Genomic DNA, 54,777 nt, shown 5'->3' with positions numbered 1-54,777 from the left:
GCGGGTGATGCCCATGGCCTTGGTCAGGTCGGTGAGGCTGGCGCCTTCGTAGCCCTGCTCCCAGAAGACCCGCATGGCGCGCTCAAGGGCCTCGTCGGCGTCGAATCCCCGTGGGCGGCCGATCGGCGCCTTCTGCCGCGTCTCCATGCCGCCCATTCTAGCCTTCCGTATCGGTCAGTACAGATGTGCTACGGTCCACTTCAGTATCGATCGGTACCGAAAACTTCGGAGGTCATTCACATGGGGCAGTTCGAGGGCAAGACCGCCGTCGTCACCGGCGGCAGCACCGGGATCGGCCTGGCAACCGCCATCCGGCTGGCCGCCGACGGCGCGCACGTGTTCATCACCGGCCGGCGCAAGGCCGCGCTGGACGCGGCCGTGGAGACCATCGGCCCGGCGAGGGCCACGGGGGTGGTGGGTGACATCTCCGACCTGACCGACCTGGATCGCCTCTACGACGCGGTCCGCGCCCGGGGGCGGGGACTGGACGTGGTCTTCGCGAACGCGGCGAGCGCGTCGTTCGCGACACTGGAGCAGATCACCGAGCAGCACTTCGACCAGACCTTCGGTGTCAACGTGCGCGGCACAGTGTTCACCGTGCAGAAGGCCCTGCCCCTGCTCAACGACGGCGCATCGGTGATCCTGAACTCCTCCGTCCGCGCCGGTGACGGTGTCGCGGCGTTCGGCACCTACGCGGCCTCCAAGGCGGCGATCCGGTCCTACGCCCGGACCTGGGCCAACGAGCTCAAGGACCGGAACATCCGGGTCAACGCGATTTCCCCCGGCACCATCGACACCCCCGGACTCGACGCTGTCGTGGGCACGGGGGACGCGCCCGTCACCAAGTCACAGTTCGCCGCAGGCGTTCCCCTCGGCCGGATCGGGCACCCGGACGAGGTCGCCAACGTGGTGGCCTTCCTCGCCTCCGAGCAGAGCAGCTTCATCCTCGGGGCCAATCTGTACATCGACGGCGGCGAGACCCAGTTCTGAGCACCGCGGTCCGCGCAGGCCCGCATCACCCCTACTTCCGGGAATGACATCGGACCATGCCCGACCTGGCAGCTGAATCCCCGGCCGGTGCCGCGACGGGCCGCCCCTCAGCGGCCCGGTGTGACCAGTCCCGTCTCGTAGGCGATCACCACGGCCTGGGCCCGGCTGTCCAGGCGCAGCTTGCTCATGGTGCGGTTGAAGTGCGTCGTGACGGTCGCCTCGCTGATGAAGAGGTGATCGGCGATCTCCAGGTTGGTGAGCCCCCGTCCGATCAGCTCCAGCACCTCCACCTCACGCGAGGCCAACGCGGCGAGGTCGGGCGGGCGTTCGCCACCGCCACCGAAACCGGCGCCGCCGGTGCGCCGTGCGAAGGCCTCCACCAGCCTGCGTGTGACGCTCGGCGCGAACAGCGCGTCGCCGCCGCTGACCGCCGCCACCGCGGCGAGCAGCCGCTGGCCGGGAAGCGGGTACAAGTACACCACCGGCAACTGCGCCGACATCAACGTCAAGGTCAACTACTCCCGCAAGGTCCGGGTCTGCTGGAAGTACATCGCGTGCGACTCCTGGGTGCGGGGTCACAAGGGCCAGTGGGTGGTGGCCAACGACGAGCACCAGTCCGTCCCGGATGGGTGGGGCTTCTACCTGGAGTTCCACGGAGGCAACAACGGGACTGGACAGGTCGCCTACTGACCCCGGCCGACCGTAGGACCGGATGACCGCAGGGGGCGCTGAGCGCCGTACGGGCCGAAGGCTTCGGCCCGTACGGCGCTCGTGCGTCGACGCGCATGTCACGGTCATCCGGCCCCCACCAGCGGCGGGGGCACCTCGCCGTGGGCTACGCCTCGCAGGTCAGGTCGTGCGCGGGGAGCCGCCCCGTACGCAGGTAGGCGTTGACGCGCTCGTCGACGCAGGTGTTGCCGTACTCGCCGTACAGGCCGTGCTGCCGGGCGCCGTCCACGGTGAGCAGCCGGGAGCTGGGCCACTGCTCGCGCATGGCCTGGGCGCCGGCGTAGAGGGTGCGGGGGTCGCCGGTGGCGGCGACGAGCAGGGCCGGGGCGTCGTTGTCGAGCACGGTCGGCGCCTCGGCGGGTCGGTCCCAGAACTCACACGGGGTGATGTTGTTGGCCAGCGGCCCGGCGAGAGGGAACCGCTCGCGGGAGGCCTGGACCGCGCGCCAGTAGCTGCCGACGCCGCGCCGCTCGGCCACGTCGCCGCAGACGATCGCGGTCATCTGGCCGGCGGAGGCCGAGCCCACCGAGGTCAGCAGGAACTCCAGCTGCCCGGCAAGGGTTTCGGACGGCTCGACCGGCTCCCGGTCCGCTGCGCGCGCCAGCAGCCGTACGGTCGCCGCCAGGCTGGCGCGCCGCTCGTCGAGGTCACTGCCGAGGCCACCGATGAGAACGGCGGGCAGCACGTGCTCGTCCAGCAGGTAGTCCTCCCCGATCCGCAGCGGCTTCCGCGCGGCGGCGTCGAGGATGTGCCGCACGGTCGCCAGGACCTGGCCGCGCGTTGCGCCCAGCCCGTAGGTGGCGTGCCGTGCGGCGGCCCAGGACGCCCACGCGCGCAGGGCTCCCTCGTTGGCCGCCTCGGCGCCGCGCAGCAGGGTGGGGCTGTAGCGCTCAGGGGACATGACCCCGTCGAGGACCATGCGACCGGTGCGGCCGGGGAAGAGCTGGGTGTAGACCTCGCCGAGGTAGGTGCCGTAGGAGTAGCCGAGGTAGGAGAGGGTGTCCGCGCCGAGGGTGGCGCGGATGACGTCCATGTCGCGGGCGGTGTTGCGGGTGGTGACGTACGGCAGCACGTCGCCGTGGGCGCGCTCGCACCGCCCGGCCAAGTCGCGTGCGACGGCGACCTCCTGGCGGTACGCCGCCCGGTTCGCGCCCGCGGAGCGCAGGGGGGCCGAGCCGAGGTCCCAGCCGCAGTCCAGCGGGGTGCTCCGGCCGACGAAGCGCGGGTCCATTCCGATCAGGTCGTAGCGGTCGGCGACCTCGCCCATCGCCTTCGACTTGGTCAGCGGCATGTGGAGGCTGGGGCCGGCCGGTCCGCCGTCGTTGAGCAGCAGCGGGCCGACCCGGTGGGCGGTGTCGGTGGCCTTCAGGCGGGACAGGGCGACGGTGAGGGTGCGACCGCCGGGGTCGGCGTAGTCGAGCGGCACGGTGATGTCGGCGCAGTCGGCGCCGGCGGCGTCCAGCTTCCGGCCGAGCTGGTCACCGGGGCCGAGGGCGCAGGCGTGCCAGTCGACGTGCTGGCCGTGGAAGCGGGCTAACGGGTCCGGGGTGGCGGTGGCGGTGGTCGTCGCGGTGGCGGCGAGCACCGCCACGCACGCCACGAAGGCTTTGATGTGTCGGGACGTTGCCATGCCCGCACGCTAGGAGCGTGGACACTCCAGCACACTCCGGGAAAACCCCGAAACCGGGTGGGGCCGGCCCCGGAAAACTCGGCCCACGCGGACATCGAGTCGCGTACGAGCACCGGGAAACTGCTGCTGTTCCCGTGACCGGTCACCGTCCGGCCGCGACCGGCGCCCCGGGTCGAAAGTCATCAGGCGTCCGGCAGTAGCCGGAAGTCGTCGAAATCAAATCCGGGCGAGACCACGCAACTCACCAGCACCTCTTCATCACCGGCCGGGACGGCGGCCTGCCAGTGCCCAGCCGGCACGAGAGCCTGCGGCCGCTGGCCGTTCGCGAGGTCGGGGCCCAGCATGACTTTCTCAGGGTCCTTCTCCGGCCTCTCCCCGGAACCGCCCAGGAGGAGCAGCAAGGGACCGCCACGGTGCCACAGCCATAGTTCCGGCGAGCGAACGGTGTGCCAGCGGGACTCCTCATCGGGAGGCAAGAGAAAATAGATGGCCGAGCAGAGGGACCTCCGCCCCGGGTAGCCCTCCGGCCGCGTCTCGGTGGCACTGCGCCACGTTTCCTTGTACCAGCCTCCTTCGGGGTGGGCACTCATCTGGAGCAGGCGAGCCGTCTCGGGCGTTTTCTCGATCACGTGAGCTTCCCTTCCTCTCAGCGGGCCACAGCCGCTGAGAGGCAGCATGCGGGTGGTGGTGACATAGTGATCTACCCGCTCGCCGGCCAAACCTTTCGTCGGCCGACCCCATTCGCTCGTTGCGACGGTGATGCATTCACGGAACGAGTGGTACGACGACGCACGCTACGAGGTCGACGGTCCGGTCCAGTCGGCTGCCACATGGCCGATGCGCACCCGCTGCGGGTGGTCGCCGACCGCCACGGACGCGGTCTTCTCGCCCGTCGCGAAGTCGATCGCGGTGACCCGGTCGGCACCGCTCTCGGAGACGATGCAGGAGGTGCCGTCGCCGCTCACCGTCGCCCAGTACGGCTTCGAGGCCGGCACCAGGGGCCCTTCCTGAAGCGATTCCCGGTCGACGACGGTCGCGTAGTCGTCCATCGTCCCGGCCACGCACAGCTTCTTGCCGTCGGGGCTCATCGACAGCCCGTGGTGGCGGGAGTCGTTGACCCAGGTGGTGCGGTCCTCGCTGGTCGCCGGATTCTTCGGGAGGGTTTTCGCGCGGGTGATCTTGTCCTTGGCCACGTCGTACTCCAGGAACCCGTTGAAGAAGGAGACCTGGAAGTAGAGCTTGGACTCGTCGGGGGTGAAGGCGACGGGCCGGACCGCGTCGGACAGGTCCTTGCGGCCGAAGGCGTCGAGCCGTTCGCGCATGTCGATGACCTTGACCTGCCGATACGTGTTCGCGTCGACCACGGTGATGCGCCGGTCACCCTTCGTCCAGTCCATCGACGGATCGTCCAGGGCGGTGTTGACCTCGCCGATCGACATGTTCCAGAGGTACTTCCCGCCATCGGTGAAGACGTTCTCATGGGGCTTGTCACCGGTGGCGAACGAACCGAGTTGCTTACCCGTCTCGATGTCGAGGACGTGCACCGTATTCGACGTCGAAGCCGACACCGCCACGCGTTTGCCGTCGGGCGACACGGCCATGTGGTCCGCGCGGAATCCCGACACGGGGAAGCGCCAGTTGATTTTGCCCGTCGCGACGTCGATCGAGACCACGTCGGCGAAGCTGGGCCGGGAGACGACGATGGCCGAACCGTCCGGGGTCGAGTACATGTCGTCCACGAACTGGTCGTGCCCCTCCCCCGGCCCCAGCCGGATCCCCAGGAAGAAGGCGAGCTTGATGGGGTTGAGGTAGATCTCGGCGAGCCGCTGGTCCTTGTCCGGTATGACGTTGATGCGGCCGATCCTCGCCAGGTCGCCACTGGACTTGATGACGTCGGCGGTGCCGTCCCAGTTGTTGCCCACGAACATCACCTCCCGCAGGCCGGTCGCCTTGGCCTGTGCGGAGGCACTCGCCGCCGTGGAACCGGTCACGGCCAGTGCCAGGGCAGCGGCGAGGGAGAGAACGATCCGGGTGGAGCCACGGTGCTCGGAAGGCATGGCCACTCCATTCGAAGCGGGGGGTCTGTCATCGTCGGGGCGCCACCTACTGGAAAGTAATGAAGGCGGATGCCTCTCACAAGAGTTCTGACGACAAAAAATGACAGCCACTCAACTTCGCTGGGCGCGTTCGGTGCGCACGACCCGGGGCGTCACCAGTTGGCGGGTTCCGCCAGGCTGTACGAGTTCGCGATGCGTGCCTGGTCGTGGAAGACGGAGAGCTCCCGGGGCCCGGCGGGGAGATTCTCGCGCCAGCCGGTGCAGTAGATGCCGGAGGACCAGCGGATCGTGTGGGACGTCTTGGGCAGCACAGGGACTCCGGTCTTGCTGTACGCCTTGACGCCGTTGACCCAGATCTCGATGGCGCCGTTGGCCGCGTCGAACTTCAGGCGCGTGACGATCCGGATCCAGGTGCCGCGCAGGTTCGTGACCTTGGCGACGTGCGCGCTGAAGCCGCCGGAGCCGCCGATGCGCAGGTCGTCGTTCTGGATGAACATCAGTTCCCAGGGGCCCTCCGGATCCTCGGGCGACCATTGCTGGAACGTCACGTTCTGGTTGTGGAACTGCCAGGTGGGGGCGAGGTAGACGGCCTGGCCGTAATAGCGGTCCTGACCGACGGCCTGGGTGGAGCCCTGAATGGTCTCGGAGTGGTAGCCACCGCCCTCATCGATGTAGGTCTGCTTGGCCTCGATGGCGTTGCCGCCCTTGTAGGCGGGGGTGGAGACGTTGCGTATGACGCCTTGCTTCTGCGGCTTCTGCGGGTAGTTGGACCAACCCTCCACCGTGCCCTCGTTCTGGAAGTAGACCCCTGCGGGCAACGCCTGGTCGCTCACCTCGACGCGAGTGCCCGCTTCGGCGGACCCCCCGGTCAGGGCAAGGCCGGCCACCAAGGCCGCAGCGCACACCACTTGGAGCCACTTCTGGCTCGACTTCCTTAACATCCGATCAATCCTTTCAGGATCTCGACACGCCCTAAATTTCCTCCGCGAAAGTAGGGCACCTTGCGCAAGCTGTCCAGAGCATCACCACAGAGAGATCCGATGTCTAGCGGTGCCGAGGCCGACACCGGCCGTCAAGTCCGAACGGGCCACCGCACACCTCCCCGCACACCCCGCCGTGATCTACGCCACAAGCGCGCTACAAGCGCCTTGTCGCCGCGACAGCTGAAGTGTCCGGGTGACGCAGGTTGTGACCACGGAACTCGCCAGTAGGGCAGCCCGAAGTGACCACGCCGGCCGGCACGGTCGAGGCACACACCCACCTGTGAAGCTTGTGTGAAGAAGCGGAATGCTAGCGTCCACGGCGCCTTGACGTTGCAAAGAAGAGGGGGAGCTTTGGCACACCTTGATCACTTCAGTGCCGGATGGCTTTCACCGGTCATCGCGTACGTGATGGCCTGCGTCGGCGCCGCGCTCGGACTGCACTGCACCATGAAGGCGCTGGCGTCGGACGGCCGCTCCCGGCGCAACTGGCTGGTGACGGCCTCGGTCGCGATCGGATCGGGCATCTGGACGATGCACTTCATCGCCATGCTCGGCTTCGGAGTCGAGGGGACCCCGGTTCGCTACGACGTCCCGCTCACGCTGCTCAGCCTGCTGGTGGCCATGGCGATCGTCGGGGCAGGTGTTTTCACCGTCGGCTACGGGCGGTCACGGTGGCGCTCGCTGCTGGTGGGTGGTCTGGGCACCGGCCTCGGCGTCGGTGCCATGCACTACCTCGGGATGGCGGCACTCCGGTTGCACGGAAGCGTCGGCTACAAGCCGCCGATCGTCGTCCTCTCGCTGGTCATCGCGGTGGTCGCGGCGACCGCCGCGCTGTGGGCCGCCGTCGTGGTGCGCGGCCCCGCGGGAGCGACGCTCGCCTCCCTCGTCATGGGGCTCGCCGTGTCCAGCATGCACTACACCGGAATGGCCGCCGTGCACATCGAACTCGCCCCGCAGGGGGCGCACTGGACGGCGCCACGGCCACCCAGTTCATCTTCCCCCTCGCAGTGCTCCTCGGGTCGTTCCTCTTCCTCGCGTCGGCCTTCGTGGCCCTGTCGCCCACGAAGACCGAGCCGGCCGAGAGCACCGACGCCACCACGACCGCACCGGCCGGCTGAGTCCGGCTGCCACCTGCCCCACCGCACTCCCGTCCCCCCGCCTCCCTCACCGCACGCCCTCCCCCTGACGGGCTGCGGAACTCCGCGCTCACGCTGGCCGGTCGTGAACTGCCTCGTGCCATCGCGAGGCTGCACGCCGGGAAGCCCGTCGACCTCGACGCCGTGGCACCCGTGCGTCCCCAGCGTGACGACGAGGTGGGACAGGTCGGCGCCTCACTGGTCGCCGTCCACCGGGCCGCGGTCAAGGCAGCCGCCGATCCGGGCCGAGGTCCTGCACGGCATCTCCGGCGTCTATGTGAACCTCGCGCGCCGCAGCCAGGTGCTGGTGCACCGGCAGCTCGCGCTGCTCGACACGATGGAACGCCGCAGTGAGGACCCGGTCGAACTGGAGGACCTGTTCCGGCTCGACCATCTCACCACCCGGATGCGCCGCCACTCGGAGAGTCTCATCATCCTCTCCGGTGCCGTGCCGGGGCGTGGCTGGCGGCGCCCCGTCGCGCTCATGGACATCGTCCGGGCGGCCGTGGCCGAGGTCGAGGACTACGGCCGGGTGCTGATCACGGACATCCCCGCGGTCCGGCTGCCCGGTGCGGCGGTGGCGGACCTCACGCACCTGGTCGCCGAACTCGTCGAGAACGCCACGGCGTTCTCGCCCCCGCACACCAGGGTGCGCGTGTCCGCCGAGCGCGTCGGCGCGGGCATCGCCCTGGAGATCGAGGACCGTGGCCTCGGCATGGACCAGTCCGCGCTCGCCGAGGCCAACCGGCGCATCACCGACACCGAACGGATCGACCTGCTCGACAGTGGCCGGCTCGGCCTGTTCGTGGTGAACCGGATCGCGCACCGCTTGGACGTGCGGGTGGCCCTGCGGTCGTCGGTGTACGGAGGCGTCGTCGCCGTTGTCCTGCTGCCCGGCCACGTGGCGGGCGAACCGATCGAGGAGACCGGCGAGGGTGCGGCGGCCGGGGAGACGAGCGTGGACGGCACGGCCGCCGGACTGCCCCGCCGCGTCCCGGTCGGGCCGGGTGCCGCCGCCCCGGACCCGACGCGGCCGCCGGAGGAGCCGTCAGGCCCCGCAGCCGCCCCGGTTTCGGAGCCCGTGCGCCCTACGCCGCCTTCTGCTCCCGACCGGGAGCCACCGTCTCCCGCGGGCCGTCCCGAGCTGCCCCGCCGTGTACGCCAGGCCGGTCGGGCACCCGGACCGCCCGACGAGCCCGAACCGTATGAGCGCGCGCGGAAACCGTCCGAGCGCACACCGGAGGAGGCCCGCGCCGTCATGGCGTCCTTCCGGACGGGCTGGACCCGCGGCCAGGCCGTCAGGACGGCGCCGCGCGACCACGACACAGCAGGCGAAGGAGAACACCGATGACCGGCACCGACCAACGCTTTAGTGAACTCGACTGGCTTCTGGAGGAACTCATCACCCGGGTACCGGAGATCAGACACGCGATCGTGCTCTCCGGCGACGGACTGCCGGTCGGCACGTCGAAGACACTGTCCCGGGACGACGGAGAACGGTTCGCCGCGATCGCCTCCGGCTTCCACAGCCTCGCCAAAGGCACCGGACGCCACTTCAGGGCGGGCCGGGTCGTCCAGACGCTGGTCGAGCTGGAGGACGGATTCCTGTTCGTCGTCACCGCGGGCGAGGGCTCCTGCCTGGCGGTGTTCAGTGATGCCGGCGGCGATGTCGGCCTGGTCGCCTACGAGATGGCCCGGCTCGTCAAGCGGGTCGGTGCGCACCTCGGCACTCCGGCACGCGGCGAGGCCGGTGAGACCTCACGCCTCGATGACTGACTTTGAGCAGCGCTGGTACGACGACGAGGCGGGGCCCTTGGTGCGTCTCTACGCCGTGACGACCGGCCGGGCACGTGCCGGCACCGAGCAGCGACTCGACCTGATGACCGTCATCCACGCGGTGCCGCCGGACCCCGATCGCGACCTGGTGCTCTCGCCCGAGCAGGCGGCGATCCTGCGCCTGTGCGGCACACGACCGCATCCGGTGGCCGACATCGCGTCCGACTCCGGACTGCCGCTGACGGTCGTACGCGTGCTCCTCGGCGATCTGCTGGCAGCGGGCCTGATCCGGGCCACGCCGCCCGTCCCCCCGGCCCGGCTCCCCGACGCACATATCCTCAGGAGAGTGATCGATGGACTCCGAGCGCTCTGACGCGCCAGCGCCCTTTCTCGCCCTCAAGATCCTGGTGGCCGGGGGCTTCGGGGTCGGCAAGACCACGTTCGTCGGCGCGGTCAGCGAAATCCGGCCGTTGAACACGGAGGAGCTTCTGACGGAGGCGGGCCGGATGGACGACAACCTGGACGAGGTCGCCGACAAGCGCACCACCACCGTGGCACTGGACTTCGGCCGGATCACCTTCGGCGACGACCTCGCGCTGTACCTTTTCGGCACTCCGGGCCAGGACCGGTTCCGGTTTCTGTGGGACGAGCTGGCCACCGGCGCCCTGGGGGCGGTGGTGCTCGCGGACACCCCGGAGGCTGCGGGACTCCTTCCCGGCCGTCGACTACTTCGAGCGGCGCCGGCTGCCGTTCGTCGTGGCCGTCAACTGCTTCAACGGCCTTCGGGACTACAGCGCGTGCGAAGTGGCGACGGCGCTCGACCTGGACGAGAACACTCCGGTGGTGCTGTGCGACGCGCGGGACCGGGAATCCGGGAAGGAGGTCCTGATCACGCTGGTCGAGCTGGCGGGCGCATCCGCCACCACGTCCACCGCGTAGCGCACCGGTCCGCTACGATAGGTAGACCGACCTACCTACTTTGGGACATGCCATGAGTGACACCGGCCAGGGAGCGACCGGCCCCGTGAGGCGCAGGCCCGCGCGGGAACGCCTGCTGAGCGCGGCGGCACACCGCTTCTACGCCGATGGCGTGGCGGCCACCGGGATCGACACGATCACGACCGAAGCGGGCGTGGCGAAGAAGAGCCTCTACAACAACTTCTCGTCCAAAGCCGACCTGGTGAGGGCCTATCTCGAGGCGCGGCACGAGGAGTGGCGGGGGCTGTACCGGGCGCGGCTGGAGCAGGCCGAGGGCCCGCGCGGTGGCGTCCTCGCGGTCTTCGACGCCTACGCCGATCACGCGGCGTTCGCCTATGAGCGCGGGTTTCGCGGGTGCGGGCTGCTGAACGCGGCCGCCGAGCTGCCCGCCGGGGATGAGGGACGGGCCGTGGTGCGCCGTTCCAAGGAGGAGGTCGAGGCCCTGCTCGCCGGCCACCTCGCGGACCTGCTGCCCGAGCGTCCCGAACAGGCCCGTGTCATGGCGGAGCATCTGGCGTTCCTGCTGGAAGGCGCGGTGGCCCGGGCCGGTCTGGAGGGCGATGACCGTCGTCTGCGGCGCGCCCGCGCGCTGGCGGCGGACCTGCTGGAGCAGATGTGAGGCGGTCCGGCGGACACGAGGTTCGTTCGGTGGGCGCGGGATCGTTGTGTGTGCTCGCGGCGTCGGTGCTGTGGGGCACCACGGGGACCGCGGCGGCCTTCGCCCCGGACGTGGGGCCGATGGCCATAGGAGCCGTCGCGATGGGGCTGGGCGGACTGCTCCAGGCCCTGGTGGCGGCGCCCCGGATGGTCCGGCAGGCCCAGGCGCTGCGGGCGCGGCGCGGCACCGTGCTGCTGGGCGCGGTGGCGGTGGCGGTCTACCCGCTGGCGTTCTACAGCTCGATGCGTCTGGCCGGAGTCGCCGTGGGGACCGTGATATCGATCGGTACGGCCCCACTGGCCTCGGCCGTGATCGAGCGCGTCGTGGACGGGCGTCGGCTCACGCCTCGCTGGATGTTCGGTGCGGCCCTGGGCCTGCTCGGCACCGTGCTGCTGTGCGTGGCGGAGGCCCGTGGGGCGCACGACGCCCCGGGGGCGGCCTCCGTGGGCACCACCGTGCTCGGCGTGGGGCTGGGCCTGGTCGCCGGGGTGACGTACGCCCTGTACTCATGGGCGGCCCACCGGCTGATCAGCCGCGGGATCGGCTCCCGCGCGGCGATGGGCGCGATCTTCGGGCTGGGCGGGCTGCTGCTCGTCCCCGTCCTGCTGGCCACCGGCGCACCGCTGGTCAGCTCCTGGCCGAACGCGGCCGTCGGCACGTACATGGCGCTGGTGCCCATGTTCGCGGGCTACCTCCTGTTCGGCTGGGGGCTGGCACACGTCCCCGCCAGCACGGCGACCACGCTCTCCCTGCTCGAACCGGCCGTCGCGGCCGTGCTCGCCGTGCTGGTCGTCGGCGAACGCCTGCCCGCCCTCGGGTGGCTCGGTATCGCGCTCCTCGTCGGCTGCCTGGCCGTCCTCACCACACCGACGGCGCCTGCCCGGCCGCGACGGCAGCGGGAAGAGGGGGCAGGCGCGGCGCACGAGGCCGCGACGCGGGTTTCCGAGCACGAGCGCTGATCGCATACCCTCTCTCAGAGCTCCAGCGTGATGCCGTACCGGCGCAGCCATCCGTCGAGGCCGAGGACCAGTTCGGTGCTCGGCCGGAGGTCCTCCCGCCCGCCGGCGGCGGTTGCCTGCTTCAGCATCTCGGTGTCCAGCAGCGGACGTACGGGCGCGTCCCGGTCTGCCGCCAGGCGTGCCAACTCCGTCCGCAGGGCCTCGGCATAGCGGGGATCCTGGGTGCTGGGGTACGGGCTCTTGACCCGGTCGGCGATGATGTCCGGCAGGATGTCGCGCGTCGCGGCGCGCAGCAGGGATTTCTCGCGCCCGTCGAACGTCTTCATCGCCCAGGGGACGTTGAAGACGTATTCGACCAGCCGGTGGTCGCAGAACGGCACCCGCACCTCCAGGCCGACGGCCATGCTGGCCCGGTCCTTGCGGTCGAGGAGGACCTGCATGAAGCGGGTCAGGTGCAGGTAGCCGACCTCGCGCATCCGGCGCTCCAGTCCCCTGTCACCGTCCAGACGCGGCACTTCGGCCAGTGCCTCGCGATAGCGCTGGTGCTCGTATCCGGGCAGGTCCAGTGTGGACAGCAGCCCGGCATCCAGCAGCGTGGTCTCGTGGCCGCCGTTGCCACCGGAGAACGTCGCGGTCACGTGGGCCGCGATCCACGGGAAGGTGTCGGCGTGCACGGCCTCGGGGAGGTGGAACCATCGATAGCCGCCGAAGATCTCGTCCGCCGCCTCCCCGGAGAGGGCAACCGTCGAATGTTCGCGGATGCCCTTGAACAGGAGGTAGAGGGAGGTGTCGCCGTCGCCGAAGGTGTTGGGCAGGTCACGAGCGCGCCGGATGGCGGCCCGGTGGTCGGGGTCCATGAGTTCGGCGGTGTCCAGGACGATGTCGTTGTGGTCGGAGCGCACATGGGCGGCGAGGGCTCGCGCGTACGGGCCGTCAGGGGTACCGCGCAGGTCGTCGGCTTGGAAGTTCTCGGTGTATTCGGTGAAGTCGACCGCGAAGGAGCGCACCGGGCCGCTGCCGGCGGTGGACAGCGCGCGGGCGGCCAGTGCCGTGATGGCCGAGGAGTCCAGGCCGCCGGAGAGGAGCACGCACAGCGGAACGTCGGCGATGAGCTGACGGGCCACGATGTCCTCGAGGAGTTCGCGGATACGCGCCACGGTCGTGTCGAGGTCGTCGGTGTGCTCACGGGCCTCGAGGGCCCAGTAGGTGCGGGCGGTCAGGCCGCGTCGGTCGACGCGGACGGTGGTGCCGGGCAGTACCTCGCGCATCCCCTTGTACACGGCGTGGCCAGGGGTCTTGGTGAAGGTGATCAGCTCGGCCAGACCCTCGGCGTCCACCGCGGGGCGCACGGCGGGGTGGGCGAGGACGGCCCTCGGCTCGGAGCCGAAGATGACGCCGTCAGGGGTGGGGTAGTAGTAGAGCGGTTTGATGCCCAGCCGGTCACGCACCAGAAGGAGCCGTTCTTCGCGCGGGTCCCACAGCGCGAAGGCGTACATGCCGTTGAGACGCCGGGTGAAGCCCTCACCCCACCGGAGATAGGCGTGCAGCACCACCTCGGTGTCACTGCTGGTACGGAAGGAGTGGCCCAGGGACTCCAACTCCTCCCGTAATTCGCGGTAGTTGTACACCTCACCGCTGTAGGTGGTGACGAGCAGGGTCCGGCCGTCGCGCTCGACGGACATGGGTTGCCTGCCGCCCTCGATGTCGATGACGGCGAGGCGCCGGTGTCCCAACGCGGCGTGGGTGTCCAGCCAGACACCGCCGGCGTCCGGGCCCCGGCAGGCCACTGTCTCCGTCATCGCCGTGAGCGTCTCGCGCATGGTGGTGAGGTCGTGCTCGTAGGAGATCCATCCGGTGATTCCGCACATGACGGCGGCTCCTCCATCGTCGAAGCGGCGCCCCCTAGGGGGTGAGCGTCACATCCATGCGGGCGAAGCCGCGTGTCACCAGCTGGTCCCGGTAGGTGGGCAGGCCCGCCAGGGCCATGCGCGGAAAGCGTCGCAGGAGGACGGGCACGGCGGTTTCGGCCTGCATCCTGGCGAAGGCGGCGCCCAGGCAGTAGTGCGGGCCCAGCCCGAAGGAGAGCGGCCGGTTGTCCCTCCGGGTGATGTCGAACGTCGCCGGGTCGGTGAACCGGCGGGGGTCGCGGTTGGCGGCGGCCAGGACCAGCAGCGCCCTGCTGCCCGCGGCGACGCGGTGACCGTAGAAGTCGACGTCCGTCCCGGCGGCCCGCGTCAGCACGTGATTCGGCGGGTCGTACCGCAGGGTCTCGGTGACGAAGGCGGAGACGAGGTCGTCATCGGTGGTCATCCCCCGGCCCTCGGCGGGGTGCCGCAGGGCGAGGCGCACCATGGTGCCGATCAGGTCGCTGGGGCTCTGCACGCCGGCGATCAGGAACATCACCAGGCCGGCGACGAGTTCCTCTTCGCTCAGCGCTCCGGTGGCATCCCGATCGCGCACCATCACGCTGACCACGTCATCGCCCGGTTGGCGGCGCCGTTCCCGCACGAGGTCGTCGAGGTAGTCGACGAGCAGGTCCATCCCCGCGTCGGCGGGCAACAGTTCGTCGCGGTCGAAGATGGGCTCGAACGCCGTCGTGGCCGCGGTGATGGCGGTGCGCAGCGCCATCCGGTCCGCCTCGGGAATGCCGAGCATCTCTCCGGTCACGGATATCGGCACGCGGGTGGCGAACGCCTCGACCAGGTCGAGTGGGCCGCCGTCTTCGAGGTCGGCGAGTCGGGCCGTCCACCGCTCGGCCGCCTTGACCGCCAGGTGCCGCCGCTCGGCGACCTGGCCCGGGGAGTAGGCCCAGCGGGAGAAGCGCCGCATGCGCTCGTGGTCGGGCGAGTTGCTGAACATCATGATCTTTGTGAAGCACTGCCACGACGAGTGGTCGATCATGCCGGTCGCCGTGTGCACCTCGGCGTCGGTGACCAGGAAACGGGGGTCGCGCAGGGCGGTGCAGATCTCGTCGTAGCCGAGTACGAGGGTTCCGGAGGGGCCCAGCGGGATCACGGGTCCCAGTTCCCACAACGCGTCGTACAGGGGGTGGGGGTTGTGCTTCCCGGCCGGGGTGAACAGCTCGGAGAGGGCCTCGGCGGGCCCCATGAGCGGCTCGGTCAGCTGCTGTTCGGTCGCTGTCACGACGTTGCCTCCGTCTGCTTCTTCGCTGCCTGGAAGCCGGTGTAGAACCCCGCCTCGGTGTCGTACAGGTGAAGGCCGCGCAGGATCCGCCACAGGTGGCCGAGGCTCAGCCGCTCCTCCCGGACCATTCCCGGATGGGCTCTCTTCAGGGCGCGCTGCGCCTTGGGGAGGTTGTAGAACGGGATCGCCGGGGCCACGTGGTGTGCCGTGTGGACGGAGATGTTGTGGGTCAGGAACAACAGCGCCTTCGGATACGCGTAGTCCGTGGTCAGCAGCAGCCTGCCGGCGTTGCGTGTCCAGTACCGCGAGGTCAGAAAGGGGACGTCGCCCGCGCTGTGGTGCATGAGCGTCGTGGCGCTGAACCACAGGTGGGTCATCAGCCAGGGCAGGACGAAGTAGCACAACAGGCCCCGTACACCGGTGAACACCACCAGCGACGACAGGCCGACGACGGCGACCGGCCCGGTGAAGGCGATGGACCGCCACACGTCGCGGCGCATCGACCGCTTGGGGAAGTAGCCCGGCCTGAACCCCGACACGAACCAGTACCGGACGGTGCCTCCCCAGAAGGCCCAGGTGCGGGTGGACGCGTAGACGGCTTTGGCCAGGGGGGACAGGCGCTGGTAGGCGGCCGGGGGAAGGGGCCGCCAGTCGGTGTCGAGTTCGAGGTTGTTGGTATGCGAATGATGCAGATTGTGCACATGCCGCCAGGAGTGGTACGGGTACAGCAGCGGGAGCAGCGCGAAGCTCCCGGCGGCGGTGTTCAGCCGTCGGGACCGGGAGAACGATCCGTGCCCGCAGTCGTGAGCGATGCAGTGCATGCCCCAGCCGCCGAGGCCCGCCACGAACCACAGCGGGATGTCGAGCAGCCAGGAGGGGGAGAACACGACTCCGGCGATCGCCCCGGTGTAGAGGGCGAGGCTGACGGCGAGCCCGAGCACCCCGCGAGCCGGGCGCGGGGTGAAGTACTCGCGCGGGATCGACCGCGTCAGGTGCCGCCCCTCCAGCGCGCGCGATTTGTCCAGGAACTCCTCGAACCGCCGGTCCGGGCTGGTCGGCATGGTGCTCATGGCCATGGTGTCCTCGCTCTCGGTGGCTGATCAGTGGCGGCTCTCCTCGGCGAGCCGCCGGCCGAGATGGGCGGCCACGGCGTCGATGGACGAGTGCTCGTACAACAAGGCGGGCGAGAGGCGGAGTTCGACGTACTTCTCCAGCTTTCCGCACATCTGGATTCCGGTGCGGGAGTCGAGTCCGTAGTCCTCGAAGGACCGGGTCGTGTCGACCGTGGAGGGGTCGACGGACAGCTTGGTCACCATGTAGTCGACCATCCACGCACGGATGGCCTCCTCGGTGACCTGGTCGTCGGACGTGCGCTCGTTCTTGTTACGCCGAAACACGGTGGGCTCCCCTTCGTTTCCGAGCGATGCGTGCGGCCGGGGGCTCGCGCAGGCTCCACACGATGTGCAGTCTGCCGAGGACGGTCAGAGCCCAGCCGCTGAGGTCGGGCTCCCACCACCGGGTGGCGTGGCGGTAGGACCCGGGAAAGGCGTGGTGGTTGTTCTGGAGGCCCTCACCGAAGGTCAGGACGGCGATCCACCAGTTGTTGGTGCTCTGGTCCCCGTTGTCGAACGGCCTGCTGCCGAAGGCGTGGCAGACGGACCCGACGCACCAGGCGGCCTGATTGGCGACGAAGATCCGGGCGAGGCCTCCGAAGACGAGGCCGGAGAGGGCGGACATGGCGGTGTGCCCGACAGCGAAGCCGATCGCCGCCGGGAGGACGAGGCCGGTCAGCACCCACGCCGGGTAGAGACGGTGATGCACAATCAGGCGCCGCTCACGCAGGATGTCCGGCGCGTAGACGGACCACTTCGACGACTCCTCGCTGAGCATCCACGGCATGTGCGCGTACCACAGGCCGCGCATGCGGGCCTTGCAGCCCGTGCCGTGCAAGTTCGGCGAGTGCGGGTCGCCCTCGCGATCGGCGAACTTGTGATGCCGGCGGTGGGTCGCCACCCAGAACAGCAGCGGGCCCTGCGCGGCCATGGAACCGGTGGCCATCAGGATGTCCTGGAACCACGGTGAGGTCTTGAACGCCTTGTGGGCGAGGTACCGGTGCAGCCCGATGGTGACCCCGCCCAGGTGCACGCAGTAGAACAAGCCGAACAGGACCACATCGGTCACCGTGAACTTCCCCGTCACCAGCAGGTACGCGGCCGCGACGGTACCGATGAGCGGAAGGACCATGGTGGTCAGCGCGGAGAACCTCTTGATCCGCAGGCTTCTCGGGTCGAGCCGGACGATGCCCGCCGGGGCGCTGGGAGCCGACATGGGTGCGGTCTTCCCCTCTCTCAGGTTTCCCGGGCCGCGGTCGTACGCGCCGGATAGCGGACGTCGGACACCAGTCCCGCACGGTCCAGGAGGCCGATGACCCCGCCGGTGATGTCGATCTGCCAGAAGCGGTGCCGGTTGTGCGCCAGCGACGGCTGGGAGTGGTGGTTGTTGTGCCATGACCCGCCCACGGAGACCGGCGCGAGCACGGCGAGGTTCTGGCTGGAATCCCGGGTCTCGTACGGGCGGCGGCCCAGGGTGTGCCCCAGCGAGTTGACCGCCCACGTCACATGGTCGAGGACGAACATGCGGGCGAACCCGCCCCACAGCAGTCCGCCGAGCGCGTCCACCGGCCGGCCGGTCACCGCCCAGCCCACCGCTGCCGGCAGGGCCAGTCCCAGAGCGATCCACCAGGTGTAATAGCGATCAACCGTGCAGACATGGCGATCGCGCAGCAGGTCGGGGACGAACCTGACCCAGCCCTCCCGCCGGACGGTGAACAGCCAGCCGACATGGCCGTGCCACAGACCGCGCAGGGCCGCCAGCCGCCCCTCGCCCCGCGGGCGCGGCGAGTGCGGATCGCCGTCCCGGTCGGCGAGAGCGTGGTGCTTACGGTGCACCGACACCCAGAACAGGATCGGCCCCTGTGCCGCCATGCTGCCCGCGACGCCCCACAGGAAGGTCAGCCCCGGGCCGGCGGAGAACGACCGGTGGGAGAAGAACCTGTGCAGCCCGCCCTCGACGCCCAGGGACGTGACGAGGTACATGCCGGCGAACAGCGCGAAGTGCAGCCACGACCAGCCTTGGTGGACCGTGAAGACGATGGCGGCCGCGAAACCGGCCGTGGATCCGCCGACCGTGGCGCAGGCGAGCACGAGCGCGGAGCGGTCCCTCGGTGGCGCGGTACCGGCCTCAGCGTTCATGGCCCGGCTCCCCGGCGAGATCGCAGGGCGCGAGGTCGCAGGGCACGAGGTCGCCGCCCAGGGTGCCTTCCCGGTACGCCTCCCGCGCGGCCGCCCGGCGGATCTTCCCGCTGGTGGTCAAGGGGATGGTACCGACCCGTACGAGGTGCGCGCCGGCCGGCCGGACGCCGTGTTCGGCGGCGACCGCCGCCAGCAGACTGCCGCGTAAGGCGTCCAGCTCGACCCGGGTCCGACGGCTGTCGCGCACCTCGGCGACCACGACGATCTGTTCCTCGGACGCGCCCCGGTACCCGAAGGCGACGGACCGGTGTACGGACCGGTGGGCACGGTCGACCGTGCGCTCGATGTCCTGCGGGTAGAGGTTCCGGCCGGCCACGACGAGCAGACCGCTCATCCGGCCGGTGACGAACAGCTCGCCGTCGCGCAGATAGCCGAGGTCACCGGTGCGCAGATACCGTCGCTGACCGGCTCGGCCGGCGGGCGTCGCCGCGAACGTCGAGCGGGTCGGATCGGGTTTGCGGTGGTAGCCGGCGGCGACGCCCGGCCCGTGCACCCAGACCTCCCCGATCTCGCCATCGGCCAGCACCCGGCCGGAGTCCGGATCGACGACGAGCAGTTCGTGGCCCTCCGGCGCGCGCCCGCAGCCGACCAGGGGCACGCTGTCGCCCTCGGCACCCACCACCCGGCCGCGCGACAGCTCCTCCCGGTCAACCCACTCGACGCTCAGGGGCGTCCCGGGCGCTTTGGCCGTCACCAGCAGCGTGGCCTCGGCGAGCCCGTAACACGGGATCAAGGTCTCCTCCCGGTAGCCCCGGGCCGCGAACCGCTCCCGGAAGGCGTTCAGGGTGTCGAGCACGATCGGCTCTGAGCCGCAGAAGACGTGCCGGAGCGACGACAGGTCCACACCGGCCAGATCCTCCTCGTCCACCGTGTCCGCACACAGCTGGAAGGCGAAGTTCGGCGCGACGGTGATGGTCACGCGGTGTTCGGTGATCGCCTGGAGCCAGCGGGCCGGCTGCTGGACGAAGTGCTCCGGCGTCATCATCAGCAACGGCCAGCCGCCGTGCAGCGCCAGCATGATGGTCCCGATGAGTCCCATGTCGTGATAGGGCGGTAACCAGGTCAGCCCGACGCGATCGTCCTCCGCACCGATGTGCCGACCGATGGCGTGGCAGTTGCTCATCAGATTGGCGTGCGTCAGCTCCACGCCCTTCGGATCGCCCGTCGAGCCGGACGAATACTGGATCAGCGCTGTGTCCGTCGGCCGCACCGGACCGTCCGGCGCCGCCGGGACATGGCTGCCGGCCGCCTTCGAGAGAGGTTCGTCGTCCAGCGGAATCAGCCGCGGCGCCCTCTCCCCACCGGCCGCCATCCCGGCGAATCGCCGCTCATGGCGGGAATCGGCCAGGATCGCACCGGGCACACAGTCCGCCAGGATCGAACGCAGCCGGGCCACGGCCCGCCGGTTGGTCGGAGGAAAGGCCGGGACGGCCGTCGCACCGGCCTGGAGTATCCCCATCAGCCCCGCCACGAACCGCAACCCGGGCTGACCGGCCAACACCACCCGGTCGCCGCTGTGTCCCTGGGACCTCAGCCGCGCCGCCACGGCGTCGGAATACCGCTTCAGGTCGCGATAGGTCCACGAGGCGACGCGGTGACTCGTCCCGTCAGCCAGAAGGCGGAACGCCGGGTGGTGGGGGGTGAAGCGTGCCCGGGCACCGAGGATGCCGGTGAGCGTCGCATCCGGCCGGGACATGTACAGCGCGATCTGTGAGCATGCTCCATCCTGCTGACGTGTCGCGACCTCCTGCTCCACCAAACCCCTTCCCAGAGCCGACCCGTCGAGCGCTCCCCGCACTCAAGATGAAACTCCTGGAGTCCAATGGCCTGGTCGCGTCGCGATCCCTCACCGGGGCGGTGGACAGCGGACAACAGCCGATCAGGCGCGGGCGGTAGCGTAACCCTTCACCTTCCGCTTGACCACAGGGCAGATGGCCCACGTCCGCGCGGCGCCGGATGCCGGAAGGAGGAGACGGCGGGTTCTCAGACGTGGGACAGCGCGAAGGAGACCAGGAAGCCGCCGACCGTGACCAGCCCGATCGCCAGGTGAGCCTCCTGGAACGCCTCCGGGATCATCCTGTGCTGCGCGCTGCCTTCCTCATCCCGGCAGAACTGGACAGGCCCTCGGGGACGTTGCCCCCCACCACCTGCCTGTATGACCTCTGGCATGCCGCCCCGTGTACCCGCGCGAGCGGCGCCGGCCGGCGCCTCAGTCGCCAGGGGCGACCGGCTCGGGATCGGCGCCGAGCGCGTCGAGCACCGCGTCGCCGTTCGCCCTCGCCCACTCGGTCAGCATGTGAATCGGATCGATCAGCGTCGCCCCGAGCGGGGTGAGTTCGTACTCGACGCGGGGCGGCACCTCGGCGTAGGCGTGGCGGCGGATGAGCCCGTGCGCCTGGAGCCGCCGGAGCGTCTGGGTGAGCATCTTGCGGGAGATGCCGCCGATCAGCTCGATCAGCTCGCCATGGCGCACCGGGCCCTCGCTGAGTCCGTAGAGCACGACCACCGTCCACTTGTCGGCGATCAGCTCGACCGCCAGACGCGCCGGACAGTCGGCGAGGAAGAAAGCACCGCGACCGAAACCGCTCATGGCGCCCAAGGTACCCGCGCCACAGGTACCTGCCGGTTCCTGTCGGAAACCTAGCCTGGGTCTCTCCCCCTCCCAAGCCAGGAGAGTCATGCGCGTCATCACCCAGCAGACGCTCGGCGGTCCCGATGTGCTCACCATCGTGGACGCGCCCGAGCCCCGGCCCCTCCCCACCGAGGTACTCGTCCGCGTCAAGGCGATCGGGCTGAACCCACTGGAGGCGCGCCTGCGCGCCGGCGAGTTCCCGCTGATCGGCCGGCCGCCGTTCGTCCTCGGCTGGGACATCAGCGGCGTGGTCGAGGAGGCGCCGCAGACGTGGCGGTTCAGGCCCGGCGACGAGGTGTTCGGGATGCCGCTGTTCCCGCGGGCGGCGAGCGCGTACGCCGAGGTCGTGGCGGCGCCCGCGTTGCACCTGGCGCGCAAGCCGGCGTCGCTCTCGCACATCGAGGCGTCGGCGCTGCCGGTCGTCGGGCTGACGGCGTGGCAGGGCCTCGTCGACCTCGGCGGCGTGACCGAGGGCGACCGCGTCCTGATCCACGGCGGTGGTGGCGGGGTCGGCCACGTCGCGATCCAGATCGCGAAAGCGCTCGGCGCGCACGTGATCGCGACCGCCGGCGGGAGCAAGCGGACGTTCGTCGAGGGGGTCGGCGCCGACGAGGTGATCGACTACACGGCGGTCGACTTCACCGAGGCGGTCCGCGACATCGACGTCGTGCTCGACACGATCGGCGGCGACACCGCCGAGCGGTCGCTCGACGTGCTCCGCCCGGGCGGTCACCTGGTGACGGCGGTGGCCGAGGACGATCCGGAGCTGACCGCCATGTACGAGGCGGCCGGCATGCGCTTCAGCGGCATCGCGGTCGACCCCGATCCGGTCGCCCTGCGAGGTCTGGTCGAACTCGTCGAACGGGGCAGGCTCCGGGTCCATGTGCGGGAGACGTTTCCGTTCGAGCGCGTCGCCGACGCCCACCGGCTGCTCGACGGCGGTCACCTCCAGGGCAAGCTCGTCCTCACCGTCTGACATCAGCTGCCCGGCGGGACAGAGTCTCGTACAGGCCTCGTATGCGGAGTCAGCCGCGGCTGGGTGGTACCGGCCGGCCGGTGAGACGGGCGTGGAGGCCGTTGCGGGAGCGGATCGGCCGGGTCGGGCCCGTGCCCCCGCGAGGGGATCGTCTCCGTCGGGAAGCCCGTCACGGCGCAGTTCCTCGAGCGCCGCGTGGACCGACTGCGCCCATAGGGGAGACGGGCACATCTCCGACACCAGCGCGGGCTGGCTGTCGTCAGTGGTGATCGGTGCCCGTGGGGCGGAGCCGTCGGAGCGTGAGGAACCCGGCGAGGGCGGCGGCGCCCACGATGAGCGCGGCGATGGTGAAGGTCTGGGTCATGGCGTCGACGAACGCGCCGTTCACCAGGGCGCGGAAGGGCTCGGCCTGCTCGGGCGGCAGGTGCCCGGCGGCCTGACTGGCCGAGCCCAGGGTCTGTGTGGCGGCGTCGGTGACCGCGCTCGGAGTGTGTGGCGGCAGGCCTTCGAGGACCTGGTCGCGGTACAGACTGGTGCCGATGCTGCCCAGGACGGCGGTGCCCAGCGCGCCGCCGAGTTCGTACGCCGTCTCGCTGATCCCCGCGGCCGCACCGGCTTTCTCGGCAGGGGCGGTACCGATGATGACGTCGTTGGTGAGCGTTTCGGCCATCCCGACCCCGGCGCCGATGAGCGCTCCGCCGGCGAAGGTGAGTGACATGGCCTCGTCGACGCCCAGCATGCTCAGCGTCAGGTAGCCGACGGCCGCCGTGCCGAGCCCCAGGCCGATCACCCGGCCCACCGGCAGGCGGCGGGCAACGGCCGGAACCGTGAGCGCGCCGAGGACGGCTCCCACGGCCAGGGGCAGCGACCACAGCCCCGCCTCCAGCGGCGAGAGCCCCAGGACGATCTGGAGGTACTGCGGGGAGAAGTACACGACGCCGGTCATGGCGAACACTCCGGCGATGTTCGCGAACACCGCGACGGTGAACGGGAGCGACCGGAAGAGCCCTGTGTCGATCATGGGGTGGGTCAGGCGCCGCTGGCGGACCGCGAAGAGCGTGGTCAGGAGCGCGCCCCCGCACAGCAAGGTGAGCGAGGCGAGACCCCAGCCGTGCTTGCCGACTTCCTTGATCCCGAAGATCAGGGTGAGAACGGCGGCGGTGAGCACGAGCGCCGAGAGAAGGTCGAACGGACCGGGACTGGGGTCCTTCGACTCAGGCAGCAACCGCGGCCCCATGACGAGCAGGAGCAGCATCACGGGCAGGTTGATCAGGAAGACCGACCCCCACCAGAAGTGCTCCAGCAGCAGTCCGCCGGCGACCGGCCCGAGGCCGGCGCCGCCCGCGAAGGTGGCGGCCCACACCGCGATGGCACGGCGGCGCTCGGCGGGGTCCGTGAAGATGTTGCGGATCAGCGACAGCGTCGACGGCATCAGGGTGGCGCCGGCCACGCCCAGGAGCGCGCGGGCCACGATCAGCACTTCGGCGTTCCAGGCGAAGGCGGCGAGGGCCGAAGCGCCTCCGAAGGCCAGTGCGCCGATCAGCAGCAGCCGGCGGCGGCCCATGCGGTCCCCGAGCGTGCCCATCGTGACCAGCAGCCCGGCCAGGAATGCGCCGTACACATCGATGATCCACAGCAGTTGTGTCGCCGTGGGGGCCAGATCCGCGCTGAGCGAGGGCACCGCCATCGACAGCACGGTCAGGTCGATGCTCATCAGCAGCACCGGGACGGTGAGCGCGCTCAAGGCCCACCACCGGCGCACCCCCCGGTGCCGCTCCACGTGCGGCTGATCCAGCACGGGCATGTCGCTCTCCTCAACTTCGCGGCGTGTGCCGAGGACAGTAAGTTGGCCATCTGGCCAAGTCAAATGACCAGGTCGTCCGACCAAGTCGTCTGACCAAGTCACTTGGCCAATGAATGGTAGGGTGGCGGAATGGGTACGGCATCGACGCGCAAGGCGGCGAAGAAGCAGGTCAGCGCGGACGTCCGGCGGGAACGGCTCGTGGCCGCGGCGCTCCGCGTGATGAAGCGCGACGGCATCGCCGCCGCGACGACGCGGGCGATCTGCGCGGAGGCGGACATGCCGCACGGCGCCTTCCACTACTGCTTCCGCTCCAAGCAGGAGCTCTATGCCGCGCTGCTGTCGACGGACATCAACCTCACGCTCGACGCGGCCTGGCCGGCCGTCGTCCCCGCGGCCGATCCCGCCGAGAGCATCCGGGCCCTGTTCCGCACCTACTGGGCGGCCGTCCAGGAGGACCCCGAAACGCAACTCGTCCTGACCGAACTGGTCCACCTGGCCCTGCGGGAACCGGAGTTGAGCGAGCTGCCGGCCTGGGAGCACCGGGCCTATCACGACAAGGTCGTGTCCCACCTGGAGCGCTTCATGGACGAGGCGCAGCTGGAGCTGACGGTCGCCACCCGGGTGCTGGCCGAGATGGTCATCTCCGCGCTCAGCGGGGTCGTCTCGTCCTGGCTCTCGCACCGGGACAGCGCGGTGGCCATGGAGGCCCTCGACCACTTCGCCGCCCTCTTCGCGACGCTCACCCGCCCTCGCCGATCCGCGTAACCGCCCCCGGCTTCCGGCGGCGACGGCCTTGGTGGTCCGCAGGGCCGGGGCGGGGGTGTCGCTAACCCCCCTTCGGGTTCCTGGGGCTGGCCCCCGTACGGCCGGGGTGTTGACGCCATGGCGCCGCATGCTTCCCGGTCCGTACGTTGAGGCAGGTCAGAGCCTTGCCGACCGAATCAGCACCGGAGCCCTCCATGTCTCCTGCCATCGCGCCGTCCCCATCCACCGCACCCGTCGGCGCCACCGCGCGGCAGGGGAGTGAGTTCGCTCCCCTGCTGCGGAAGGTCAGGGGCCAGGGGCTGCTGGAACGTCGCAAGGGCTGGTACGCGCGGATGATCACCGTCAACCTGCTCGCCCTGGCCGCCGTGGTGACGGGGCTCGTCCTCGCCGGGGACACCTGGTGGACGCTGCTGCTCGCCGCGCCGCTCGCCGTCCTGTCCGCCCGCACCGCCTACGTCGGCCACGACGCCGGGCACGCCCAGATCGCCGTCGGCCGCCGGGCGAACCGCGCCATCGGGCTCCTCCACGGCAATCTGCTCCTGGGCATGAGCTGCGCATGGTGGAACGACAAGCACAACCGGCACCACGCCAACCCCAACCACATCGAGAAGGACCCGGACGTCGGCGCCGGCGCACTGGTGTGGACCGCGGAACAGGCCGCCGAGCGCCGCGGATTCGCCCGGTGGGTCACCCGCCACCAGGCCTGGCTGTTCTTCCCGATGCTGCTGCTCGAAGGCATCGCCCTGAAGGTGAGCAGCGTGAAGGACCTGCGGCGGCAGCCGGTACGCGAGCGGGCCGTCGAGGGCGCGCTGCTGGCACTGCACACGGCCGGTTACGTCACCCTGCTGCTCACCTGCCTGCCGGTGGGCAAGGCCCTCGCGTTCGCGCTGCTCCATCAGGCGCTCTTCGGGCTCCACCTGGGAATGGCCTTCGCGCCCAACCACAAGGGCATGGACATGCCCGACCCGGCGGGCGGGCGCTGGGGCCATCTGCGCCGCCAGGTCCTGACCTCGCGGAACGTCCGGGGCGGACCGGTCACGGACTGGCTGCTCGGCGGGCTGAACTACCAGATCGAACACCACCTGTTCCCGAACATGCCCCGGCCCCACCTCAGGCTCGTACAGCCGCTGGTCCGGGAACACTGCCGCGGCCTCGGGCTCCCTTACGCCGAGACCGGGCTGCTCGACTCCTACCGGCAAGGACTGCGGCACATGCACACCGTCGGCGGTGCGGCCCGGCCCGCATGAGAGCGCCGTCGGCTGCCGTGCGGGTCGTCGTCCTCGACGTGGATCGGCTCGTCCGCGCCCAGCGAACACACCACGGTGTTCACGCGTCGAGTCCTCCCCGCTTGACCAACTGGCTCGCGATCACGTTCCGCTGGATCTCGTTGGTGCCCTCACCGACGATCATCAGTGGCGCGTCGCGGAAGTAGCGCTCCACGTCGAACTCGGTCGAGTAGCCGTAACCGCCGTGGATGCGGACCGCGTTGAGGGCGATCTCCATGGCCGTCTCGGAGGCGAACAGCTTGGCCATGCCGGCCTCCATGTCCACGCGCCGGCCCGCGTCCGCCTCGCGGGCGGCATAGAGGGTGAGCTGCCGGGCCGCCGTGAGGGAGGTGGCCATGTCGGCGAGGTGGTTGCCGATGGACTGGTGCTTCCAGATCGGCTTGCCGAACGACTCGCGTTCCCGCGCGTAGGCGAGGGCGTCCTCCAGCGCGGCCCGGCCGACACCGAGCGCGCGGGCCGCGACCTGGAGACGGCCGGTCTCCAGGCCCTTCATCATCTGGGCGAACCCCTCGCCCTCAACGCCGCCGAGCAGCGCGTCCACCGGCGCGCGGTGGTCCTCGAAGGACAGCTCGCAGCTCTCCACGCCCTTGTAGCCCAGCTTGGGCAGATCGCGGGAGACGGTGAGCCCCGGCCCGTGCTCGACCAGCAGGATGGAGATGCCCTTGTGCGCGGGGGACGCCTGGGGGTCCGTCTTGCACAGCAGGGCGATCAGCTGCGAGCGGCGGGAGTTGGTGATCCAGGTCTTCGCACCGTTGACCACGTACCCCTCGTCGTCCCGGCGGGCGACGGTGCGCATGGCCTGCAGGTCGGAGCCGCCGCTCGGCTCGGTCAGGGCCATGGTGGCCCTCACCTCGCCGGTGGCCATCTTCGGCAGGTACCGCCGCTTCTGGTCCTCCGTGCCGAAGTGCAGCAGCAGCTTGGCGACCACGGTGTGCCCGCCCATGGCCCCGGCCAGGCTCATCCAGCCGCGGGCCAGTTCCTCGGCGACGAGGACGTAGCACGGGGTGGACACCGGTGTGCCGCCGTACTCCTCCGGGATGGCGAGGCCGAAGATCCCGAGCTCCTTCATCCGCTCGATCAGGGCCTCGGGGTAGGTGTTGGTGTGTTCCAGCTCCCGCACGACCGGCTTGACGTCCCTGTCGACGAAGTCGTGCACCGTGCGGACGACGAACCGCTCGTCCTCGGACAGGATGTCGAGAGTGCTCATGAAAGGGCTTCTCCTTGCTGCGGTCTCTGGTCGGGCACCGATGGATCAGACAGCGTCGTCGGCCCGCGGGCGTCCATCAGGTCCGCGTCGTAGCCGAGCTCGGTCAGGATGTGTTCGGTGTGCTCGCCGAGGGCGGGGACGGGACCCATGCTCGGGGTGACACCGGCCAGGTCCACCGGTGGCAGCAACGCCGACACGGCCTCTCCCCCGGGGATCCGCACCTGCCGCCAGCGGTTCCGGCCGGTCAGCACGGGATGCTCCAGGAACTGCCCGACGTCGTTGACCGGTGCGTTGGCGATGCCGATGGCGTCGAGCAGCCCCATCACCTCACCGCTGTCCGACGCCGCGACCCGCTCGGCGAGGATCGCGTCCAGCTCGCCCCGGTGGCTCACCCGGCCGGCCCCGGTGGCGAAGCGCGGGTCGTCGACCAGGCCGGGGGTTGCGAGGAAGTGCTCGCACAGGGCGGCCCATTCGCGTTCGTTTTGCACGGACAGCAGCACGTCCTTGCCGTCGGCCGCGGTGTAGGTCCCGTAGGGGGCGATGGTGGCGTGCCGGGTCCCGGCCCTGGGCGGCTGCGTACCGCCGTACGCCGTGTAGTAGGCGGGCTGGCCCATCCACTCGGCCAGCGCCTCGAACAGCGAGACCTCGACGGCCCGGACGCGGCCCCGGGTCGCCCTGGTGAACAGGGCGGTGAGGACGCCGCTGTAGGCGTACACGCCGGCGGCGATGTCGGCGATCGACACCCCCACCCGGGCCGCCTCCTCGGCGCTGCCGGTCAGCGAGACGAGGCCGGTCTGGCACTGCACCAGCAGGTCGTACGCCTTGCGGTCCGCCCACGGCCCGCTCGTGCCGTAGCCGGAGATCGAGCACGGGATGAGCGAGGGGAACCGCTCGGCCAGCGCTTCGGCGTCCAGACCCAGGCGGGCGGCGGCGCCGGGGGCCAGGTTCTGCACGAACACGTCCGCCCGCGCCAGGAGGGCCTCCAGCACCCCGCGCCCCCGCTCCGACTTCAGGTCCAGCGTCACCGACTCCTTCGAGCGGTTGAGCCACACGAAGTAGCTGGACTCGCCGTGCACCGTGGTGTCGTACCGGCGGGCGAAGTCGCCGCCGTCCGGACGCTCCACCTTGATCACCCGCGCTCCGAGATCGGCGAGCTGGCGGGTGGCGAAGGGAGCCGCCACCGCCTGCTCGACGCTCACGACGGTGATACCCGACAAGGGCAGGCCGTCAGCGGGCTCCGTGTGTCCGGCCATGAGCTGACCTCCGTCAGACGTGAGTGACCCGGCCTGGAGTACCATCATGAGCACTCATGAACGGCTAAGTGAAATAGCGATTGGTGATGCCGCCATGCGGACAGTGGATGGCGCGGAAGGGCCCTGATGGACGTCAAGCAGCTCAAGGCGCTCATCACGGTCGCCGAGGTGGGCAGCGTGACCCGCGCCGCGGAGCTGCTGCACTTGGTGCAGCCCGCCGTCACCCGGCAGATCCGCACCCTGGAGGAGGAGCTGGGTGTCCCCCTCTTCCAGCGCACGAGGCAGGGCATGCGGCCCACCGAGGCGGGCGAGATCATGGTGGACCGGGCGCGCCGGGCCCTGAACGAACTGGAGCGGGCGCGCGCCGAGGTGCAGCCCAGGCCCGGGGAGGTGACCGGCATCGTCACCCTCGGCCTGCTGGAGAGCACCAGCGACCTGCTCGCCGAACCGCTGGTGTCGGCTCTCGGAGAAGCCCATCCGGGTGTGGAGCTGCGTCTGATGACCGGCTACTCCGGCCATCTCCAGCAGTGGCTCGACGACGGCGACCTGGACCTGTCGTTGCTGTACAACCTGGACAGCACCCCGTCCCTCAACGCCCGCCCCCTGGTGCGCGAGCGGCTGTGGGCGGTGGCCCCACCGGCGGCCCGGCTGCGCGCCGACCACCCGGTGGCCTTCGCGGAGATGGCGGCGCACCCCCTGGTGATGCCCGCCTCCGGCCACGCCCTGCGTGCCCTGATCGACGCCGCGGCGACGCGGTCCGGGATCGCGATGGACGTCAGGGTGCAGACCAATTCCATGCGTGTGCAGAAGCAGCTCGTCCTGGCCGGACACGGCTGGACCGTGCTGCCCGGTCTCGGCATCGCCGACGACATCGCCAACGGCACCCTCAGCGCGGCTCCCGTGTGCGAGCCCGACGTGTGGCGGTCGATCGTCCTGGCGACCCCGCGCTACGGACGCGTACCGCCGGCCGTCGAGGTCGTCGCCCAGGAGCTGGTCCGCCGGATCGACGCGGCCGTGCCCCGGGGCCGATGGCCGTCCGCCCAGCCGCACACGACGGACGAACCGGATACCATCCCGCTCCCTCCGCGAGGACTCCTGTGACGCACACCGCTGAACGATTCGATGCCTTCGCCCATACCGACGACGGGGTCGCGGTGGCGTACCAGCGCCGCGGCTCCGGCCGACCGCTCGTCCTGCTGGCAGGGCAGGCGAACAACCACCACTGGTGGGACGGCATACGCGAGGACTTCCACGACACCCACAGCACGATCACGCTGGACTGCCGCGGCACCGGCGCGAGCGGCACACCGCGATCGGGCTACTCCACCCCGCGTTTCGCGGAGGACGTGGTGGCCGTCCTCGACGCCCTGGGCATCGAGCGAGCCGATGTGTACGGCACCTCCATGGGCGGCCGGATCGCCCAGTGGGTCGCGGCCCGCCACCCGGAGCGCGTCCGGCGCCTCGTCCTGGGGTGCACCTCGCCCGGCGGGCCCCGAGCCGTCGAACGGGACGCCTCGGTGCGGCGGGCGCTGGCCCAGCCCGACCCGGACGCCGCGCGGCAGGCCCTGCTCGACCTGATGTACAGCCCCGCATGGCTCGCCGGGCACCCCGGCCCGTACCGCACCCTCGGCGACCCCCACATGCCCGCGCATGCCCGACGCGGCCACCTGACCGCCAGCAACGGGCACGACGCCTGGGACGCGCTCCCCTCCATCGCCGCCCCCACGCTCATCCTCCACGGCGACCAGGACCGGCTCACCCCACCCGAGAACGTCCCGCTGCTCGCGGCCCGCATCCCCGACGCCCGGACCCACCTCTTCCCCGGAGCCCGGCACGCCTACTTCGAGGAGTGCCGGGACCAGGCCGGCGCCCTGGTCCGCGAGTTCCTGGGCTGAGGACCGAGGCGCCGGGGCCGGCGCACAGCGAAGCGCGCCTCCATCCGGCCCGAGGCGGGGCGGGCCGGCGTCGGCCATGCGGTGGCGTCATGCTGACATCACGCAATTCTATTGTTCTTCCGGCTCCATCAGCGCCCATGATGTGGGGCACCTCAGCCCCGATGAGAGGGAGTTGCACGGATGAGCCAGCCCCGCCGGTCCGGAGCAGCCGCACCACCCTCCTGGCAGGAGGACGTGTTCACAGCCCTGAAGAAACACGGCATCCAGCAGATCGCCTACGTCCCGGACACCGGTCACTCGTACGCCATCCAGGAGGCCCGGCGGGATCCCGCCATCCGCGACGTCGTGCTCACCACCGAGGAGGAGGGCGTCGCCGTCGTCAGCGGCGCGTGGCTCGGCGGGCAGCGCGCCGTGCTGCTGATGCAGAGCAGCGGCGTCGGCAACTGCGTCAACATGTTCTCGCTGCTCCAGATGGGCCAGTTCCCCTTCCTCACGCTGGTGACGATGCGCGGGGAGTACGCCGAGTTCAACCCCTGGCAGAACCCCATGGGACGGAACACCCAACGGGCACTGGAGCTCATGGGCATCACCGTCCTGCGCGCCGACGTCCCCGAAGACGTCGGAGAGACCGTCGAGGCCGCCCTGGAGTCGGCCTTCGGGGCCGGTGAACGCGTCGCCGTGCTCCTCGGGCAGAAGCTGATCGGCCGCAAGAAGTGGGAGCGTAACCGATGACCGCCACCGCATCGCACACCGCGCCGGAACCCCGCCTCGACCGGCGGCGCTTCATCGCCGACCTGGTCGCCCGCCTTCCCGAGGACGCCCTCGTCGTCACCGGCCTCGGCGCGCCCAGCTACGACGTCTTCGCGGCCGGCGACCGGCCGGGCACCTTCTACCTGTGGGGCGCGATGGGCGCCGCCGCGCCGCTCGCCCTGGGAGTCGCCCTCGCCCAGCCGGACCGTCCGGTCCTCGCCGTCACCGGGGACGGCGAACACCTCATGGGCATCGGCACACTGGCCACCATCGGCGCCCAACTGCCACCCAACCTCACGGTGGTGGTGCTGGACAACGCCCACTTCGGCGAGACCGGCATGCAGCCCAGCCACACCGGGCTCGGCACCGATCTCGTCGCCGTCGCCCGCGGCTTCGGCATCCGCGAGGCCCTGCGGATCACCGACCCCGCCCAGGCCGACGACCTCGCCGCCCGCATCCGGGCGCGCGCGGCGACGACGTACGCCCAGGTGCTCATCACCACCGACGAACCGCCGCGCGCCCTTCCGCCGCGCGACGGCGCCGCCAACAAGAACTCCTTCCGTGCCGCGCTCGGCCTGAACACCTTCTGAGCCGCCCAGCGCGACGGCCGCCGAACCGGGAGTCCCCATGCTGCGCTACGACATGTTCATCGACGGGGCGAGCCATCCGCCCGCCACGGAGAACTGGTTCCCCACCGACAACCCCTACCTGGGCACTCCGTGGGCCGAGATCGCCGAGGGCGGACCGCAGGACGTCGACACCGCGGTGCGAGCCGCCCACCGCGCCCTGCGTACCGGCCCGTGGGCCGACTTGACGGCCAGTGCCCGAGGCGCCCTGCTCCACCGCCTCGGCGACGCGGTCACCGCCCATGCCCGGGCCCTGGCCGAGACCGAGGTCCGGGACAACGGCAAGCTCTTCACCGAGATGTACGGGCAGGTGAGCTACCTGGCCCAGTGGTTCCACTACTACGGCGGTCTCGCCGACAAGATCGAGGGGACCGTTCCCCCGCTCGACAAGAAGGGCTACTTCGCCTACACGCGGAAGGAGCCCGTCGGTGTCGTCGCCGTCATCACTCCCTGGAACTCCCCGCTGCTGCTCCTGGCCTGGAAGGTCGCACCGGCGCTGGCCGCCGGGTGCACGGTCGTGGTCAAGCCGTCGGAGTTCACCTCCGCCTCCACCCTGGAGCTAGCCCGCCTCTTCCACGAGACCGGTCTGCCGCCCGGCGTGTTCAACGTCGTCACCGGCTTCGGACAGGACGCCGGCGCCGCCCTCGTGGAACACCCGCTGGTCCGCAAGGTCAGCTTCACGGGCTCCGACGCCACCGGCCGCCGCATCAACCAGGCCGCCGCCCGCGACTTCAAGCACGTCAGCCTCGAACTCGGCGGCAAGTCGCCCAACATCGTCTTCGCCGACGCGGACCTGGAAGCGGCCGCCAACGGCGCCGTGTCCGGCATCTTCGCCGCCACCGGGCAGACCTGTATCGCCGGCTCCCGGCTCCTGGTCCAGGACAGCGTGCACGACGAGGTGGTCGACCGGCTCCTGTCGCTGGCGGGCACCGCCCGCATGGGCGATCCCATGGACGAGGACACCCAGGTAGGCCCGATCACCACCCCGGCCCAGTACGCCAAGGTGCTCGACTACATCCGTATCGCCCGGGAGGAGGGCGCCGAACTCGCCCTGGGCGGCAAAGCCGCCGCCCGGCCGGAGTGCGGCGACGGCTGGTTCGTGGAGCCGACCGTCTTCACAGGCGTGCGCAACAGCATGCGCATCGCCCAGGAGGAGGTCTTCGGCCCCGTCCTGGCGGTCATCCCCTTCCACGACGAGGAGGAGGCCGTCGCCCTGGCCAACGACAGCCGCTACGGCCTGGGCGCGGGCGTGTGGACACGCGACATCGGCCGCGCCTTCCGCATGGCCGAACGCGTCCACTCCGGCACCCTCTGGGTCAACACCTACCGCGCGGTGAGCTACCTGGCCCCCTTCGGCGGCGTCAAGGACTCCGGCATCGGCCGTGAGAACGGCATCGGCGCCATCACCGCCTACCTGGAGGACAAGAGCGTCTGGATCAACACCGGCGCGCCCACCGGCAACCCTTTCGTCCTGCGCTGAAGGGCCACCCGGGCCGCGCCACCGAAGACCGCACCCCGCACCTGAACCACGAGGTCACCCCACCATGCAGCCCGCCACCACGCCCCTCAGCTCCTACGTCGAAACGTGGCACCCCGAGCCGGTCACCGCTCACGACCCCATGGACCCGGGCCCGGCCGCCGCCGTGTCCGCCCTCCTGGACCTGCCCGAACCCGCCGCGCGGGCCGGTGACCCGCTCCCTCCGCTGTGGCAGTGGTTCCACTTCCTGCACTGGCCCGCCCAGCACGAGCTGGGCCCCGACGGCCATCTGCGCGACGCCCGCTTCCTGCCGCCCATCCCCGACCGCCGGCGCATGTTCGCGGGCGGACGCTGCGAGATCACCGAGCCGCTGTGCCTGGGCGAACCGGCCGAGCGGGTCAGCAGCCTGGCCGCGGTGACACCGAAACACGGTCGCACCGGCGCGCTGCTCTTCGTCACCGAGCGCCATGAGTTCCGCCAGTCGGACCGGGTCCGCATGGTGGAGGAACAGGACATCGTCTACCGCTCCGGCCACAGCGGCGGCGGACCGCACCCACCCACCATCGACGACCGCTCCGCCCCCCACCCCGAGGACCCCTGGCACCTGCGCCTCCAGCCCGACCCGACCCTGCTGTTCCGCCTCAGCGCCCTCACCGCCAACGCCCACCGCATCCACTACGACGCCCCGTACTGCCGCGATACGGAGGGCTACCCGGGCCTCGTCGTCCACGGCCCCCTGCTCGCCCTGCTCATGCTCGACCTGGTGCGCCGCAACGCTCCCGGGCGCCGGGTGGGCGCACTGTCCTTCCGGCTGCGACGGCCGGCGTTCGCGGGCGAACACCTCCTCGCCCAGGGCACCCCCTCCGGCACCGGCGCCCACCTGCGGACCGCCACCCACCGCGACGCACAGCACGCCACCGCCGAGGTGACCTTCGCATGACGGCACACGTCGACGACGGCGTGGCGGCCGCCCGGACACTGCTCTTCGTGCCGGGGCACCGCCCGGACCGCTTCGACAAGGCCGCCCGCTCCGGCGCCGACCTCGTCATCGTCGACCTGGAGGACGCCGTCGCCGCCGACGACAAGGAGCGGGCCCGGCAGGCCGCCGCCGACTGGCCCGGCATCGGCGACCGGACCGTCGTACGCGTCAACGCGCCCGGCACCCCGTGGTTCGAGGCGGACCTGCGCCTGGCCGCCGACCGCGGCTGCCCGGTGCTGGTGCCGAAGGCCGAGGACCCCGCCGTCCTCGCGGGCATCGCCGCCCGTACCGCCGGACGCTGCCCCGTGATCGCGCTCATCGAGACGGCCCTCGGCGTCGAACGGGCCTTTGAGGTGTGTTCCGTGCCCGGCGTCGTACGCGCCGCGTTCGGCAACGTGGACCTCGCCGCGCAGCTCGGCATCGCACACGACGACACCCTCGCCCTGACCCACGCCCGCTCCCGGCTCGTCCTCGCCTCGGCGGCAGCGGGCATCCATCCGCCCGTGGACGGCGTCACCACCGCCCTACGAGACCCACAGGCGCTCGCCACCGACACGGCCCACGCCCGCCGGCTGGGCTTCGCGGGAAAGCTCTGCGTCCACCCGGCACAGATCGGCCCCGTCGCCGACGGCTTCGGCCCCTCCGCGAGCGAACTCCGCTGGGCACGGGCGGTCCTGGACGCCGGAGAATCCGTCACCACCGTGGACGGCCACATGGTCGACAGGCCGGTGCTCGAACGGGCCCGAGGCATCCTGGCGCGGGCCGCCACGGCACAGACCGCTCAGTAGACGCACCTCCTACCGCCGAGCCATGATTCCGCTTTCTGAACGGATTTCAGATGACCGACCTGTTGACGCAGACACGACACGTTCTTAGGGTCTCAGAAAGCGCTTACCCCGGGCTGCGTCAGCCTGATCAGTTCAGTAATCCGAACAGCACCGCCCGGCCGGAAGGCCCACCGCCCCGCCCGGCGGGACACGGACCACGGCCACCTCCCACCTCCACAACCGAAGAATCTGGAGACAGGCGATGCACTCGAGAGCCGCAACAGCATCGGTCGGCCTGCTGGCAGGCGCGCTCATCACGCTGTCCGGCACCACGCCCGCGACCGCGACCGCGAGCGCCGCACGGGCGGCGAGCGCCGTCCTCTACGTCGCGCCGGACGGCAAGGACGGCGCGTCCGGAACGCAGTCCGCCCCGACCACGCTCACCTCGGCGATCAGCCGCATCTCGTCCGGCGGGACGATCTACCTGCGCGGCGGGACGTACGCGTACTCCTCCACCGTCACGATCCCCGTCGGCAACAACGGAACCTCCGGCGCCCGCACCACCCTGTCCGCCTACCCGGGCGAGAAGCCGGTGCTGGACTTCTCGGCGCAGAGCGAGAGTTCGTCCAACCGGGGCCTCCAGCTGAACGCCGACTACTGGCGCCTGTACGGCCTCACCGTCCAGCACGCCGGGGACAACGGCATCTACGTCGGCGGCAGCAACAACGTCGTCGAGCGCACGGTGACGGCGTACAACCGCGACACCGGGCTGCAACTCGGCCGGATCGCCAGCAGCACCCCCGCGTCCCAGTGGCCGTCCAACAACCTCATCGTGAGCTCGGAGTCACACGACAACAAGGACTCCGGCGGTGAGAACGCCGACGGCTTCGCCGCGAAGCTCACCACCGGCACCGGGAACGTCTTCCGCTACGACGTGGCCCACAACAACATCGACGACGGCTGGGACCTCTACACCAAGACCGACACCGGCGCCATCGGACCGGTGACCATCGAGTACTCCCTCGCCTACGGCAACGGCACCCTCAGCGACGGCACCCAGAACAACAACGGTGACCGCAACGGTTACAAGCTCGGTGGCTCGGACATCAAGGTCAATCACACGGTCCGGCACAACGTCGCCTACAAGAACGGCCACCACGGTTTCACCTACAACAGCAACACCGGCACGATGGCCGTCTCCGACAACGTCGGCATCGACAACGTCCAGCGCAACTTCTCCTTCGACAAGGGAAGTTCGGTGTTCCGCAACAACGCCTCGTGCCGCAGCGGCAGCGGCTCGAACGACAAGGTCGCCGGTGACGCCGACAGCTCGAACCAGTTCTGGCTCGGCTCGAACGGATCGCGCTGCTCCTCCTACGCCGGTGCCCTGGGCTGGTCCTTCGCCGGGGACGGCCACCTCGTGGTGACCTTCGGCGGCAAGGTGGTGACACCGTGAGCGGGCGCGAGATGAAGAGGCCACGCGCAGTGCGACTCCGTGCGACGCTCGCCACGATGGCCCTCGCAGCCGCGGCCGGTGCGCTTCTGCCGGTGCCCGGGGCATCGGCGGCGGCCGGCGGCGCCACCGGCTACGCCACCCAGAACGGCGGAACAACCGGCGGAGCGGGCGGGCAGACGGTCCGGGCCACCACGGGAACGGCGATCCACACGGCCCTGTGCAACCGCGCCAGCAGCAGCACGCCGATCACCATCGAAGTCCAGGGGACCATCAACCACGCCAACACCAAGAAGGTCTCCGGCACCAGCTGCGACACCGCCGACGGAGTGATCGAGCTCAAGAAGGTCAGCAACGTCACGATCATCGGAGTCGGCACCGGCGCCGTCTTCGACCAGGTGGGCATCCACCTCCGCGAGGCCGGCAACATCATCGTCCAGAACGTGACCGTCCGGAACGTCAAGAAGTCGGGCTCCCCCACGTCCAACGGCGGTGACGCCATCGGCATGGAGCGCAACGTCCACAACGTCTGGGTCGACCACACCACCCTGGAAGCCTCCGGCGGGGAGGCGCAGGGGTACGACGGCCTCTTCGACATCAAGGACAACACCCAGTACGTGACCCTCTCCTACAGCATCCTGCGCAACTCCGGCCGCGGCGGTCTCGTCGGCAACAGCGAGAGCGACCGCTCGAACGGCTTCATCACGTACCACCACAACCGGTACGAGAACATCGACTCCCGCGTGCCCCTGCTGCGCGGCGGAATCGCCCACATGTACAACAACCACTACCTGAGCCTCAACGAATCCGGCATCAACTCCCGCGCCGGAGCCCGCGCCAAGGTGGACAACAACTACTTCGAGGACTCCAAGGACGTCCTGGGCACCTTCTACACCGACGTGGCCGGTTACTGGCAGGTCGGCGGCAACGTCTTCGACAACGTGACCTGGTCCCGGCCCGGCAGCGAGAACCACCCGGCCGGCCCCGACCCGCAGTCCAACACCACGGTCAGCATCCCCTACTCCTACAGCCTCGACACGGCAGGCTGCGTGCCGGACATCGTGAGCCGGACAGCCGGCGCCGACAAGGGCCTGCGGGTGTCGGACGGCAGCTGCTCGTCCTGGACACCGGGCCGGCGATAAAGGCCCATTGCTGGACAGGGCCCTCTCGTCAGCGCTCGTAGCGGCTGGGGAAGGGGAAGTAGTTCTCCAGGAACGTGTGGAGTTCGGCGGTGACGCGCTCCTGTTCGGTCTCCGGTGTGTTGACATCGTTCAGGCAGAAGAAGTCGTGGCTGCGTGAGGTGAGTCCGGCGAGAGCGTCGGTGATGTTCGGCCGGGCCACGTCGATGTAGCGCAGCTTGTACTTGGCGGGCACGGCCCGGCCGGTGAGGTAGGCGTAGTGGTGGTGCAGGGATGTGGCCATCGCGATGTCGGTGACCGAGCGGAAGCGTGAGCGGCTGGTGCGGGCGATGTCCTCGGCGAAGCGTTCCTCCAGCTCCCGCATGACCGTGCGCCGCTGGGGGTGTGGGGTGTGCATGAACTTGTTGACGGTGAACCGGGCATGGGTGTTCCGCAGCAGTGCGCGGACGTTCTTGCCCGCGGAGTTCGGCGCGGGGTCGTCGGGGTGTGGTGCTCCCAGGCCGAGCTGGAAGGGTGAGAAGGGGAGCTTGGCGATGCCGTTGCCGTGGAAGAAGTGCCCGGCGGTCACAGGGCGGCCGAGGAAGACATCGTCGTTGAGGTAGAGGTAGTGCTCCGACAGACCGGATATGTGGTGCAGCTGCGTCTCGATGGCGTGGGAGTTGAAGACCGGCAGCACGGCGGGGTCGGAGAAGATGTCTTTGTGATCCACGACCTGGATGCCGGGAGCGTCGGTGTTCAGCCAGGCGGGGGTCTGGCCGTCGGTGACGATGTGGATGTTCCGTATGAACGGGGCGTACATCTCCAGGGAGCGCAGGGAATACTTCAGCTCGTCGTGGCTGGTGTAGCGGGAGACACCGGTCTCGCGGGGATGGATGCCCGACGCCCCGGCGCTTTCGCCTCGGTGTGCCTCACGTCTGGCTCCGAGTTCGGGGTCCGCGCCGTTGACCCAGGTGTAGACGACGTCGATGGGGAAGTCGACGGTGTCGATACGGGGCTGGAAGAGATCCGCGTAGGTGGGGTAGGCGCGGCCACCGATGGTGCGGGAAGCCGGGATGCGCGCCTCCGCCGGCAGGGCGTCGGTGACGGCGTTGGGGCGAGGCGCGACCAGGGCGCCGGCGGCGAGCACGGCTGCGGGTGTCTGGCTCCGCAGAGCGGCGATACGTTCGGCGCCCCGCTCGCCGTCGTCGGGCAACTTCTCTCCGTCGCGCCAGAATTCGACGTCGCACCCGTAGGAGAGGTCCGCGAGTATCTGCCCCGCGGGGCCGACCAGGATCTCACCGAATCGTATGGTGTCCTGGCGTTTGAGCGAGGTGGGCAGCGCGCCGTCCGCGTACAGGACGGCGGCGGCCGGCATCGGGTCGCTGCCCGGTTCCATGGCGTACAGCGCGGTGGAGCCGTAGAGCTCGCGCAGCGTCTCCAGCAGACGCTTGCGGTCGGTGAGGCGCATGCCGATGACGTGGCGGGTGGGGGAGCGGCCGGGGACCAGGAAGTACGGGATGGCGGAGTGTTCGAGAGCATCGCCGATCAGGGCGAGGTTGCGGGCCGATGCCTCGTCGGCACGGAAGTGCTTCACGCGCCGGCCGTAGTACGTCCGCCCCTCAACGATCACCGCCCGCAACTCGGCGTCGGACTCGACAAGGGCCCGGCGACGCGCCTCGATGCGCTCCCGGCGGCTTCGTCGCTCCGCTTCGGCTTCGGCCACTCTGCGTTGCTCCGCGCGTTCTTCACGTAATCGCGCGGGCAGCATGCGTTCCCGCAGCGCCTGGATGCGTGACGGCATGTGCGGTCCTCTTTCAGTTGTGAGCCGCGATCCAGGTGAGGATCTTTTGCGGCATGCCGTCGATGTCGAGGAGGGCGCCCCCATGAGCACTGCTGTTCGCCACGTTCTCCACAGTGACGCCATCCGTCGGCATGTCGTGGGCGGCCTCCTCAGCCTCTTCGAGGTCGAGGGAGTGCTGGACGGGGATGAAGTCTCCCTCGGAGTGGATCAGGTACATGGGGGCGTCGTTGGCACCGGACGCGCGGTTCCTGACGACCATGTCCTTCCAGGTGTCCCAGCAGCTCGCGTGCAGGGACATATCGGTGTCCGCGGAGTCGGGGAAGCAGCGGGCCAGAATCGTCGCGTTGTCACGAACCTTGCGTTCCTTGGCCATGCTGTCGTCGTGGTTGCCGTCGTTCCAAGCACGGTAGGGCGACGCGACGGGGGAAAGCGCCACGACTCCGTTGACCCGTTCGGCGCCCGAGCCGTAGGTGGCGAGCGCGGTGGCGATCTGTCCGCCCGCGGAAGAACCGAGGACCACGACGCGGTCGGGATCGAGGTCGAATTTCGACGCATTCGACTTGATCCAGTCAAGGGCTGAAATGGCATCGTCGCGCTGGGCGGGCCATGCCGCGTCGAAATTCAGCCGATAGTCGACTGAAAACACGGCGTATCCCTTATCCGCGAAGAACCGGGACCAGGTCGCCCATCCGGAGTCCTCGTACCAGTAGCCGCCGTGCAGGATGACGACGCCGGGTTGCGGGGTGCGTGAGGCGTTCCAGTAGGCGTCGATTTTCTGCCGAGCGTGCGCCCCGTAGGAGTAGCTTGACTCACTGCGCCCGACAGCCACGCTCTCCTGGCTGCCCCACGTCAGAAGGCTCGCGATCAGGACAGCGCAGACCGCAAGGCATGCCCAAAGGCGATTCACAGGTTTCCGTCCTCGTTTCCTGCCATGCGCAGGCCTGTGGCGCCGAAGCGACCCAACTCGTCCCGTTTCGAGACACGTCCCCGGGTCGTCGGCGCAACGAAAAGACGAACAGCCTGCGAGTACGAAGGAAAGAAACTATGGAGGATTTGCTGAGGCTTCGTCAACTACTCACAGCACGCTGGTCCGACTTGACCGATATCAGGCGAGAAGAAGGAGATGCAGGCTTTAATCTGCTTTGACGATGTTTCCCCTGGCTAAAGTGAGCATGGTGTTGACATATGCGCCACTACTCACAGTAGGTTTGCCGCCGTTTGGCCCTGCCGCGCCTCGGACGCCGCAGCCTCGCGCTGCACCCGGCCGGCCGGGCTCTCCAGAGAACGCGACGGGTGGCTTGGGTGGGGGCTACGTGCGCCATGGCATGAGGACGGTCGGGCTGACGGCGGTTGCCGCCGCGGTGATCGCAGCAGTGGGAGGGTTGGGTTCGCCGGTGCAGTCAGTGGCGGTGGCCACCGACTGCACCGGCGGAACCAGTGCGGATTTCAACGGGGACGGCACGGCCGACACGGTCATCGCCGACCCCCTGGCCACGGTGAACGGTGCGGAACGAGCCGGCCTGGTCCGTGTACCGACCTGGTGGTGAGCGCCCCGTACGAGGACGTGCCGGGCGGGCCCCGGCAGCGGGCTGGACCCTTGGCGACGCCAAGGGATCGGCGTCCGCGGCCGGCATGAGCGGGGCGCCGGAGGCGGTTCCAGGCTCCGGCGTGGCCTTCGGTGCCGAGGGCCCGCTCGGCCCCGCGGACACCGCGGCCAGCCTCGACGGTTCGGACAACGCCTACCTCGACGCCGGAAAGCCCGCGGTGGACACGAGCCGGAGGTGAGCGCCTGGGTGAACCTGCCCGAGCGCCCCACCGACGACGTCACCGTCGTCAGCCAGGACGGCACCGCCGAACCCGGATTCGACCTGGGATACGACGTGGACACCCGGTCCTGGACCTTCCGCACACCCGTCAGCGACCTGGAAACGATGGACACGTGGAAGGTGTCCGGCGCAACCAGCGTTCCGGGCAGCTGGACCCACCTCATCGGGGTGTACAACGGCGAGCTCGGCACCCTCAGCCTGTTCGTCAACGGTGACCTGATCGAGAAGGACGTCGAGAAGCGCCGCACCACCTGCAACGCCACGGGCGGTCTCCAGATCGGCCGCAAGCTCTCACTGGATGGCTACACCGGCCATTTCAAGGGCAGAGTCGCCGATGTCAAGGTCCACGACCGCGTAGTACCGGAGGCCGAGGGAGCGGAACTCGGCGGTGTCTCCGCCAGCCAACTCGCCTACTGGCAGGTTGACAGCGCCACCGACGGCCTTGCGCCGGAGACGGCGGGTGGCACTGGTCTGACGCTCGGCGGCGGCGCGGCGGTCTTCCAGCCGGATGACTCCTGCGATCCGGAGACAGATCCGGACTGCGTTCCTCCCGCCGAACCGCTGTGGGGCGACGGACACCTGGCCCTCAACGGCACCGACGCTTACGCCACCCGCGCGCCCGGTCTCCTGGCCGAGGAGGACAGCTTCACGCTCTCCGCCCGACCGCCCAGGTCGACGTCAACGGCAAACGCACCGACCTCTCCTACGACGGCCTGGGCCGCCTGACCTCGGTGTGGCTCCCGGACCGCCTCAAGGCCTCCGGCTTCTCCCCCTCGATCAAGTACACCTACGGCATCCGCACCACCGCCCCCAACTACATCCGCACCGAAAAGATCGAGAACGGCGGCACCACGTACGGCACCGAGTACACGCTGTACGACGGCCTGCTCCGCCCGCGCCAGGTGCAGACGGAAGGTGCCAAGGACGGTCGTCTCATCGCGGACACGTACTACGACGGCTCCGGCCGTGTCGTGAAGACCAACGACACCTACTACACCACCGGCGCCCCCACCTCGGCACTCTTCGAGCCGAAGGGGACCGACATCGACGGGCAGACGGTCACCGGCACCGGCATGCTCGGCCGCGCGGTGGCCCGCCGCGCGACCGAACCCGGTCTGTACGTCGTCCTGTGCAACTCCCACGGTCCCGGGACGCTGGCCGATCTGGTCGCAGAACTCGGCGACCGGGCCCGCGCGGCCACCCCGGCCGAAGCGGCGAGCGCCGGTGATCTGGGCCTCGCCGCCGTGCCGCTGGCATCGCATGAGCGTCTGCCGCGAGCGGAGCTTTCCGGCAAGACCGTGATCGACCCGATGAACTACGCGCTGTATCCCGGCTTCTCGATTCCGGAACTCGACAGCAACGAGCTGACCTCCAGTGAACTGGTGCAGCGTCACCTCGCGGACAGCCGAATGGTGAAGGCCCTGCACAACTACGGCCCAAGCAGGTGCTGGAGATGTTCCGCCCCGCCGGAGCCGACGACCGCACCGCACTGCCGCTGCACCGGCATCCCCGTCCCCGCCACCCGCATCACGGAACTCGCCGCGGACGCAGTACGCGGCCCCGCAGGATTCCGGATGTAGTCGACAGACGATCGACGGCGACCTCGGCCTCGGCCTCGTGAAGGCAGTAGCCCCGCCGTCATGCCCTGACCACAAAGAGATCACCCCAGCAGGAACCGTGTCCGACTGATCAAGCTGCCCAGCGGTCAACGGATGGCTTCTGTGAGGAAGGGGCTGTCGCTCCTTGGAGTCTGGCTTCGACAGAGCGGCAGCTCTCGGCGCCGCTTACCCAACTGTCGGAGGAGCTCTGTCACCAGCTGGATGTGCTGTGCGGACGCCATGCCCGTCTGGGCTCGGAATCTCGCGTATCGACTGTCCCATCCGCAGCGCCCGGACGACCCCGAACCTCTGCGCGAGGCGACGGACCTGTTCTCTTTCGGACCCGCCAGGGATGGTTTCGCGGAGGACCTGAAAGCCCGAGTCGCCCGCCGGGAGAGCTGACTCCCCGACCGGTGCCAAAACGGCCGCGACCGGCCATCCTGCGGGTACCTTGATCTTGGCGGCTGGTGGAAGGGGCATGGAGATGTCCGAAAGCGACATCTGTTATCTGGACGCGACCGCGTTGGCGGAGCTGATTGCCACCCGGCAGGTATCGGCGGTGGAGGTGGTGCGGGCCTTCCTGGATCGCCTGGAGGCGGTCAATCCACAGGTCAACGCCGTGGTGACGGTGCTCGGCGAGCAGGGGCTCGCCGCGGCACGCGCCGCGGACGAGGCTATGGCGGCCGACGACGCGGTAGGTCCGTTGCACGGTGTGCCGTTCACCGTCAAGGACTCGCTGGACGTGGCGGAAGCGGTGACCACGCGCGGCTCGGCACTGTTCCGGGACCATGTCCCGGTGGCGGACGCCACCGCGGTGGCCCGGCTACGGGCGGCCGGTGGCATTCCTCTGGCCAAGACGAACCTGCCCGAGTTCTCCTACTGGACCGAGACCGACAACCTGATCGTCGGCAGGTCCCGCAATCCGTGGAACGGCGAGCGGACTCCGGGGGGCTCCAGTGGCGGTGAGTCGGCCGCCATCGCCGCCGGGATGTCGCCGCTGGGACTGGGCAGCGACGTGGCCATCTCCGTGCGCGGCCCGGCCCACGACACCGGCATTCTCGCCCTCAAGGCGACCAGGGGCCGGGTACCGATCACGGGGCACTGGCCCCAGGTTCCCAGCCGTTACTGGCACGTCGGGCCGATGGCGCGCAGTGTGCGGGACATCGCCACCGCGTTTCGGATTCTCGCCGGGCCCGACGGTGTCGACGGTCACGTATGGCACTCGCCGCCACACGCGGAGGGGCCGCGGGCCCTGGCCGGGTTGCGGGTGGGCTGGGCGGGCGAGCCCGCGTTCGGCCCGGTGGACCACGAGGTGATGGCCACCGTCACGGCCGCCGCCGACGCGTTGCGGGAGCTGGGCTGTGCGGTCGACCCCGCCCCGCCGGCCGGGCTGGAGGCGATCGACGCGACCGAGGTGAGCGCGGTGCTGTACACCGCCGAGGTGGCGCCGTACTTCCGGCAGGTGGTTGCCGACCGCGCGTCCGAAGTACACCCCGTCATCCGGCGGACGATCAGCGCCCCGGAGGTGACACCCGCCGACTACATCACCGCACAGCAGCAGGTCGACGCGCTCAGCTCGCTGTTCGCCGCATACTTCGAGCGCTACGACGTGCTGCTGTGCCCGGTGTGCCCCGTCCCCGCCCCACCGCATGCCCAGTCGACGTTCCGCGTCGGGGACGTGACCGTTCCGGCGCGCGGCATCATGCGCGCGACCGTTCCGTTCAATCTCACCGGCCTGCCCGCCCTGTCGTTGCCGTTCGGGACCACCACCGACGGTCTGCCGATCGGTGTTCAGCTCGTCTCGCGCTGGTACGACGAGGCGACCGTTCTGCGCTTGGGCGCGGCTTTGGAGACGATCAGCCCCATCCGTCACCGCCGTCCTGACCTCGGCTGACGCGGGGGCTGTAAGACGAGGCGGGCCGAGGTCGGTCGGCGATCAGCCGTCGCCGCCCGAGATGGCCACGGCGGTTTCGACGCCGTCGTCGTGCAGTAGTTGGCGGATGCGCGAGAGGTCGGCGTAGGCGGCGTCGAGGGGGTGTGTGAGCAGCCGCGAGAGCGCGGTGCCGTACTTGGCCATCGAGCTCTTGCCCGGGATGAAGATCGACAGTTCGTCCCGGGCCTCAAAGGTCTGCATCTCGATGCCGTCGGGCAGGGCAGCGGCCTCTTCCTCGTCCGCCGTGACGGGGATCTTCACCAGCCAGTGCGGCCCCTCAGCGGTGAGGTTCTGCTTCTTCTGTTCCAGGGTCTCGATCGCCGGAGCTCGCCAAGGGGTTCCCGATACGACGGCTCCGCACGACCCCACGCTCTTGACCACCTCCTGGACGGTGGCGATGAAGGCGGCGTCGGCCTGGGCCCATTCGTACTGGTCGTGCGCAGCCGAGGGGCCGGCCACCCGCTTCGACGCCACGGTCATCTCGGGTACGTGGCGCAGGCGCACCTCCGGCCACGCCGTGAAGAGTTCCCGTGCGTCACGTATCGCCTCGTCCTGGACCTGCCGCTGATGGCGGACCTCCTCGGTGTGCCCCTGCAAGAGGGCAGCTGCCGTGTCCGGCTCGTGGAGAGCACGCCGGACGTGCTTGACACTCATCCCCGTGCCGCGCAGCACGGTGATGAGCATCGCCTGTTCGACTTGGTCGAAGGTGTACGAGCGGTAGCCGGTCTGCTGGTTGACGTCGGCTGGGACGAGCAGTCCCTCGGAGTGGTAGAACCGCAGCGTCTGCGGCGACAGGTGGCACATTTCGCTGAAATCGCTGATGGACAACATGACACCAGGTTCGCCCCTCCAGTAACTACAAGGTCAAGATCACGGCAAGGGTTCAGTGCGGTGATCGGCCACCGCGCGGGAAAAGCTGCGCGCCCCGCAGCCGACTGCCGAGGCCAGCCAGGCGCCGAGAGGTGTTCCGGCGGAGAGCGCGACCGGGGTTCCGGTCATGGCGACGGCGAAGGCACGCCCGGCGTACTCGGGGGCCACGATGCACCGGGCGTATCCGGCGAGCATGCCCCACAGCAGTCCGGAGAAGGCGGCCCCGCCTTCTGAGACTCCGAGTCCGGCAGCGAGCTGCGGGAGCAGCCCCGCCGGCAGCGTCTCGGTCGTGATCACAGTGAATCCGGTGCACGCCATCGCCACCAGCGCCGGCAGGGGGAACGGCGGGTGTGCTCGCTCGCGCACCGGAGTCGGGCGCGTTGTGGTCATCGGGGCGCACTCCCGTCGTTGCCGGCCGGTCTTCTCACGCGAGGTCGCGTAGTGCTTCGCCGTCCGCGCTGCCAGGTTGGGGGAAGTACACATACAGCACGTGGCCTTCGGGGCCGGCGAGCGCGAAGGTTTCGAAGCTGAGGCGGAGGATGCCGACGCCGTCGACACGTATCCGCTTTTCGCCCATCACGCGCTCGTACACGTCGTGGGAGTCCCACAGCGCACGAAAGGTTTCACTGCGCTCGCGCATGCTCGCCACGAAATCGTCGAGCTCCGTGCGGCGCGTGGCCGCGGTGGCGCGCAGGCCCGCGACGGTTTGCAGGGTGATCTCGTCCCAGTCGGGATAGACCGATCGCGCACGCGGGTCGAGGAAGGTGAACTCGACCAGGTTGTGCCCGGGGCTCCAGGCCGGATTGACCCGGGCGGCCGGCGCGGTACCGGCCAGCACGTCGCGACGGGGACCGACGACGAACGCGGGCAGGTCGCCCCACCGCTCCAGCAGGTGCAGCACCCCCGGCCGCACAGTGTGGGCAGGAATGCCGTCGTTGTCGGCCGGGGCCGGCGACGGCATCGCGAGGGACCACAAGTAGGCCCGCTCGGTGTCGTCCAGACGCAGCACGCGAGCCAGGGCCTCCAGGATCTCGCGGGAGGGACGCCGGTCGCGTCCCTGCTCGATCCTGGCGTAGTAGGAGGGGCTGAGTCCGGCGAGCAGCGCCAACTCCTCGCGCCTGAGCCCCTTCACCCGCCGCCGCGTGTTGTCGACGACACCGGCGGAGGCAGCGTCGATCTTCTCCCGGCGACTGCGCAGGAAGGAACCGAGCTGGTTGTCGTCACGTGGCATCCAGCGCCACTTTACCGCTGCTCACAGCCCCGACCGCGACCGCGCCCCACACGAAGGTGGCCCTGCGGGAGCCCCCCTCAAAGGGGCGTGGCACCTTCGCCGGCTTGCTGTTGCCATGGAGGCATGTCGAACGAAATGAATGAATCGCCGGTCTGGCTGATCACCGGATGCTCCAGCGGACTGGGCCGCGCCCTGGCCGAGCACGCCCTTGAGCGGGGTGACCGGGTAGCCGTCACCGCCCGCAACCGCGCAACCGTGACCGGCCTCGCCGCCGAATACGGCGACCGTGCGCTGGCTCTGGAGCTGGATGTCACCGACCCCGCATCGGTGACCGCGGCGGTCCAAGCGTGCGAGGCGGCCTTCGGGCGCATCGACGTCCTGGTCAACAACGCCGGATACGGCTACTTGGCCGCCATCGAAGAGGGCGAGGAGAGCGCGGTCCGTGCCCTGTATGACACCAACGTGCACGGCGTGGTGACGGTCCTCAAGGCGGTGCTGCCCGGCATGCGTGCCCGCCGCTCGGGGCGCATCGTCAATATCTCATCCTTCGGTGGTCTGGCCGCCTTCGCCGCGACCGGCTACTACCACGCCACGAAGTTCGCGCTGGAGGGCCTGTCGGAGTCGCTGGCCGCGGAACTCGCGCCGCTGGGCATCGCGGTGACGATCGTCGAGCCGGGTGGCTTGCGCACTCAGTGGGCGGGGGCGTCGATGCGGCAGTCTCCGACTCGCTTGGAGGACTACGAGCGGACCGCGGGCAAGCGCCGTGACGCCACGCTGGCCGTGTCCGGCCGCCAGCCGGGTGACCCGGCTCGGGCCGCCGCGGCGATCGCGGCCATCGTGGATGCCGACGCACCGCCGCTTCGGCTGCTGCTCGGTTCCGACGCGCTCGCCGGAGCACGCGCCCGCTTGGATCGGATGCGAGGCGAGATCGACGCCAACGAGGCACTGACCAAGAGCGCGGACCTGGAGGACGTGTGAGCAGCCGGAGTGCGTTCGTCGTGGTCGGCGCCGGTCCCGGGCTGGGCGCGGCGGCGGCCCGCCGGTTCGGGCGTGAAGGGCATCCTGTCGGGCTGATCGCTCGCAGCGCCGAACGCCTGGATTCGATGGCGGCTGACCTGGCCTCGGAGGGCCTGACGACAGCAACCGAAACCGCGGACGCCACCGACGCGCAGGCGCTCGCGGCGGCACTCGGCGCACTACGCGCGCGGCTCGGGCCGATCGAGGCGGTGCTGTTCAGCCCGCGGCCGAGTCTCGGGTGGATCAAGCCAGTACTCGACACCGGACCGTCGGACGTCGAGAGCGCACTGGCGCTCAGCGTCGTCGCCGCCGCCGCGGCCGTTCGCGCGGTCGTGCCGGACATGCGCCGCCGGGGACACGGAACCCTGCTGTTCACCACCGGCGGCGCCGCCGTCGAACCACACCGGGACCGCGCGGTCTCGGGAATCGCCTACGCGGCCGAGTCGGCCTACGTGCGCATGCTCCACGACGCGCTTGCCGTCGAGGGCGTACACGCCGCGCAGCTCACGGTCGTTGGCCCCATCGGGCGCGGCGCCCGGCATGAACCGGACGCGGTGGCCCGGGAAATGTGGCGGCTGCACACCGCACGCGACCAGCCACTGGTCGTCCTGCGCTGACGCCGTCCCCTGGCCGTGATCGGATGGCCCGGACACGCCACGCGGCCGGCGGTCGCCACTTCGCGCAAATCCTCTCGTCGCCCGCGCGCTGGGCGAGCCACTTCCCCGGGACTGCCGCCATACCTCCTGTCAGACGGCGGTGTCAGGGCGGCGCCGAACCGGCTCACGGGGCGCGCAGGGCTCGGCGCCACTGGTCGGTGACGCTGTGGCGCAGCGCGTCGACGTCGACGGCTTCGGGGGTCAGCAGGCGTTGCAGGCCGATGCCGCGCAGCTGTCCGAGGACGGCGACGGCCACTTCGGCGGGATCGGCATCCGGGTGGACGTCGCCGTCGGCGATACCGGCGGCGACGTCGTCACGCAGGTCGGCGCGGAAGGCTTCGTCGCGGTCACGGAAGACGGGAGCCAGGTCCGACGCCGTGGCGGCTTCCGCCCACAGCAACAGGAACGCCCGGTTCATCACGCCGACTTCACCGAGGGCGCCGATGTAGCCGTCGATGAGCCGGAGGAGACGGTCGAGGCCCGGTGGCAGGCCGGTGAGTCCGGGCACGAAACCGGTCTGGGTGGTTCGGGCCAGCCTCTCCAGCAGCGCCCCTTTGGCGCCGAAATGGTGGGTGACGATCCCGCGGCTGTATCCCGCGCGTTCGCCGACCCGCGCCAGAGTGAGCGAGCGCACCCCCTGCTCGACGACCAGTTCCGCGGCGGCGTTGAGCAGGGCCGCTTCGGCGTGTTCGCGGCGTTCTTGCTGGGTTCGGCGAGTGTTGGCCATGCGGCGCAGCCTAGCAAACAAACTTGCGTGTCAGTTAACAAGTATGTGAGGGTGGCGGCTCCGACGACCCAGGAGGTTGGGATGATCGAGATCGATGACCGCGCCATGGACACGATGCTTGCCGAGGATCCGGGCGGCCCGGTGGTGATGCTGAACCTGCTTCGCTTCCGCCCGGACGGCGGCCGCGAGAGCTACCAGCGCTACGCGGAAGCGCTCCGCGGCGGGATCAGCGCTCGGTACGGCGCGCAGGTGGAGTACATGGGCGAGGGCGGACGCGCCTTGGTCGCGGAGGACGGACAGGCGTGGGACATGGTCGCGTTGGTGCGCTATCCGGACCGGAGGGCGTTCGTGAGCATGATCCGGGACCCCGCATACCAGGCGGTCGCTCATCTGCGCAGCGATGCGCTGGTGGAGTCGGTGCTCCAGCCAACCGCGCCGATGGGGGCATGAGCGAGCGCGCGAGCCTGAGGCACTCTCGGCATGTTTTCTTCTTGGCGGTAACCGTCCCGAGGGTGTGAACAGTCCCTCCTTCGAGCCGAAGGCCCCGTAAAGACTCGCAGACGACAGCCCTGTTCCCTCGTATCCCTGCCGCCAGAAAAGCAGCATGACTGCTTCGAGCACGAGTTCCTCGTCGAAGGCGCGGGGGCGGCCTGCGGGGGGACACGGCGAAACCTCCTTCGGATTACGGATTGGTTGGTCCAGTTCGATGCGAAAAAGGCCGCCCCCGCCTTCCGGCGGAAACGGCCTCCGACCTACGGAAACGCTGGTCGGGACGACAGGATGTGAACCTGCGCCCCCTTGCCTCCCCAGCTGGTCCCACTCATGCCGAGTGTCAACAGACGACAGCATTCCGGGCTACTATGATCACTCAAGGAGTTGAAGGAGGGTTAAGCCGTGTCTGGTCAGGCGCTTTCCAGTCTCACCCGCTCGACAACCCTTCGGGAGCGCGCGCTCGTGGCGCTGCGGACGGCCATCACCACCGGCCAGTACCAGCCCGGCGACCACCTCGGAGAAGTGGAGATCGCCGAGCACCTGTCGGTGAGCCGCGGCACGGTGCGCGAAGCCCTGCGCCACCTCCAGCAGGAAGGCCTCGTCACGGCGGGAGCACGTGGCATGCTGCGCGTGTCCCGGCTGACTCCGACCGAGGTCCGGGAACTCTTCCAGGTCCGGGAAGCGCTGGAGGGACTCGCGGTGGCACAGATCATCGCGTCGCCGCGCAAGCAGGACGCGGCCGAGGCCCTGCGGAAGGCTTTGGGGAAGCTCCAGGAGGCTTTCGCGTCAGGCGCGGATCTGGCCTCGAAGGTCGAGGCCGATCTCGGCTTCCACCTCCTGTTGTGCGAGCTGTCCGGTAACTCGGTACTTCTCAAGACCTGGCGGCAGCTCGAGGGGCCGATGCGCGTGGTGATCATGAGCGCCGCCAGTGAACGCCGCGACGTGGCCATGTCCGCGACAGCCCACGAGCCCATCGCCGACGCGATCGCCCGCGGAGACGCCGCGGCGGCCCAGGAGATCCTCCACACGCACATGGCCTCGGCGATCGAGCAGCTGGGCATCGAACGCGAAAGCACTCGCGAGACCGCCTGACCACCACGCGCTGAGGTGCCGTGTTTCACGCCGAGGCGCACTCGGCCAGGTCAGGGACGCGAGGGAGGCGGTTCCCGGCAGCCCGCTGCGGGCATCGGCCGGTGCGGAACCAACATCCTTCGCGGCTGCGCACATGGACGCGCCACCGGGTCGGACGCGGCGCGCGATCTCGTCGGCGGTGACCCGCTGCGGATCCTGTTGCGCAGCGGGTCCCAGTGGTGAGCGAACGACCTCGAAGTGTCCTCAGTGCAGGTGGGATCCGCCGTTGACGTCGTAGGTGACGCCGGTGAGGTAGCCGGATTCGGGCCGGGACAGGAAGGCGATGACATCGGCCACGTCGTCGACGCTGCCGATACGGCGCACGGGGATGTCCGCGATCATGGCTGCCTTGCGGTCCTCGCCCAGCTTGCCCTGGGTGATGTCGGTGTCGATCAGGCCGGGGGCGACCGAGTTGACGGTGACCCCGGCGGGCCCGAGTTCGCGGGCAAGCGCCTTGGCGAAACCGAGCAGGGCGGCCTTGGCGGCCGAGTAGGCCACTCCCCCGAAGACGCCGCCGCCGCGCTCGGCCGACACGGAGGAGAGGAAGACGATGCGGCCGAACCCGCGCTCGGCCATACCCGCGGCCACCCGGTGGGTGACCAGGTAGCTGCCGCGGACGTTCACCTCGAAGATCTTGTCCCACTCGGTGGGCGTGACATCGAGGAAACGGGTCGGCGAGGTGATGCCCGCGTTGTTCACGAGGGCGCCGATCGGCGGGAGTCCCGCCTCGGTCCGCGTGATCGCCGCATCGACCGCGTCGGCGTCGGTGACGTCCGCCGCAAGGCCCGACGCCTGTACGCCATGCCGGGCGGCGACCTCCCGGGCAGTGTCCTCGGCGGCCTCCTTGTCCAGGTCGAGGACGGCGATGTGGTAGCCGGCGGCGGCCAGCGCGTGCGCGGTGGCGCGTCCGATGCCGCGACGGGAGCCCGCCCCGGTGACGACGGCGGTGCGGGGGGTGTGATCGCTGGCCATGCGGTGCTCCTGAGGGGTGGAATCGGGAGTGGAGAAGGGAATGAGCGCGTATGCCCCGCGCGGGTCAGAGTTCGCGGCGGACGCGTTCCTTGATCGCCGCGACGGAGAGGCCGTAGCGATCGTGGAGGGTGGGCAGCGCGCCCGCGGCGAGGAACTCGTCGGGCAGCCCGATGGGGACGATGCGGGCCGTCTGCTGGGCGAAGGCCAGGCTGGAAGCCACGGACTCGGCGAGACCTCCGACGAGGCTGTGGTTTTCGAGGGTCACCACGAGGCGCCCCGTGCCGGCCTCGCGCAGCACCGTCTCGCGGTCGAACGGCTTGATCGTCGGCACGTGCAGGACGGCGACGTCGACATGGTCGGCTTCGAGTTCCGCCGCCGCGCTCAGGGCCCGTACCGTCATCAGGCCGGTGGAGATGAACAGCACATCACGGCCACCACGCAGCCGCGCCGCCTTGCCGAGTTCGAACCGGTAGTCGTACTCGTCCAGGACGGTGGGCACCGCCCCACGCAGCAGTCGCGTGTAGGTGGGGCCGGAGTGCGCGGCCAGTGCCGGGACGGCCTGTTCGATGTCGACGGAGTCCGCGGGGTCCACGATCGTCAGGCCGGGCATGCCGCGCAGGATGGCCAGGTCCTCGGTCGCCTGGTGGCTGGGCCCGTAGCCGGTGGTCAGTCCGGGGAGCGCGCCGACGACGTTGACGTTGAGCCACGGCTCGGCGATGTCCAGGCACAGGAAGTCGTAGGCGCGGCGGGTGGCGAAGACGGAGTAGGTGGAGGCGAACGGGGTCAGGCCCACCTCGGCCAGCCCCGCCGCCGCGCCCAGCATCACCTGTTCCGCCATGCCCATCTGGAAGAAGCGGTCGGGGTGGGCCTCGCGGAAGATATGCATGTCGGTGTACTTCGCCAGGTCCGCCGAGAGACCGACCACGTCGGGGCGTTCCTCGGCGAGCCGTGCCAGGGCGTGCCCGAAGGGGGCCTTCGTGGTGCGCTGTCCCTCTTCCGCGATCGAGGCGATCATCGCGGAAGTGGTGAGCCTCCGCTTGGGGGCCTCGGTCGGCGTGGGTGCGGCCTGAGTCGGCGCGGGGGTGTTCATCGAGCGAGTCCCTCTCCGTGGGTGGTTGCGCGGCCGGAGTCAGCCCGGCTTCGGTGATGCTCCGTCAACTCGTCGCGGGCGGCTTGCCATTCGTGCTCCTCCACGCGCATGAAGTGCGCCTTCTCCCGGGTCTCCAGCATCGGCACACCGCACCCGATCCTGGTGTCGCAGATGAGCACAGCGGGTGATCCGCGGTGTTCGCGCAAGCTGTCGAAGGCCGCGAGGAGCGCGTCGATGTCGTTGCCGTCCACGCGGATCGCATGCCAGCCGAACGCCTCCCACTTGGCCCTGACCGGCTCGGTGCGCAACACGCCCTTGGTCGGACCGTCCGCCTGAAGGGCGTTGACGTCCACGATGGCGGTGAGGTTGTCCAGCCCGTGATGGGCACAGGCCAGCGCCGCCTCCCAGGTGGAGCCCTCGTCGAGTTCGCCGTCGGAGAGCAGGTTGTACACGCGGGCGTCGCTGCCCTGGTGGCGCAGGCCGAGGGCCATGCCGGTGGCCACGCCCAGACCGTGCCCCAAGGAGCCACCGGAGATCTCCATGCCGGGGGTGTACGAGGCCATGCCCGACATGGGCAGACGCGAGTCGTCACCGCCGTAGGTGGCGAGTTCGCCGACGTCCAGCACGTCTGCCTCGGCGAGTGCCGCGTACAGCGCGATCGCGTAGTGCCCGATCGACAGCAGGAACCTGTCGCGCTGCGGCCATTCCGGGTCGTGGGGACGGTGGTTGAGAACGTCCTGGTAGACAACGGCCAGGACATCGGCCACACCCAGGGCCTGTCCGATGTAGCCCTGCCCCTGAGTCTCCCCCATGTCCAGCGCGTGCATACGGATGCGGTAGGCGGATTCCTTCACGGCACGCACCCGCTCGGCGGGTGACACCCCCGCCGCGGGAGTGGCCTGAGTGGTCATCGCAGTCATCCTCATCTCTTCTCTCGGTGGACGCCCTTGAGGGCTCAGTGGGCAGCCTTGAGCGCGGGTTCGGCGGACGCCGTCACGAACCGGTCGGTCTCCCGGCGCTCCGACTCGCCCCATGTCTCGCGCGTCATCAGCGTCGCCACGAAGCCCAGCAGGCCGTAGCAGGTGAACAGCACCGCGGGACCGATCCACCCGGTGCCGGAGTACAGCGCGGTGGCGATCATGGGCGTGAAACCGGAGACCACCGCGGACAGTTGATAGGCCAGGGACGTTCCGGCGGTGCGGGTCTTGGTGGCGAACAGCTCGCAGAACCAGGCCCCCTGGACACCGGCCAGGCAGTTCTGGCAGACGGTGTAACTGATCAGGAAGGCCGCCATGACCAGTGCCGTGGCCCCGGTGTTGACGAACAGGAAGAGCGGAATGCCCCAGACGGCGCTCACCGCGCAGCCGAACAGGTAGACCGGGCGGCGACCGACCCGGTCCGACAGACGGCCCCAGAGCATGGTGGCCGCGATCCCGAGGGCCGCGGCCGACACCAGCGCGGTGAGGGTGGTGGTACTCGAGACGTCGGGGGCGTCGCCGTCGTCCAGGTAGGACAGGACGAAGGTGACCGATACGGCGTATCCCGCGGTCTCCGTGGTCCGCAGGCAAAAGGCCCGCAGAAGGTTGCGCCAGTCCTCGCGGATCACTGTGAGCAGCGGGTTCTTGACGAGTTCGCCGGACTCCTTGGCCTCCTCGAACTGGGGCGATTCGTCGATCTTGAGCCGGATGAAGATGCCCACGGCGATCAGGACGGCGCTGAGCAGGAACGGCACGCGCCAGGCCCAGTTGTCGTCCAGTGTGTGCCGGCTCAACAGGAACGCGAGGTTGGCGAGCAGTAGTCCCACCGGGAAGCCGGCTTGTGTGATGCCCGTGTACAGGCCGCGCCGTCGCCACGGAGCATGCTCGAAGGTCATCAGGATGGCGCCGCCCCATTCGGCGCCGAAGGCGAGGCCCTGGATCACGCGGACGGCCACCAGCAGGACCGGAGCCCAGACGCCGACCATCTGGTAGGTGGGCAAACAGCCGATCAGCACGGTCGCGATGCCCATCAGCAGCAGGGATCCGACCAGCACGGGCTTGCGGCCGACGCGGTCCCCGAGGTGACCGGCGACGATACCGCCCAGGGGCCGGGCGG

General features: G+C 70.1%; 52 protein-coding genes and 8 pseudogenes (2 of these 60 only partly in view). 31 read left to right on the top strand and 29 right to left on the bottom strand.

Features of this window, described 5'->3' with window-relative positions:
• Positions 1 to 147: the start of a TetR/AcrR family transcriptional regulator gene (locus tag ABZ562_RS00935; protein WP_361472045.1), read on the bottom strand. 462 nt of this gene lie to the left of the window's left edge; only the first 147 of its 609 coding nucleotides appear in the window; it begins with the start codon at positions 145 to 147; its stop codon lies off the left edge, out of view.
• A 93-nt stretch (positions 148 to 240) separates the two neighbouring features.
• Between ABZ562_RS00935 and ABZ562_RS00930 the strand changes: the two genes are divergently transcribed.
• On the top strand, positions 241 to 990 hold the full coding sequence (locus ABZ562_RS00930) for an SDR family oxidoreductase (protein ID WP_361472042.1): 750 nt from the start codon (positions 241 to 243) through the stop codon (positions 988 to 990).
• A gap of 107 nt (positions 991 to 1,097) precedes the next feature.
• Here the strand turns inward: ABZ562_RS00930 and ABZ562_RS00925 are convergent.
• Positions 1,098 to 1,488: pseudogene (locus ABZ562_RS00925) on the bottom strand (response regulator transcription factor); the annotation flags it as partial.
• A gap of 69 nt (positions 1,489 to 1,557) precedes the next feature.
• On the opposite strand from ABZ562_RS00925, the gene ABZ562_RS00920 reads away from it, so the two are divergent.
• Positions 1,558 to 1,680: a hypothetical protein gene (locus ABZ562_RS00920; RefSeq protein ID WP_361472039.1), complete on the top strand. Its 123-nt coding sequence runs from the start codon at positions 1,558 to 1,560 to the stop codon at positions 1,678 to 1,680.
• A 145-nt stretch (positions 1,681 to 1,825) separates the two neighbouring features.
• On the opposite strand, the gene ABZ562_RS00915 is transcribed toward ABZ562_RS00920, so the two are convergent.
• The 4 genes from ABZ562_RS00915 to ABZ562_RS00900 all read right to left on the bottom strand — a co-directional run bounded on the left by ABZ562_RS00915 (position 1,826) and on the right by ABZ562_RS00900 (position 6,347).
• Positions 1,826 to 3,349, bottom strand: coding sequence for an alpha/beta hydrolase (locus tag ABZ562_RS00915; RefSeq protein ID WP_361472037.1), 1,524 nt, complete (start codon positions 3,347 to 3,349; stop codon positions 1,826 to 1,828).
• Between the two features lie 182 nt (positions 3,350 to 3,531).
• On the bottom strand, positions 3,532 to 3,978 hold the full coding sequence (locus ABZ562_RS00910) for a cupin domain-containing protein (protein ID WP_361472034.1): 447 nt from the start codon (positions 3,976 to 3,978) through the stop codon (positions 3,532 to 3,534).
• Positions 3,979 to 4,143: 165 nt separating this feature from the next.
• Complete coding sequence (locus ABZ562_RS00905) at positions 4,144 to 5,406, bottom strand: YncE family protein (protein WP_361472031.1); 1,263 nt, start codon at positions 5,404 to 5,406, stop codon at positions 4,144 to 4,146.
• A 152-nt stretch (positions 5,407 to 5,558) separates the two neighbouring features.
• Positions 5,559 to 6,347 (bottom strand): heparin lyase I family protein, encoded by a 789-nt coding sequence (locus ABZ562_RS00900; RefSeq protein WP_361472028.1) that lies wholly within the window; start codon positions 6,345 to 6,347, stop codon positions 5,559 to 5,561.
• Between the two features lie 498 nt (positions 6,348 to 6,845).
• Between ABZ562_RS00900 and ABZ562_RS00895 the strand changes: the two are divergent.
• The 7 genes and pseudogenes from ABZ562_RS00895 to ABZ562_RS00865 all read left to right on the top strand — a co-directional run bounded on the left by ABZ562_RS00895 (position 6,846) and on the right by ABZ562_RS00865 (position 11,896).
• Positions 6,846 to 7,507: pseudogene (locus ABZ562_RS00895) on the top strand (MHYT domain-containing protein).
• A gap of 184 nt (positions 7,508 to 7,691) precedes the next feature.
• Entirely contained in the window at positions 7,692 to 8,876 is a 1,185-nt protein-coding gene (locus ABZ562_RS00890; RefSeq protein ID WP_361472025.1) for an ATP-binding protein, read from the top strand.
• A complete protein-coding gene (locus ABZ562_RS00885; protein ID WP_361472022.1) occupies positions 8,873 to 9,301 on the top strand; it encodes a roadblock/LC7 domain-containing protein in 429 nt (142 codons plus the stop codon). Before ABZ562_RS00890 ends, ABZ562_RS00885 begins: the two co-directional genes overlap by 4 nt.
• Positions 9,294 to 9,674 (top strand): DUF742 domain-containing protein, encoded by a 381-nt coding sequence (locus ABZ562_RS00880; protein WP_361472019.1) that lies wholly within the window; start codon positions 9,294 to 9,296, stop codon positions 9,672 to 9,674. The genes ABZ562_RS00885 and ABZ562_RS00880 overlap by 8 nt, the downstream gene beginning before the upstream one ends.
• Positions 9,655 to 10,240, top strand: a pseudogene (locus ABZ562_RS00875) (ATP/GTP-binding protein). The gene ABZ562_RS00880 and the pseudogene ABZ562_RS00875 overlap by 20 nt, the downstream one beginning before the upstream one ends.
• Before the next feature lie 52 nt (positions 10,241 to 10,292).
• Positions 10,293 to 10,898, top strand: a complete 606-nt coding sequence (locus tag ABZ562_RS00870) for a TetR/AcrR family transcriptional regulator (protein WP_361472016.1) — start codon at positions 10,293 to 10,295, stop codon at positions 10,896 to 10,898.
• A 50-nt stretch (positions 10,899 to 10,948) separates the two neighbouring features.
• Entirely contained in the window at positions 10,949 to 11,896 is a 948-nt protein-coding gene (locus ABZ562_RS00865) for an EamA family transporter (protein WP_361472525.1), read from the top strand.
• 14 nt (positions 11,897 to 11,910) lie between these two features.
• Here ABZ562_RS00865 and asnB read toward each other — a convergent pair whose 3' ends face one another.
• The 9 genes and pseudogenes from asnB to ABZ562_RS00820 all read right to left on the bottom strand — a co-directional run bounded on the left by asnB (position 11,911) and on the right by ABZ562_RS00820 (position 20,941).
• Positions 11,911 to 13,764: an asparagine synthase (glutamine-hydrolyzing) gene (asnB, locus tag ABZ562_RS00860; protein WP_361472013.1), complete on the bottom strand. Its 1,854-nt coding sequence runs from the start codon at positions 13,762 to 13,764 to the stop codon at positions 11,911 to 11,913.
• 34 nt (positions 13,765 to 13,798) lie between these two features.
• Positions 13,799 to 15,040, bottom strand: a complete 1,242-nt coding sequence (locus tag ABZ562_RS00855) for a cytochrome P450 (RefSeq protein ID WP_361472010.1) — start codon at positions 15,038 to 15,040, stop codon at positions 13,799 to 13,801.
• Positions 15,037 to 16,110, bottom strand: a complete 1,074-nt coding sequence (locus ABZ562_RS00850; RefSeq protein ID WP_361472007.1) for a fatty acid desaturase — start codon at positions 16,108 to 16,110, stop codon at positions 15,037 to 15,039. The genes ABZ562_RS00855 and ABZ562_RS00850 overlap by 4 nt, the downstream gene beginning before the upstream one ends.
• 30 nt (positions 16,111 to 16,140) lie before the next feature.
• Positions 16,141 to 16,437 (bottom strand): acyl carrier protein, encoded by a 297-nt coding sequence (locus ABZ562_RS00845; RefSeq protein WP_361472004.1) that lies wholly within the window; start codon positions 16,435 to 16,437, stop codon positions 16,141 to 16,143.
• Positions 16,424 to 17,368, bottom strand: coding sequence for a fatty acid desaturase (locus ABZ562_RS00840; protein ID WP_361472001.1), 945 nt, complete (start codon positions 17,366 to 17,368; stop codon positions 16,424 to 16,426). Before ABZ562_RS00840 ends, ABZ562_RS00845 begins: the two co-directional genes overlap by 14 nt.
• Before the next feature lie 20 nt (positions 17,369 to 17,388).
• A complete protein-coding gene (locus ABZ562_RS00835) occupies positions 17,389 to 18,291 on the bottom strand; it encodes an acyl-CoA desaturase (protein WP_361471998.1) in 903 nt (300 codons plus the stop codon).
• Positions 18,281 to 20,047 carry a fatty acyl-AMP ligase gene (locus tag ABZ562_RS00830; protein ID WP_361471996.1) on the bottom strand — a complete coding sequence of 589 codons (1,767 nt, stop codon included), beginning with the start codon at positions 20,045 to 20,047 and terminating at the stop codon, positions 18,281 to 18,283. Before ABZ562_RS00830 ends, ABZ562_RS00835 begins: the two co-directional genes overlap by 11 nt.
• 287 nt (positions 20,048 to 20,334) lie before the next feature.
• Positions 20,335 to 20,486: pseudogene (locus tag ABZ562_RS00825) on the bottom strand (ZIP family zinc transporter); the annotation flags it as partial.
• A gap of 74 nt (positions 20,487 to 20,560) precedes the next feature.
• The gene (locus tag ABZ562_RS00820; RefSeq protein ID WP_361471994.1) at positions 20,561 to 20,941 is read right to left on the bottom strand and encodes a helix-turn-helix domain-containing protein; all 381 of its coding nucleotides are present in this window, start codon (positions 20,939 to 20,941) and stop codon (positions 20,561 to 20,563) included.
• Positions 20,942 to 21,029: 88 nt separating this feature from the next.
• On the opposite strand from ABZ562_RS00820, the gene ABZ562_RS00815 reads away from it, so the two are divergent.
• Positions 21,030 to 21,959: an NADP-dependent oxidoreductase gene (locus ABZ562_RS00815; RefSeq protein ID WP_361471991.1), complete on the top strand. Its 930-nt coding sequence runs from the start codon at positions 21,030 to 21,032 to the stop codon at positions 21,957 to 21,959.
• Positions 21,960 to 22,218: 259 nt separating this feature from the next.
• On the opposite strand, the gene ABZ562_RS00810 is transcribed toward ABZ562_RS00815, so the two are convergent.
• Positions 22,219 to 23,763 (bottom strand): MFS transporter, encoded by a 1,545-nt coding sequence (locus ABZ562_RS00810; RefSeq protein WP_361471988.1) that lies wholly within the window; start codon positions 23,761 to 23,763, stop codon positions 22,219 to 22,221.
• A 129-nt stretch (positions 23,764 to 23,892) separates the two neighbouring features.
• Between ABZ562_RS00810 and ABZ562_RS00805 the strand changes: the two genes are divergently transcribed.
• Positions 23,893 to 24,528, top strand: a complete 636-nt coding sequence (locus ABZ562_RS00805) for a TetR/AcrR family transcriptional regulator (RefSeq protein ID WP_361471985.1) — start codon at positions 23,893 to 23,895, stop codon at positions 24,526 to 24,528.
• Positions 24,529 to 24,722: 194 nt separating this feature from the next.
• A complete protein-coding gene (locus ABZ562_RS00800) occupies positions 24,723 to 25,775 on the top strand; it encodes an acyl-CoA desaturase (RefSeq protein ID WP_361471983.1) in 1,053 nt (350 codons plus the stop codon).
• Between the two features lie 79 nt (positions 25,776 to 25,854).
• Here the strand turns inward: ABZ562_RS00800 and ABZ562_RS00795 are convergent, their stop codons facing one another.
• Entirely contained in the window at positions 25,855 to 27,021 is a 1,167-nt protein-coding gene (locus ABZ562_RS00795) for an acyl-CoA dehydrogenase family protein (RefSeq protein WP_361471981.1), read from the bottom strand.
• Positions 27,018 to 28,274, bottom strand: coding sequence for a CaiB/BaiF CoA-transferase family protein (locus ABZ562_RS00790; RefSeq protein WP_361471979.1), 1,257 nt, complete (start codon positions 28,272 to 28,274; stop codon positions 27,018 to 27,020). The genes ABZ562_RS00795 and ABZ562_RS00790 overlap by 4 nt, the downstream gene beginning before the upstream one ends.
• 126 nt (positions 28,275 to 28,400) lie before the next feature.
• On the opposite strand from ABZ562_RS00790, the gene ABZ562_RS00785 reads away from it, so the two are divergent.
• The 9 genes and pseudogenes from ABZ562_RS00785 to ABZ562_RS00745 form a co-directional block, all read left to right on the top strand.
• Complete coding sequence (locus ABZ562_RS00785) at positions 28,401 to 29,375, top strand: LysR family transcriptional regulator (RefSeq protein ID WP_361471977.1); 975 nt, start codon at positions 28,401 to 28,403, stop codon at positions 29,373 to 29,375.
• Complete coding sequence (locus ABZ562_RS00780; protein WP_361471974.1) at positions 29,372 to 30,169, top strand: alpha/beta fold hydrolase; 798 nt, start codon at positions 29,372 to 29,374, stop codon at positions 30,167 to 30,169. The genes ABZ562_RS00785 and ABZ562_RS00780 overlap by 4 nt, the downstream gene beginning before the upstream one ends.
• Positions 30,170 to 30,349: 180 nt before the next feature.
• Positions 30,350 to 30,901, top strand: coding sequence for a phosphonopyruvate decarboxylase (locus ABZ562_RS00775; protein ID WP_361471972.1), 552 nt, complete (start codon positions 30,350 to 30,352; stop codon positions 30,899 to 30,901).
• A complete protein-coding gene (locus tag ABZ562_RS00770) occupies positions 30,898 to 31,509 on the top strand; it encodes a thiamine pyrophosphate-dependent enzyme (RefSeq protein ID WP_361471970.1) in 612 nt (203 codons plus the stop codon). The genes ABZ562_RS00775 and ABZ562_RS00770 overlap by 4 nt, the downstream gene beginning before the upstream one ends.
• Before the next feature lie 37 nt (positions 31,510 to 31,546).
• Positions 31,547 to 33,025, top strand: a complete 1,479-nt coding sequence (locus ABZ562_RS00765) for an aldehyde dehydrogenase (RefSeq protein ID WP_361471967.1) — start codon at positions 31,547 to 31,549, stop codon at positions 33,023 to 33,025.
• A gap of 64 nt (positions 33,026 to 33,089) precedes the next feature.
• Positions 33,090 to 33,962 (top strand): hypothetical protein, encoded by an 873-nt coding sequence (locus tag ABZ562_RS00760; protein WP_361471965.1) that lies wholly within the window; start codon positions 33,090 to 33,092, stop codon positions 33,960 to 33,962.
• Entirely contained in the window at positions 33,959 to 34,789 is an 831-nt protein-coding gene (locus tag ABZ562_RS00755; RefSeq protein ID WP_361471963.1) for a CoA ester lyase, read from the top strand. The genes ABZ562_RS00760 and ABZ562_RS00755 overlap by 4 nt, the downstream gene beginning before the upstream one ends.
• A gap of 241 nt (positions 34,790 to 35,030) precedes the next feature.
• The gene (locus ABZ562_RS00750) at positions 35,031 to 36,224 is read left to right on the top strand and encodes a right-handed parallel beta-helix repeat-containing protein (protein ID WP_361471961.1); all 1,194 of its coding nucleotides are present in this window, start codon (positions 35,031 to 35,033) and stop codon (positions 36,222 to 36,224) included.
• 11 nt (positions 36,225 to 36,235) lie between these two features.
• Positions 36,236 to 37,339, top strand: a pseudogene (locus tag ABZ562_RS00745) (pectate lyase); the annotation flags it as partial.
• A gap of 52 nt (positions 37,340 to 37,391) precedes the next feature.
• Here the strand turns inward: ABZ562_RS00745 and ABZ562_RS00740 are convergent.
• The gene (locus ABZ562_RS00740; protein WP_361471958.1) at positions 37,392 to 39,140 is read right to left on the bottom strand and encodes a stealth family protein; all 1,749 of its coding nucleotides are present in this window, start codon (positions 39,138 to 39,140) and stop codon (positions 37,392 to 37,394) included.
• Positions 39,141 to 39,153: 13 nt separating this feature from the next.
• Entirely contained in the window at positions 39,154 to 39,969 is an 816-nt protein-coding gene (locus ABZ562_RS00735; protein ID WP_361471955.1) for an alpha/beta hydrolase, read from the bottom strand.
• Positions 39,970 to 40,453: 484 nt separating this feature from the next.
• Between ABZ562_RS00735 and ABZ562_RS00730 the strand changes: the two genes are divergently transcribed.
• The 6 genes and pseudogenes from ABZ562_RS00730 to ABZ562_RS00705 all read left to right on the top strand — a co-directional run bounded on the left by ABZ562_RS00730 (position 40,454) and on the right by ABZ562_RS00705 (position 44,458).
• On the top strand, positions 40,454 to 40,687 hold the full coding sequence (locus ABZ562_RS00730) for a hypothetical protein (RefSeq protein ID WP_361471952.1): 234 nt from the start codon (positions 40,454 to 40,456) through the stop codon (positions 40,685 to 40,687).
• Between the two features lie 85 nt (positions 40,688 to 40,772).
• Entirely contained in the window at positions 40,773 to 40,925 is a 153-nt protein-coding gene (locus ABZ562_RS00725) for a hypothetical protein (protein ID WP_361471950.1), read from the top strand.
• Positions 40,922 to 41,278 (top strand): annotated as a pseudogene (locus ABZ562_RS00720) (LamG-like jellyroll fold domain-containing protein); the annotation flags it as partial. The gene ABZ562_RS00725 and the pseudogene ABZ562_RS00720, both read left to right, overlap by 4 nt.
• Positions 41,279 to 41,529: 251 nt before the next feature.
• Positions 41,530 to 41,664 (top strand): annotated as a pseudogene (locus ABZ562_RS00715) (hypothetical protein); the annotation flags it as partial.
• Positions 41,665 to 41,697: 33 nt separating this feature from the next.
• On the top strand, positions 41,698 to 42,546 hold the full coding sequence (locus ABZ562_RS00710; RefSeq protein ID WP_361472522.1) for an NAD(P)-binding domain-containing protein: 849 nt from the start codon (positions 41,698 to 41,700) through the stop codon (positions 42,544 to 42,546).
• A 496-nt stretch (positions 42,547 to 43,042) separates the two neighbouring features.
• Positions 43,043 to 44,458 (top strand): amidase, encoded by a 1,416-nt coding sequence (locus ABZ562_RS00705; protein WP_361471948.1) that lies wholly within the window; start codon positions 43,043 to 43,045, stop codon positions 44,456 to 44,458.
• A gap of 42 nt (positions 44,459 to 44,500) precedes the next feature.
• Here the strand turns inward: ABZ562_RS00705 and ABZ562_RS00700 are convergent, their stop codons facing one another.
• Genes ABZ562_RS00700 through ABZ562_RS00690 form a run of 3 tightly spaced genes read right to left on the bottom strand, consistent with a single transcriptional unit; the run spans position 44,501 to position 46,598 of the window.
• A complete protein-coding gene (locus ABZ562_RS00700) occupies positions 44,501 to 45,328 on the bottom strand; it encodes a MerR family transcriptional regulator (RefSeq protein WP_361471945.1) in 828 nt (275 codons plus the stop codon).
• Between the two features lie 39 nt (positions 45,329 to 45,367).
• Positions 45,368 to 45,757, bottom strand: coding sequence for a hypothetical protein (locus ABZ562_RS00695; protein ID WP_361471943.1), 390 nt, complete (start codon positions 45,755 to 45,757; stop codon positions 45,368 to 45,370).
• 34 nt (positions 45,758 to 45,791) lie between these two features.
• Positions 45,792 to 46,598 carry a helix-turn-helix transcriptional regulator gene (locus tag ABZ562_RS00690; protein WP_361471941.1) on the bottom strand — a complete coding sequence of 269 codons (807 nt, stop codon included), beginning with the start codon at positions 46,596 to 46,598 and terminating at the stop codon, positions 45,792 to 45,794.
• A 123-nt stretch (positions 46,599 to 46,721) separates the two neighbouring features.
• Here ABZ562_RS00690 and ABZ562_RS00685 point away from each other — a divergent pair, with 123 nt between their 5' ends.
• The gene (locus ABZ562_RS00685) at positions 46,722 to 47,576 is read left to right on the top strand and encodes an oxidoreductase (RefSeq protein WP_361471938.1); all 855 of its coding nucleotides are present in this window, start codon (positions 46,722 to 46,724) and stop codon (positions 47,574 to 47,576) included.
• Complete coding sequence (locus tag ABZ562_RS00680) at positions 47,573 to 48,232, top strand: SDR family NAD(P)-dependent oxidoreductase (RefSeq protein WP_361471935.1); 660 nt, start codon at positions 47,573 to 47,575, stop codon at positions 48,230 to 48,232. The genes ABZ562_RS00685 and ABZ562_RS00680 overlap by 4 nt, the downstream gene beginning before the upstream one ends.
• A 163-nt stretch (positions 48,233 to 48,395) precedes the next feature.
• On the opposite strand, the gene ABZ562_RS00675 is transcribed toward ABZ562_RS00680, so the two are convergent.
• Complete coding sequence (locus ABZ562_RS00675; protein WP_361471932.1) at positions 48,396 to 48,998, bottom strand: TetR/AcrR family transcriptional regulator; 603 nt, start codon at positions 48,996 to 48,998, stop codon at positions 48,396 to 48,398.
• Between the two features lie 81 nt (positions 48,999 to 49,079).
• On the opposite strand from ABZ562_RS00675, the gene ABZ562_RS00670 reads away from it, so the two are divergent.
• Positions 49,080 to 49,448: a DUF1330 domain-containing protein gene (locus tag ABZ562_RS00670; protein ID WP_361471930.1), complete on the top strand. Its 369-nt coding sequence runs from the start codon at positions 49,080 to 49,082 to the stop codon at positions 49,446 to 49,448.
• 66 nt (positions 49,449 to 49,514) lie between these two features.
• Here the strand turns inward: ABZ562_RS00670 and ABZ562_RS00665 are convergent.
• Positions 49,515 to 49,688, bottom strand: a pseudogene (locus ABZ562_RS00665) (helix-turn-helix domain-containing protein); the annotation flags it as partial.
• A gap of 204 nt (positions 49,689 to 49,892) precedes the next feature.
• Here ABZ562_RS00665 and ABZ562_RS00660 point away from each other — a divergent pair.
• The gene (locus ABZ562_RS00660) at positions 49,893 to 50,582 is read left to right on the top strand and encodes a GntR family transcriptional regulator (protein WP_361471927.1); all 690 of its coding nucleotides are present in this window, start codon (positions 49,893 to 49,895) and stop codon (positions 50,580 to 50,582) included.
• 243 nt (positions 50,583 to 50,825) lie between these two features.
• On the opposite strand, the gene ABZ562_RS00655 is transcribed toward ABZ562_RS00660, so the two are convergent.
• From ABZ562_RS00655 to ABZ562_RS00640, 4 genes are all read right to left on the bottom strand, one after another.
• Complete coding sequence (locus ABZ562_RS00655) at positions 50,826 to 51,593, bottom strand: SDR family NAD(P)-dependent oxidoreductase (protein WP_361471924.1); 768 nt, start codon at positions 51,591 to 51,593, stop codon at positions 50,826 to 50,828.
• Positions 51,594 to 51,657: 64 nt separating this feature from the next.
• Positions 51,658 to 52,683, bottom strand: coding sequence for a transketolase C-terminal domain-containing protein (locus tag ABZ562_RS00650; RefSeq protein WP_361471921.1), 1,026 nt, complete (start codon positions 52,681 to 52,683; stop codon positions 51,658 to 51,660).
• Positions 52,680 to 53,594 (bottom strand): transketolase, encoded by a 915-nt coding sequence (locus ABZ562_RS00645; protein ID WP_361471919.1) that lies wholly within the window; start codon positions 53,592 to 53,594, stop codon positions 52,680 to 52,682. Before ABZ562_RS00645 ends, ABZ562_RS00650 begins: the two co-directional genes overlap by 4 nt.
• A 44-nt stretch (positions 53,595 to 53,638) precedes the next feature.
• On the bottom strand, positions 53,639 to 54,777 hold the 3' portion of the coding sequence (locus ABZ562_RS00640) for an MFS transporter (protein ID WP_361471916.1). Its footprint extends 214 nt past the window's final position; only the last 1,139 of its 1,353 coding nucleotides appear in the window; the start codon falls outside the window, past its right edge; it ends in the stop codon at positions 53,639 to 53,641.

It is taken from the genome of Streptomyces sp. NPDC019937 (assembly GCF_040631655.1).
Classification (GTDB): Bacteria; Actinomycetota; Actinomycetes; order Streptomycetales; family Streptomycetaceae; genus Streptomyces.
The sequence above is the reverse complement of the archived record's forward strand: the minus strand, read 5'-3'. Positions and strand labels throughout refer to the sequence as shown.

What these genes read in the sequence shown, in the direction of transcription:
- ABZ562_RS00930 (WP_361472042.1), top strand. Translation starts at nt 241, where the DNA reads ATGGGGCAGTTCGAGGGCAAGACCGCCGTCGTCACCGGCGGCAGCACC.
- ABZ562_RS00915 (WP_361472037.1), bottom strand. Translation starts at nt 3,349, where the DNA reads ATGGCAACGTCCCGACACATCAAAGCCTTCGTGGCGTGCGTGGCGGTG.
- ABZ562_RS00905 (WP_361472031.1), bottom strand. Translation starts at nt 5,406, where the DNA reads ATGCCTTCCGAGCACCGTGGCTCCACCCGGATCGTTCTCTCCCTCGCC.
- ABZ562_RS00900 (WP_361472028.1), bottom strand. Translation starts at nt 6,347, where the DNA reads ATGTTAAGGAAGTCGAGCCAGAAGTGGCTCCAAGTGGTGTGCGCTGCG.
- ABZ562_RS00885 (WP_361472022.1), top strand. Translation starts at nt 8,873, where the DNA reads ATGACCGGCACCGACCAACGCTTTAGTGAACTCGACTGGCTTCTGGAG.
- ABZ562_RS00880 (WP_361472019.1), top strand. Translation starts at nt 9,294, where the DNA reads ATGACTGACTTTGAGCAGCGCTGGTACGACGACGAGGCGGGGCCCTTG.
- ABZ562_RS00870 (WP_361472016.1), top strand. Translation starts at nt 10,293, where the DNA reads ATGAGTGACACCGGCCAGGGAGCGACCGGCCCCGTGAGGCGCAGGCCC.
- asnB (WP_361472013.1), bottom strand. Translation starts at nt 13,764, where the DNA reads ATGTGCGGAATCACCGGATGGATCTCCTACGAGCACGACCTCACCACC.
- ABZ562_RS00850 (WP_361472007.1), bottom strand. Translation starts at nt 16,110, where the DNA reads ATGAGCACCATGCCGACCAGCCCGGACCGGCGGTTCGAGGAGTTCCTG.
- ABZ562_RS00840 (WP_361472001.1), bottom strand. Translation starts at nt 17,368, where the DNA reads ATGTCGGCTCCCAGCGCCCCGGCGGGCATCGTCCGGCTCGACCCGAGA.
- ABZ562_RS00835 (WP_361471998.1), bottom strand. Translation starts at nt 18,291, where the DNA reads ATGAACGCTGAGGCCGGTACCGCGCCACCGAGGGACCGCTCCGCGCTC.
- ABZ562_RS00830 (WP_361471996.1), bottom strand. Translation starts at nt 20,047, where the DNA reads ATGTCCCGGCCGGATGCGACGCTCACCGGCATCCTCGGTGCCCGGGCA.
- ABZ562_RS00820 (WP_361471994.1), bottom strand. Translation starts at nt 20,941, where the DNA reads ATGAGCGGTTTCGGTCGCGGTGCTTTCTTCCTCGCCGACTGTCCGGCG.
- ABZ562_RS00815 (WP_361471991.1), top strand. Translation starts at nt 21,030, where the DNA reads ATGCGCGTCATCACCCAGCAGACGCTCGGCGGTCCCGATGTGCTCACC.
- ABZ562_RS00810 (WP_361471988.1), bottom strand. Translation starts at nt 23,763, where the DNA reads ATGCCCGTGCTGGATCAGCCGCACGTGGAGCGGCACCGGGGGGTGCGC.
- ABZ562_RS00805 (WP_361471985.1), top strand. Translation starts at nt 23,893, where the DNA reads ATGGGTACGGCATCGACGCGCAAGGCGGCGAAGAAGCAGGTCAGCGCG.
- ABZ562_RS00800 (WP_361471983.1), top strand. Translation starts at nt 24,723, where the DNA reads ATGTCTCCTGCCATCGCGCCGTCCCCATCCACCGCACCCGTCGGCGCC.
- ABZ562_RS00795 (WP_361471981.1), bottom strand. Translation starts at nt 27,021, where the DNA reads ATGAGCACTCTCGACATCCTGTCCGAGGACGAGCGGTTCGTCGTCCGC.
- ABZ562_RS00790 (WP_361471979.1), bottom strand. Translation starts at nt 28,274, where the DNA reads ATGGCCGGACACACGGAGCCCGCTGACGGCCTGCCCTTGTCGGGTATC.
- ABZ562_RS00785 (WP_361471977.1), top strand. Translation starts at nt 28,401, where the DNA reads ATGGACGTCAAGCAGCTCAAGGCGCTCATCACGGTCGCCGAGGTGGGC.
- ABZ562_RS00775 (WP_361471972.1), top strand. Translation starts at nt 30,350, where the DNA reads ATGAGCCAGCCCCGCCGGTCCGGAGCAGCCGCACCACCCTCCTGGCAG.
- ABZ562_RS00770 (WP_361471970.1), top strand. Translation starts at nt 30,898, where the DNA reads ATGACCGCCACCGCATCGCACACCGCGCCGGAACCCCGCCTCGACCGG.
- ABZ562_RS00765 (WP_361471967.1), top strand. Translation starts at nt 31,547, where the DNA reads ATGCTGCGCTACGACATGTTCATCGACGGGGCGAGCCATCCGCCCGCC.
- ABZ562_RS00760 (WP_361471965.1), top strand. Translation starts at nt 33,090, where the DNA reads ATGCAGCCCGCCACCACGCCCCTCAGCTCCTACGTCGAAACGTGGCAC.
- ABZ562_RS00755 (WP_361471963.1), top strand. Translation starts at nt 33,959, where the DNA reads ATGACGGCACACGTCGACGACGGCGTGGCGGCCGCCCGGACACTGCTC.
- ABZ562_RS00750 (WP_361471961.1), top strand. Translation starts at nt 35,031, where the DNA reads ATGCACTCGAGAGCCGCAACAGCATCGGTCGGCCTGCTGGCAGGCGCG.
- ABZ562_RS00740 (WP_361471958.1), bottom strand. Translation starts at nt 39,140, where the DNA reads ATGCCGTCACGCATCCAGGCGCTGCGGGAACGCATGCTGCCCGCGCGA.
- ABZ562_RS00725 (WP_361471950.1), top strand. Translation starts at nt 40,773, where the DNA reads ATGAGCGGGGCGCCGGAGGCGGTTCCAGGCTCCGGCGTGGCCTTCGGT.
- ABZ562_RS00705 (WP_361471948.1), top strand. Translation starts at nt 43,043, where the DNA reads ATGGAGATGTCCGAAAGCGACATCTGTTATCTGGACGCGACCGCGTTG.
- ABZ562_RS00700 (WP_361471945.1), bottom strand. Translation starts at nt 45,328, where the DNA reads ATGTTGTCCATCAGCGATTTCAGCGAAATGTGCCACCTGTCGCCGCAG.
- ABZ562_RS00695 (WP_361471943.1), bottom strand. Translation starts at nt 45,757, where the DNA reads ATGACCACAACGCGCCCGACTCCGGTGCGCGAGCGAGCACACCCGCCG.
- ABZ562_RS00690 (WP_361471941.1), bottom strand. Translation starts at nt 46,598, where the DNA reads ATGCCACGTGACGACAACCAGCTCGGTTCCTTCCTGCGCAGTCGCCGG.
- ABZ562_RS00685 (WP_361471938.1), top strand. Translation starts at nt 46,722, where the DNA reads ATGTCGAACGAAATGAATGAATCGCCGGTCTGGCTGATCACCGGATGC.
- ABZ562_RS00675 (WP_361471932.1), bottom strand. Translation starts at nt 48,998, where the DNA reads ATGGCCAACACTCGCCGAACCCAGCAAGAACGCCGCGAACACGCCGAA.
- ABZ562_RS00670 (WP_361471930.1), top strand. Translation starts at nt 49,080, where the DNA reads ATGATCGAGATCGATGACCGCGCCATGGACACGATGCTTGCCGAGGAT.
- ABZ562_RS00655 (WP_361471924.1), bottom strand. Translation starts at nt 51,593, where the DNA reads ATGGCCAGCGATCACACCCCCCGCACCGCCGTCGTCACCGGGGCGGGC.
- ABZ562_RS00650 (WP_361471921.1), bottom strand. Translation starts at nt 52,683, where the DNA reads ATGAACACCCCCGCGCCGACTCAGGCCGCACCCACGCCGACCGAGGCC.
- ABZ562_RS00645 (WP_361471919.1), bottom strand. Translation starts at nt 53,594, where the DNA reads ATGACCACTCAGGCCACTCCCGCGGCGGGGGTGTCACCCGCCGAGCGG.